Source organism: Acinetobacter sp. YH12100 (genome assembly GCF_013419135.1).
Taxonomy (GTDB): domain Bacteria; phylum Pseudomonadota; class Gammaproteobacteria; order Pseudomonadales; family Moraxellaceae; genus Acinetobacter; species Acinetobacter pseudolwoffii.
Genome location: NZ_VPAQ01000021.1, coordinates 1 through 49,158 on the forward strand (window position 1 = coordinate 1; position 49,158 = coordinate 49,158).

The window sequence follows — 49,158 nt, forward strand, 5'->3', positions numbered from 1 at the left end:
CTGGACAAAATGACTCCAGATGAGTTTTACTATGACCAGCTACCACAACAAAATAAGGTAGCTTAACTAGAGCAGAATATCACTTATAAATAAGCTTTTAGTTGTTCAAACAAGTGGGACCACCTCTGGGTCATTTGACAAAGCAGGATAAGAATCATCCTGTCAAAACAACAAAAATGAGGAAAATAGCATGAAATACGGATTATTCATCACCAGTCTGCTGCTGGCAGGCACATGTGTCACGGCTCAGGCATCCACTCAGGCCAGTCAGGTCACAGCGAAAGCCAGCTCACACTATGCCAAGACCCAATATCCCATCGTGTTTGCACACGGGATGGCAGGCTTTATCCGGGTCGGTACAGATCAGTTTGGTCTGGATTACTGGTATCAGATTTTACCGGATCTGGCCCGCAATGGTGGCAATGTCTGGGCGACCCGAGTATCGCCGTTTAACTCATCAGAAATTCGCGGTGAACAACTCTTAGAACAAGTGAAGGAAATTCGGGCGATTACAGGCGCATCTAAAGTCAATCTGATTGGTCATTCTCATGGTGGTCCCACGATTCGTTATGTCGCTGGTGTAGCGCCTCAACTGGTCGCCTCTCTGACTGCGGTCGGTGCGCCGCATAAAGGCTCACCAGTTGCAGATCTGATTCTTCAGGCAGAAGATACGCCACTACAAGGCCCTTTGGTCGGTGGGATTAATCTGGTGTCTAAAGCCATCACCTGGGCCCAAGGACTGGATCCAAACAGCTTCCCGCATGATTCTCTTGCAGGTGGTCGCAGTCTGACACTGGCAGGATCGGCACAATTTAATCAGAAATATCCGCTGGGAATGTCAAGCACGACCTGTGGCGAAGGTGCCTATAAACAGAATAATATTTATAACTATTCATTTACCGGCACTGGCACAGTGACCAACATTCTCGATCCCGACTCTGCTTTGAAAGTCACCAGCCTGCTGATTGATGGTGGCAAGGACAATGATGGTCTGGTCTCTCGCTGTAGTGCCAAATTTGGTAAAACCATTCGTGATAACTACAACTGGAATCATCTGGATGAAGTCAATATGGTCTTGGGCCTGAAAAGCATCTTTGCCCCTGACCCAGTCGATGTGTATCGTCAACATGCCAATCGATTGAAACTGCAAGGCTTATAGTTCTTATATCAATATTAGAATATAAAAAATGCGCCCAAAGGCGCATTTTTTAACTCGAGATAAAACTTAACTTGAGCCTAAACTTAAGAAGCTTTAACTTTACGAGCTGGTAATTTTTCACGGATACGTGCAGCTTTACCAGACAATTCACGTAGGTAGTAAAGTTTAGCGCGACGAACATCACCACGACGTTTCACTTCAACTTTAGCTACGATTGGAGAGTGAGTTTGGAATACACGCTCAACACCAACACCGCTAGAAATTTTACGTACTGTGAACGCAGAGTTCAAACCACGGTTTTTCTTCGCAATTACCACACCTTCAAAAGCCTGAAGACGCTCACGGTCGCCCTCTTTAACTTTTACAGAAACAATCACTGTATCACCTGGTGCGAAAGCAGGGATGTCTTGTTTCAATTGTGCATTTTCAATTACTTGAACTAAAGGATGCTTACCGCTCATGGGGTATCTCCAATAATGCGAGTCAGAAGAGGTCTGATCATCGCGGGGGCTAGAGGCTAAAGCGCATAGACCCGATTATCTTTCCCTTTAAAGTTGACCATCTCAACTTTAAAGGGCCTATTAAAGAATACTTAAACTCAATTTAAGTACCGTTTTCGAAGACAGCACCAATTTCTCAGCAATGTCTTACAAATCTTTCAGCCATTTTTTTTGCTGCTTGGTCAATTCTACTTGTTCGACCAGTTCAGGGCGACGTTCAAGTGTCCGTTGATAACGCTGCAAAAACCGCCATTTTTCAATGTTTGCATGATGACCTGATTTAAGTACCTCAGGCACATCCAAACCTTCAAACTGGTCAGGCTTGGTATATTGTGGGCAGTCTAACAGACCATCCACAAAGGAGTCTTGCACATGGGATTGTTCATCAGACATCGCCCCCGGAAGCCTCCGGATAATACTGTCTAATAAAACCATCGCTGGCAGTTCACCACCCGACAAGACGTAATCTCCAATTGACCATTCCTGATCAACATATTGCTGGATCAAACGTTCATCGACCCCCTCATAACGCCCACACAGTACAATCAATCCGTCATATTGAACGAAGTCCTGTACCGCAGCTTCATTTAAGGTCTTTCCTTGCGGTGACATATACACCACAGGAACCTGAACTGCACCTGCTTCACGAGCAAGCTCTTTGGCACGGTGGATTGCTTGTGCCAAAGGCTCCGCCATCATCACCATACCCGGACCACCACCGAATGGACGTTCATCCACCCGTTTGTAGTTGCCCGTCGCAAAATCGCGAGGATTGATACAATGAATTTGCATCAAATCACGTTTTGCTGCGCGCCCGCTAATACCGTAGGCTGTAATCGCTTCAAACATTTCAGGAAAAAGCGTAATGACTGCAAAAAACATCGCAGACTCCCTTATTTCCAAAAAGTGTTAGTAGTCTACGCCCCAATTGACGTAAATACGACCAGCTTCAAGATCAACGCGTTGTACCACATCTTTATGCCATGGAATCATGCGCTCTTCGCCATCGATACTGTCGGCAGTTGCGCGAACCACCATCACATCATTGGCACCTGTTTCAAACAGTTCAAAAATTTGACCGAGATTAATTTCTTGATCCTCATCATTCAGACCTAACACTGTTAGACCCTTTAAATCAGACCAATAATATTCATCTACACCCGCTTGAGGCAGTTGCGATTTAGCAATCCAGACATTGGTGCCAACCAGTTGGTCTGCCCCAGTGCGATCACTCACACCTTTAAGCGAAACAACCAGGCCTTTACCATGTGGTTTCCAACGTTTTACATCAACAATTTGCCAACCTGCTTTGGTCTCAATGTACCAAGGCAGATAGTCAAATATGTTGCTCATGGGTTCTGTATTGGAATAGACCCAGAGCCACCCATTTAATCCATATGCTGAACGTAGCTGTCCAATCTGAATACGATCTTCGGGAACATTCTGTGTTGGTGTCATGGGCAATCTACTACCATATTAAACAGCAGTTGCAGCTTTTTTAGCTTGAGCAGCTAAAGAAGCAACGCGATCTGAAGGTTGAGCACCTTGAGAAACCCAGTGAGCAAAACGGTCAGCATCTAAACGAAGTTTTTCTGCTTTACCTTGAGCTGTCGGGTTGAAGAAACCGATACGTTCGATGAAACGACCGTCACGTGCATTACGGCTATCAGTTACAACGATTTGATAGAACGGACGTTTTTTAGCACCACCGCGAGTAAGACGAATAACAACCATGATAGAACCTTATAGTTTTTACGGATTATCCCTGCACCGACCACCGATACATTTCAAACCCCTTTCATAGAGGGCAACATTTTACGCGAAGTTTACCCTGAATGAAAGATTAAAAAGTGTTTGGCTACAATTTTGGATTTGGATGAAATCAATCATCCCAACTTGTTGCAGAATTAGGTGTACAACGCCCTCTATCGTCTCCTTTAGACCAACAATGATGCCCCCTATGATCTAAACCCAGGGTGCCATCTCCTTTTTGTGTATTTTCTGTCATAGCAACAAGTAACCAACCATCATCTGTTACTTCCTGCAGTGATATCCTATATGTCGTACCGCGATCTTTAGGTATGAATATCGAACCATTTGCATTTACAGCATAGCCTATTGTAGCTAATGTAATAGGCGTATTATTTGGTCTAAAAGTCGAATGAATTAACTTATATTTTTGCAATCGACCAGCTATCTCCATTAATTCTGCTTTAGCTTCCATCCGGTTTGTTTTTTTAACATAACTTTTATAACTTGGATAACTAATCATTGCTAAAATGGCTATGATTACAACTACGATCATCATTTCAATTAAAGTAAAACCAGGATTTTTACTTATCATCTTCTTTCCCTATTTACACTCATCTGGAATATCATCTGGATCTGTACATTTATCATCTACCCATTCACATTTAATATTTTTATTATTCATAGCAAAATTTTTATAGAGTGCAGAATTCGGTAAAGACGGATTTACGCATGCTGCTACGCTCCAGCCCAACATTGTAGCAGCCACCTGAATAGTATAGATTTTATCCGAGGATGATTTACTTTTAAAAACATACTTATCATCATGCAATAATTTAAAGTTTTCATAACTGAAATTCCTAGTTTTTTCCTTTTCAAGTTTTAAAGCTATATCACCTATTTTTTGTACAGCAAGTTTTTCATGACTTTTTCGAACGTATTGGCTGTACATAGGCAGCGCTATTGCTGCCATGACTGAAAGTAAAACCACTACTATCATTAATTCAAGAAGAGTAAAACCTTGTTGTTTCATTCTGATTTACCTTTCACTTTATAAGGTGAATATTCAAACCAGCGTTGAGGTAATAGCTTGTTCAAGGTAACAAATTCATCTGGTTTTTCATCTGGTTTTTTATTAAAGATAAAAGTTCGTTGATTGGCTTTTGTCCCTGTTCCCAATGTTAGACCGATGATACCAGGCCCCAAATCCCCTATATTTTTAGGTTTTGTTGTTCCTGCACACTCTCCATCTGGCAAACAGAATTGATATATTGTACTTTGACCAGTAATCCCACCCGTACATTCAGTAGCATCCTTTTTTGCTGTACTATTTTGAGGGCTAAATACTGATACATACAGCTCATTTGCTAAAGCCATCCCTTCCTCTAGGATACGGCTTTGATATTTATTCTTTTTATCCTCACTTTCTGTTTTAGGTAATGGATAATACCATCCCATTTTAGGACTCTGCTCAGTATTATCAGCAACTGAGCTGGTATTATAAATTTCTTTCAAGTTATTCGCTGTAATAGTCGTTTGTGGCAGTAATTTACTGTTAGTAACCGTATAGTCATATAAACCAACCAGCCAATCTGTATGATCATCTGCAGTATATAAAGGACTACTTCTGTCACCAGAACCCATTGTCAAAACAGCATAGCGTGTAGAATTACCCTTATGGATTGTAAAGGTTGGGGCTTCATAAAAGCGACGTTTACCCAAGTCAGCCAATGTAAATGCATTCAAAGTAAATGATTGTGGTTTAACCTTATCAATCAGATGTTGAGGATTTAAATCTATTCTAAATACCTTACCTCCTAAATCCCCTACATATAAATGATCTGTTATACCATCACCATCACGATCAATAACCTTAACACGCGATGGAATACTATTTGTCATTCCACTAATAGAGGAGGATGCATATTTAGTTAATTTACCTTGATTATCATTTTCTGCATCTGTTGATTTATCAACTCTATTGCTTCCCCACCACAATAGTTTTCCATTTTCAGCATCAAAAATATAGACCCCGTTACCTGTTACCGGATCTGAAGTGCTACTTATAAAGTCTGGTTTTTCATACTTAATGTCATACCCACCGCCTACTATCATGACAAGTTTCTTTTTCCCATTCCACTTGATGTAAGTAATTGTGGGTTTAGACCAACTTTGCCCCATATAAGCAAGAGGATGTGATTTATCCTCTGGTAATGCAGAGTTTTTATATTTTTGCGGATCAATATGGAACATTAATTCAGGTTTGGTAATATCAGAAAGATTGAGCGCATAATAACTATCGCCTCCCATACGCAAACCACCATATACATATTGATGGCTTTTCGTACTATCTGGTTTTACGACTAATGCCGAACGAGTAGATTCTATTATTTTATTCCCATCATCATCCAAAACATATTCTTCATCTTTTTTCTTGTAAAAATCAGTGATAAGTGGTTCATATTCTGTGTGTGCTGCCCATGGCCCATCTATACCATAAAAGAATGTATTAACCGAGTCTGTTCTCTCCTGTGCCAAAGACTCAGCAAAACCTTTGGATTGTCGGGTTAAAAATTCATTAGGGACAAAGCTAAATACTTCTTTACCACCCTCTGCATCCGGCGTTTCAGTATCTTGCTGCCCAGCTTTTACTACATGCAATACGCCCTGTGTAGTACCAAATAAAATATAATCTTCACGATCTTTTGAGGAAATCACACCTTTATCAATTTCAAGTGCACCTTTTTGAGTTAACAATAACGGAGTTGAATGAATTACCGACCCCATTTGGTAACCTTTAATATCAAAAAGTTTACTCTTTAAATAGGACAATTGCTCTGTATATTCTTTAGAGCCTAACTCCTCTAAATGTTCTTTTTTCAGTTTAGAAAAACCTAATAGTCCATATAAATAATGACGATTATCTAAAGCCATATTCTCGGAAAGAACATTTGTCACTTTTTCTAGTGTCCCATTGATATTGATATATAGATTTCGCTTAAGGTTAGTCGAATTCTCTCCAGCTTCAGGATAATTATTAGCTTTTAAACGACTAAGATGACCACCCCAAGTAATATATTCATCTTCGGTATTACCTGCAGAATACCAATAGTCTGTAAGTTTTTTTCTAATAGTATTGCCTTCAAATACTGAGTTTTTATTAATATCAACTATAGTTCCATCTTCTACCTTAAATTTCTTTAAATTCCCCGCCCAAAGTTGTTCTTTAGAACCAATTAAGGGTTTAAACATTGGAAAATATGAATATGGCTGTAATTGAGTAGTATTTAGAGCATCTATTGGAATAGTGCTAGTTCCCATTGTAGACCCCTCAATAGGAACAGTAGAATCACTAATAAATTGTTTAAGGCTTTTTATTAAATCATTAGTGGATTGTACTGTATAAAATCCACCACTTCCTATTTCAGATTTTTTCGCCCCCCATTTACATAAACTTTGAGCATTGCTTCCAGATGTACCTATATTAGCACAATCAACTTGACTCATATCTTCAGGAAGAGTGCTGAAATAATATTCACTTCCAAATCCAACAGTTGCTGTCTTAATCTTAAATTCTGAATTTTTTAAATATTGCGCTTGATATCCAATCTTATTCCAAAATTCACTGGCATTTTTCTCAGGCAATATTTTTGTATATGAAGAAGTAGTACCATAACCAAAAGTTGTACTATCGGATGATGGTTCTCCATCTGTCATAAAATAAATTCCATTACCTGAACATTCAAGTTTGCTTTTATCATTAAAATAGAGAGATGTACCAAACTCTGCGCTAGCCTTTTTATAAGCTGCACCTATTGGTGTACCACCTTCAGCAGTAATACTTTCAATTTTTTGTAAAATCTTTTTCTTATTATCATCCGTCATTTCCGTAAAAGTTAAAAGTGTCTGTGCTGAACTTCCTGAGTATACTCCAAGAGCAAAACCTTTCGATTTATCAACAGAAGAATCTACGATCATCTTCATTAGACCTTCTCTCAGTTTTGCCATTCGACTCAAGCAACGATATTTCGTGCCATTACCAGAAATATCTGTACAAGTGTTTTTCACCCTATTCTTTACTTTATCAATTTTGACTTTTTCTGTGCCAGTTTTAATTGGAAAGTGTGAAAAATCAACTTCACAAATACCATCTTGATTTTTCTTCACATAATAGTAATCAGTTGCTTGAAATTTGATTGATAGATCAATATCACTTAATTTCCGAACACAAACACTATCCTGAACTGTATAATTAACTTTTGAACAGTTTCTCGACCCTCCTAATTTGTAATCACCAGAACCCGTCCCCCAATTTGTAAAACCACCATCAGCTATAGGCCCATAGCTCCCCCCATTATCTGGCCCTACATAATAATACGAGTCACAAACATTCTTGTTTTTTTCCGTATGATTACCATAAATATAGCCATAATCATCATAAAAACCTTTCGCGTAATCCATACTCCCTGATTTATCCAACATCATATAGATCGTTGTAGCCCCTGTACCACCAGACTGATAAATATCAATGTCAGAAGCAGAAATTTGAGTCGGAATAGAGCTCACTACTAAAGCTGTTATAGATGCGGATAAGGTTGATACTTTGAAATGCATCCATTTACTTTTTGTATATGCGTTATTTTTCATAAGGATCCCCTAACCTACTTTTTTAATAAATTGACCTAAACTATACTCAGATACTTGTGTTTTAAACGGCGCAGCATTTTTACTAAGACATTCAGAGACTGTTTCTACATTTATATCCGTACTTACATAACTTAGTTTTTTCATACAAGCATTGAGAATTTCTGGATCTTCAGTACTTAATGTAGGCATTACCGTTGTTGCAGTGATAATCAAACGTGCTGTTTCATCAAGTTTACCATTCTCAGTATCAGTACCTATCTGATAGTGAGAAAAAGGTTCATTATCACCTTCTGTATATCCAGAAATTCGCACTGCAATTTGCGTCATAGCCGCTGCACGACCACTCACGAAATCTTTTTTATTTTTATTAACCTGGCAAAAACCAGATCGAGATGAACCACCAATATCTTCAATTTTTGGCTCATTTTCACCTTGCTCTAGGTAGACTAAACTAGCATGATAAAATTGATAAAATTGCGTCATATTACCCCGGTAACAGATAACTAATTCCCTATCCCGATTCACTTCCATTTTAGGAAACCCAAATAGACCAGTACCTAATAAAAATTCATCAAAATTAGAGCTATTCTCAATTTTAAATAGTGCTCCGTCATTATTTTGATCCATGATATGAGACGCTTGACTATTAGTTGCTATAGCAAGTCCTACTATTCCTGAACGTATTGCCATTACGCCAATGATAGTTAGGATCATGACGATCACTAGCACAACAATTAGCGCTGATCCTTTTTGAGCTAATAGCTTCATTATAAACGATCTCCTATTCCATTTCTGAATGCAACAGTCTGCTCTACGGGAACTCGTATATACTTGGTACGCATTGTTTTAAGCTTCTCAATTTCTTGAGGAGAATTCAGTAAGGTATAATTTAGTTTTTCTACTGTATCGGTCCCGGCATTATCTAAAGAACGCGCTAAAATACCAACCTGTAAAGAAACAGCTCTAATTTTTTCATTTTCAGGTGCTTCTATATCAGCAAAATCTGACAAAGTCATATACGAAAATTCTGAAGTAACAAAATTTTGAACACCAACTAATACTTTAAACTGATCAACACGCTGCATGATGATCTGTCCCGCTTCATCATCATTATTGCTAAGTCCTGTATTAGTAGAAGAAGCTGAATATCGTCCAGCATCACAAACTAAAGCCAAGTCATGACTTTCACCATTTTTATCTTTTCTTAGAAAATAGCGCTGGACAATGGTTTTATCTGTTGAATCTATTTCATTTCCTTCACAATCATAGCCTTTAGCCAATGTTGGTTTATACTGGATAACCAATACATCACTTTTTTCTTTAGCAAGTGAGTCAGCTGCATTAGAATCACTAAGTTTTCTATTATTTTTAATATGTTCTGGATAATTTGAATTATCAACAATAAGGCCTGAAATCCCTGTATTAGTCATATCTCTATTAATTAAATTTAAATTAGTATGCTTCAAATCTGTAACTATATAATTTAATCCAATATTTGCGTTATCTTGTACATTCAACATTGCAGTTTGAAATGCTAGGCTTCTTTGACCTGACAAAAGCATCTGAACTGCTACTAAAACAATTATTAAACCCAAGACAAGTGCAATCATTAACTCCACTAATGTATAACCTGAATTTTTCTTCATCATTAGAAAGCCTCTATTACTATACACTTACTATTTGAGTAATATTTAAATTCATCTACTGGGGTACAAGCATTTTTATCTTCTTCCCCTTTAATAGCGTTTGTGTCATCCCATGCAACATAAATACATAATCTTTTATTATCAGTCTTAGGGCATTCCCATACATTTAAATTCATATTTTTTTGAGCAGCAATTTGTTGGATATCTGCTATATCTTTCGCAACAAAATCTTCTGCTGAACAATATATATACTTTGCTTTACCCTCCTCTGAATTGGCTGTTAAACAATGATCAGTATTCCCTCCATCAATTAATCCCTTGTCATCATCTTTTGTATAAATCGTTCTATTAACAAACATTCGTTCAGCCAGGTTACTAGCCAAATTTGCAGCTTCTACTTTTTTTAATGCCTCTGCAGCTAATTCCAAAGATCTATATTGAAGAGCGGTAAAACCTAATACTGCAATTCCTAATACCAAGATACAGATCATGACCTCCATTAACCCTACCCCTTTTTGGAATTTCATACCCCCTCCCCCCCACAAGATCCATCTGCAAGCTGTTGCAGACCTAAACGAGACAATTCAATTTTTTTTGCCTTTCCACTATTTTTATGTTTAATTCCCAAACATAAAGTATTCTTTCCATCAGAAAATTCAACTATTCCATTGTTTCTAAATAAAATTTCCTCACCATTCATATTGTATTCATATTTATTAACATCTAACTCCAGATAAAGAGAGTTCTCTGGATCAACCTTTTCCTTTTTACTTCGAAAAAAAATACTCACAGGCTGATTAAGTAGCTTCGATTTGTTTTTGGCTTCATTTAACACTACAACCAACTCATTTAATTCTTTTTTTAATTCATAATTATAAATTTGTGTTTTAAAAGAAGGAGCCGCCAATATAGCTAAAATTACCAATATTCCAATCGTTACCATAAGCTCTATTAGCGTAAATCCATTATTTTTCTGCATCTCATCCCCAAAACAACAAAACTTTACCCCATTAAAGATAGTATATAATTAAATTACACAACTAACACAAATTAGGATAAATGGCATAAAAAAACAGATAACTGTCATTTCCCAGTTATCTGCTTATTTTTAAATAAGAAACAGAATGTTAAACAGTTAACACTCTAAGCCTGTGTTACAGGAATACGTAACTCTTTGGGTAGGCTAAAGGTAATATTCTCTTCCCGGCCATCCAGCTCTTTTGGCGCCTGTGCCCCCCAATCCTGTAAACGTTGGATGACCTGTTTAATCAGAATTTCAGGTGCAGATGCTCCTGCTGTTACCCCAATCTGGGCATTTTCTTCAAACCATTCCTGCTTGAGCTCATCAGCATTATCGACTAGGTAAGCTGCTTTCCCCATACGTTCAGCCAGCTCACGTAGGCGGTTTGAATTTGAAGAGTTTGGTGAACCAACAACAAGTACGACATCACAACGTTCCGCCAGATCACGTACCGCATCCTGGCGGTTTTGTGTGGCATAGCAAATATCGTCTTTACGTGGCCCTTGAATTAAAGGGAATTTTTGGCGCAAAGCATCAATCACTTTCGCCGTATCATCAATCGACAAGGTCGTTTGCGTGACAAAAGCCACTTTTTCAGGATGATGCACAGTTAAGGCAGCAACATCTTCTTCATCTTCGACCAGATAAATTTCACCACCATTTTTCTTGTCATATTGCCCCATGGTGCCTTCGACTTCCGGGTGACCTTCATGACCAATCAGAATGGCTTCTACGCCTTCACGCGCATATTTGGTCACTTCAATATGCACCTTGGTGACCAATGGACAAGTTGCATCAAAAACCTTTAAACCACGGCGTTCGGCTTCAAGCTGTACCGCCTTGGAAACCCCATGTGCGCTAAAAATCACAATATTGTCATCGGGCACTTCATCAAGTTCATCGACAAAGATCGCGCCACGCTGACGCAGGTCATCGACTACAAATTTGTTATGTACCACTTCATGCCGCACATAAATCGGTGGATTAAAGCATTCTAGGGCACGGTTCACGATCGCAATGGCACGATCTACACCAGCACAAAAACCACGTGGGTTGGCTAAAACAATTTCCATAGAATCCTCAATACTCACACCATTTTTAGCGGTTCAATTGAAATAAATGTAAAACAATCGACTGGTAACTATTTAGTTTAAAGCCGGTCTACTCTAAAATAGAGAAGATATTTTATCATATCAGGAAAAATATCATGTCGGGTCTCTTGTTTGTCGTTTCTGCAGCGTCTGGAACAGGCAAAACATCCCTTGTTAAAGCCCTACTTGAGCGTGTCAATAACCTTCACGTTTCTGTGTCCCATACCACACGCGGTCAACGCCCTGGCGAACTCGATGGCGTGCACTATCATTTCTCCCAGAAAGACGATTTTTTAAATCTGGTCAATGAAGGTGGTTTTATTGAATACGCAGAAGTATTCGGTAATTACTACGGTACTGCACAGGCGACCGTTAAAGAACAACTGGCCAAAGGCCATGATGTGCTGCTGGAGATTGACTGGCAAGGTGCACAACAAGTCCGTCGACTTTTTCCTGAATCTCAACAAATTTTTATCTTGCCACCAAGTCAGTTTGACCTGCGTGAACGTCTGTCTAACCGCGGCACCGACACAGTTGATGTGATTGAACATCGTCTGAGCTGTGCAGTGGAAGATATGCAGCAATATAGCAACTTTGACTATATTATTATCAATGATGACTTTAACAAGGCGCTGCATGATCTCGAAGCGGTCATTATCGCCAACCGTTTGACCTTGTCGCAGCAAGCCAACCGTCATGAAAAACTGATTCAGCAACTGATCACACCCACTGAACGGTGATTAAAACTTGAGTCTATAGGCAAAGCCTTTTATACTGTGCAGTCTGTTAAAATTTATTATTCAAACGAGAATTCTTATGGCACGCGTCACCGTTGAAGATTGTTTAGACCATGTAGACAACCGCTTTGAGCTTGTACTAGTGGCAAGCAAGCGCGCGCGTCAATTGGCACGTCAAGGTATTGAACCAACTGTAGAATGGGACAATGACAAACCGACTGTTGTTGCTTTACGTGAAATCGCTGCAGGTCATGTATCCAAAGATATTTTGAAACAACGTGATCAGGACTATCAAACATCAAGTCTGGATCTTGCACTTTCTGCAAATAATCTAAACTTAGACGGTTTTTCTTTCCAATAAGAGATCGTCACAAAAAAAGCCTAGTTTTAAACTAGGCTTTTTTTTGTTATGTGACTTTTATATTTATGCCAGAACGGTTATAACATAAGGGTTAGCTATCGAACTTGAATCCGCTTTCTATTTGTTAATAGTAAAAATTTGGCAAGCGCTACAATTCATATTTAGTCAAAGCTTTCATGGTTTTATTTGTAAGAAACTCAGTTTTAAAGGTGTTTTATGCCAGGCCCACAGGTCAGTCAAGCCAAGCAACAGTTAGAGATGATGATCGACGCGTATTTAAATGAACGTGATGTCGAACGTGTGCTTGCGGCCTGTGATTATGCAGATATCGCGCATGACGGTATTGTACGTAAAAGTGGCGAACCCTATATCCTGCATCCGATTGCGGTGAGCTGTATCTTGGCGCATATGCGTCTGGACACTGAAACCCTGATGGCTGCTTTATTGCATGATGTGATTGAAGATACCGACTTCAACAAGGATGATATCAGCGAGACTTTTGGTTTTACCGTGGCCGAGCTGGTCGATGGCGTGACCAAACTGAGTCATTCCAGCGATAAAGAATATAATAAAGCCGCGTCATTCCGAAAAATCCTGCAAGCCACCTTACAGGATCCACGTGTCATTATTGTGAAACTGGCCGACCGCTATCACAACATGACCACTTTGGAGGCGCTGCGCCCGGACAAACGTGCGCGTATCGCCCGCGAAACCTTTGAAATTTTTGTGCCGATGGCACGTATTGTCGGCATGAATGAAATGGCCGACAATCTGGAACATCTGTGTTATCAGAATCTTGATCTGGACATGTATAACAACGTTCAGGCAGCGCTGTTAGAAACCAAGCCAAAACGTTGTGAATATCAGGCGATCTGGGAACAAAAGCTGAATGATCTCTTAGAAGACTATAAAATTGAAGGTCGAATCAAAAAGAAAAATAACAATATTGAGCTGTTACGTCATTTTGTTAAAAATGATATTGACCTGCAAGAGCTGACCCATAGTCACGCCTTTGAAATTATTTTACAAAGCATTGCAGATTGTGACCGTCTGGCAGAAATTCTGACTCAAAGCTTTAAAATTCAAAGCTATGAAGATCATATTCGCCGTCCATTACCCGGTGGCAACCAGTCCTTGATGATGCGTTTAAAAGGTGAAAAAACCACGTTATCGCTCACCATTCAAACCGAACTGATGCGTAAAGCCGCACGTTTTGGTGTGGTACTGGGTGAAAATGCCCCGCAAGCCTGTCGTTCTGCAATTCAGGCCTCGATGCAAAATCTAAACGTGTTGGTCGATGGTGAATGTGCCAAAACCACCTTTAGTGAATTACTGGATTATCTGCATCAGGAAAAAATTTGGGTATATACCCCGCATGGGCATTTACACGAATTGCCACAAGGTGCAACAGCGGTTGATTTTGCTTATGCGGCCAGCCTGTTCCTGGGCAACCATGCCATCGGGGCGAAAATTAACAATGAGACCAAACCGCTCTCTACCCCGCTAGTCAGCGGCCAGGTGGTCGAAATCATTACTGATGTCCTGGCAACCCCCAACCCGGACTGGCTCAGCTTTATCAACACCCAGAAAGCCCGCCGTGCCATTCAGAATATCTTGCGCGATCAGGATCTGGACGAACAGCGTCTGGTCGGTCAGCAAGCACTGAATCGTGCCTTGAAACTTTTCCATCGCTCCATTCGTGATCTGACTGAAGCAGACTGGAAAAACCTCCTAGAATGGCGCCACGTTTCCAGCAAGGAACAGCTGTTTGAACAGATTGCAGTCGGTGATTTATTACCGCAACTGGTGGCCAACCATTTATTTGCCCAAGATCAGCATCAGAATATTGCCAGTTCAGACCGTCTGATTCAGGGAACAGACGGTGTCGATGTCAAATATGCCCATTGCTGCAATCCTGTGCTGGGTGATCCAATTCAGGGGCATTTGACTCGTCGTGGTCTGATTGTGCATCGTGCGCGCTGCCACAACCTGCTGCATGAACAGCATCAGCATCCAGAAAATATTATGTTGTTGCAGTGGACCTCTGATGATCTGGAAGATATCAGCTTTACTGCCTATCTCAGCATTGATCTGGACATGAATGACGAGCAGATTTCCGACCTGATTTACCAATGCCGTAAAGCACATTCTGGGGTGGAAATGGTGCGCACTCAGGATGACAAAACCTATGTCAATATCGTGGTGCATAACCGTAAACAGATTGCAAAGATTATCCGGGATTTACGCATGTATTTCGGTTTCCCACGAATTATTCGTCTGGCTCAGCCCGTCGTTTTCAGTGAAGCTTCTAAAGTGAGTTAATCATTTAAAACGATAGTGCTTTGATCGGCCGAATTGATCGAATATGATGTATGTCGATGATAAAAGGAGAAATTAATGTCCCGCCAAGTAATCCATACTGAAAATGCCCCTGCTGCGATTGGCACTTATTCGCAAGCCATTTTAGTGGGTGATACCTTATATCTATCTGGTCAAATTGGCTTAGATCCTTATAGTATGGAATTGGTTGAAGGCATTGAGGCACAGATTCGCCGTGTATTCGATAATTTAAAAGCCGTCTGCGAAGCGGCCGGTGGCTCTCTGGCAGACATCGCCAAACTGAATATTTATCTGACTGATTTATCGCACTTCCAGCTGGTGAACCAGATTATGGGTGAATATTTTGCCCAGCCTTATCCAGCACGTGCAGCACTCGGTGTTGCCAGCCTGCCAAAAGATGCTCTGGTCGAGATGGATGGCATTGTCATCATTCAGCAATAATTTTTAAAATTTATGTAACACCTAAGCTTCTATATTTCGTTTGCAATCATGAATCACTCAAGCAAAAACCCGAGCAATAATCGGATTTTTGCTTGAGTGATATTTTTTTATCTAAATCACCAATCACAATAAAAGCTATTTCAAATGATTTTTATTGACAAACGATAACAATTATCAATAATATTACTTATCTTATTTAAACACTGTGGTTGTGTCCTATGTACGTTTGTTTATGCCGTGGCATTACAGATCAAGACATTAAAGATGCTATTGCAAATGGCGCTGAAACGTATCGTGATGTGCGCGATATATTGGACTTGGGAACCTGCTGTGGCCGCTGTGCACCAGAAGCCCGTATGATCATCAGTGATGAAGTTTCACAAATTGCGGCCCGTCTGGCGGTGGCCGCCTAAACCGAATAAAGATAATGATAACACCAATGATCTAAGATCATTCTTCCTCCCCCGCCTCTGACTCTGGCGGGTTTTTATTGTCATCGATCTGGAGCTGGATCGATTTGATTGCGATTTTCATTTGCTGTTCTATAAATTACTCGCCATTGCCCCCTGACTTGCTTTACTATCATGAGTTAGAGCGCTTTCTTAGAAAGATAAAACAGGTTCAAATGGAGTTATGTGATGAAAGGCAATCGTGATGTGATTAATCAGCTCAATCAGGTGTTGTATCACCACCTAACTGCAATTAACCAGTATTTCCTGCATTCACGCATGTTTAATGACTGGGGCATTGAGAAACTGGGCTCGGCAGAATATAAAGAATCGATCGTGCAGATGAAACATGCCGATAAAATTATTGAACGGATTTTATTTTTAGAAGGTCTGCCGAATCTGCAACATCTGGGCAAACTGTATATCGGCCAGCATACTCAAGAAGTGCTGCATTGTGATGTACGTAAAGTTAAAGAAAACATTGAGACCATTCAGAAAGCTGTGGCACTGGCTGAAACCCAAATGGATTATGTGACGCGTGATCTGGTTCAGGAAATTCTAGAGAAAGAAGAAAATTATCTGGATTGGACCACGACACAAATTGATCTGATTGAAAGCATTGGCATTGAAAACTATATTCAAAGTCAGCTTTAAATTTAAAGTTAAGACAAGAAAAAGCCAGCATCTGCTGGCTTTTTATATTAGCGAGGCATATCCTGCATTAATTCTTCATAACTCATTTCAGTTTTCTGGATCACTTTCAAGCGCTGCAGCTGATGCTTAGCCTCAGTCTCGTAACCATTAAATGCTAAAAGTTTGGCATATTTGATCAGGTTATATTTGGTTGGATAACTTAAGACCATTTGTTCACCTTCCTGAATCTGTGTAGCAGACGCTTTGCTGTAAGGATTTAAACGAATCCAGTCAATACGATGGTTAAATTCGGTTATTAAATATATTGGAGTTTGATTAGTTATCAGACTGGGTTTATGTTCTAAATAGTAACTTTCTCCAAGCTTAGGTACTAACTTAGTGTAATCTCGGATAATTATAGTAAATACTACTAAAGCCAATAAAAAAATAATTCTATTAAATATAATAGATGTTTTTAAGGTTTGAATTGAAGCATTCTGTGACTGGACAATTCCAATGATAAATCCTATTGGTAACAAAAAATAAGCATAGTGTTGTGGAAACTCAAACATTGCATGAGTCACAAATGCACCGATCATCAATATGCCAATGACTGATTCAGGGGTTTTCACCCACCGCTGCATTTGATAGCCCAAATAACTGAAATAAGCCAAGAAAGGTACACCAATCACAGCACCATTCCAGATCAGGAAATCGATAATGAAGTTATGCGCGCTTCTAATCCAAACTGGTCCTTGAACTGTATCGGTAATTTCAACAAAGGCCACACTGGTTTGATACCAGCCATAGCCCCACCATGGCTCTGCCTGAATCGCAGCCAGCATTTGCTGCCAGATCGCGAATCGTGACATATCGCCTGTAGCACGAGAGACAACATCACGGCTTTGCACTACTTCGGCATCTATGACCTGAGTCACCAATTGACTTAGCAATGGAAAAGCGACAATGGAGGAAATAAAAAAGATCAACCATGCTGTGCTGTAATACCATTTCAGATGAATAATGCCTTTGTATTGATAAAATGCTAGATAGAGGACAATTGCAATAGTCGCTACCCAAGACGTTCGAGATTGACTGAGGACCACTCCGATCACAATACATAATGCACAAGCAACCAACAGACTTGTCTGCATTTTTTTCTTTTCATAGAGGTATAGACAACTCATTAATGCCATAACTAAAAAAGTTGCCATATTATTTGGCTGGGCAAAATTAGCAAAAGGCCGCTGATTACCTTCTATATTAACCATACCAGGTAATATCGCATCCAAATTAAGCCATTGGCAAATTGCAATAAACCCTGTTACAACACCTGATACTAAAAATATATAACTTAGATAAGTAAAAGTTTTTTCTCGGCAATAGTTTTCTGTTGAAAAGTTATAACCTAATACACTTGCCAACCAAAAACCCGATACAAAAATTGCACTCATCATAGCAGTACTAAAGAAGAAAACTTGTCCAAGCATAAGTTGAATAAAGGGTATGCATGCAAGTAATAATAAAGGTATTCCAATTTTTGGGATCTTCACCTTATTAATCAAAAATAAAACAGACAAAATTAATAAGCTAATAAAACTATAAAGTTCACCAGTATAAGTAACCCAAGGTCTCAAATGTATTGGTACTAACCAAGCAAAAGACATGAAAAAGGCAGCTAAAATAAAAATAACCTTCATTAAAATTCATACACCAATCAAATAATAAAAATCTATCAGGTTACAACTTGAATACAGTGAATTTATTTCCATGGTCTTAAATCTACTATTGCAAGTATAGTCTTTGTTTCTTTGTTCAATAAAACCACCATATCATTTGACGTCGCTTTTAGAGGTATCCAGCCATCTGCTTGAGGGTACTGCAGTAAAATTTTTTTTACCTTAATTCCATGATTGTATTTATATAAGTTACTAATTGGATTTGATTTTAAAATTAAATTAGAAAGCATATTATTTATAGAGAAATAACGTACTGGCATTTGTGCGATAGAAATACCACCAACTACTTCTAAAAAAACATCATCATTCTGAGTATCACCAATAGCAACAAATTGTGGTCCCAACCAAGAAACTTTCTGATATTCTTTTTGAACTTTCTCAATATTTTCGAATATTATTTCATTTTTTCGGACCAGTTCAAATTGATTGCCATGATATACAATCCAGGCTGGTCGTCCCTGCTCTACTGAATAAATGCCATAACCGAGCGCCATTAATTGAAATAATATCACTATACTTAAATCAAACTTAAGACTTTTTTTCCCGTCTTTATAAACTATAAAACCTAGAAATGGCCCAATAATTACATCTATAATAAGTAGCATAAATAATATATGCAAAACTCCAACTGCTCTACCTAATGGCTGTGGATACCATACAAATATAATGAATAAAATTAAAAGTAAAACAACAAAACTTGATAGAACTAAATGGGTTAGAAAAAATTTTAAGCGTTTTGACATTATCTCTATCCTCATTTGCTTATTAATAGACAAAATCAACCTAATTTTTAAATTCAACTATTTAAAATTATTTATCTATCCATATAAAAAAAAGACTGGTAAACCAGTCTTTTTTAAAATTAGATATTATTAATCACGGCATGAACCTGGAAGATATTTTGCAGCAATAGCCGGTGCACCACCAGTAACACTACCAGGACCACATTTCCATGAATTCACTGTTGAACCAATATCAACTTCAGTCATTGGCTGACTCGCAGCATTCAAAGGAGTTAATTGGAACGATTTATTTGCCGCTCCTTTTAAATCAGAAGCCTTTGTAGTAGTTACAGTAATTATACCTGTGTTACTTGTTTCAACTAAAGCTGTATATTTAGTTGAAGCACTTGCAGAAGCAGCCGAAGCGTCACTAGAATCGTCAGTAGCCTTAGCTCCCACTTCACAACCCCAATCATTTTCGCCAGGTAATGCTGTAGCTGATTGATAAACTTCAGTCACAATTGTACGACACGTAGAACCTGCTAAAACTGGTTCAGACATTTTAGCACGAATGGTGTAATCTTGATAAGCAGGAAGTGCTACAGCAGCCAAAATACCGATAATTGCTACAACAATCATTAATTCAATAAGGGTAAAACCCTTTTGTATCGTTTTCATAACATTCTCCACAAATGTTTTGTTTATTTATAAAGCTTAAAAAAAGAAAGCTAATTTATAGATAGCAGCAAGTGTGCCAAGTTTTATTATAATAATTTTGAGAGAAAAAACAGCAGTTTAAAAAAATATTTTTCATATTGTATTTTTTGTGTTTACTTTTGTGTAAATAACTGACAATTTTTGTCAGTATGTTGACGCAATTCACCCTAATATAATCGGCTTATTCCCTAATTCATTCTTTAAATCATCTATTTTTCGATCGTAATATTGATCTAATACTTTTCCAATCTCTATTACGCCTTCAATTACACCTGCTTTAAATTTCTTCTGCTTCAATTGCTGAATGATATTTTGACAAATTTGATTCCAGACTTCCTGAGTTGTCGCCTGCTTAATTCCTCGATCAATGACAATTTCGACTTTATGTTCACACAAATTTAAATACAGCAGTACACCACTATTGTACTCTGTATCCCAAACTCCGAGTTCAGCAAACAGCTGCCGTGCCCGGGCACAAGTATCTTGATAGAAAGCTTGCTTTGCAGGAATACAACCTTCAATCACGACCTGGATTTCTCCCACATGTCCATGCTCGGCTTCCTCTACCGCGACTGCAATCGCATGCTGATCCTGCTTGGAGAAAAAACGTTTGGTTGCCGGCATATAAAAGAAATGCTTGAGCCAACGTTTAAAACTTGGCTGTGCATGCTCTTCTAACTTCGGCTGCGTGACAATCTCTGTCGTATCTGTTGTTGTTACCATGAACCTGATGCTCCTCCCCCACCAAAACCACCACCGCCACCGCCACCGCCGAAGCCGCCGCCACCAAAACCACCACGGCCACTACCGCCGCCCCGGCCGCCACCTGCTAAAAAGGCATGTAAAATCAGCTGGGCAATAGAAGTGACCAATAAAAAGAAAATACCTGCGCCAATCATTAAACTAGCAACCAAGCCTAAGCCATTCACTAAGCCTGCGGCTGTACCTGCTACTGCCGCAGTCGCTGCACTCAGACGTTTACCAAAGATCATGGAGCCAATAACACCTGCAATAATAATAAAGATGACACTCCCAAAAGTAGCTTGCGATGCTTTTTGGGCCTGATAAGCTTGTTCCTGACGCTCTTTCAACTCATCCGCGGCCTGTGCTGCAATTTCAGGATCTAAATTTAAAATTCGTTCAATTTCGGTTAACCCGGAATCAATGCCCTGCGCATACTGACCTTGCTTAAAAAATGGCGTGATTTTGTCATTAATAATACGCCCAGCCACAATATCCGGCAGTACACCTTCTAGACCATAACCAGTCAAAATTTGAATACGGCGATCATTAATGGCAATGGTCATCAACAAACCATTGTCGCGTTTAGCCGAGCCAAGCTGCCAGGCTTCAGCAACGCGCATGGAGTAATCAAAAATATCTTCCTGCCCCGTGGTCGGAACAATGACTACACCTATTTGCCCTTTACCTTCATTATAAAGTTTTAGAATACGCTGACTGAGTTGCTGTTTTTCAGTAGGACTGAGTAAATTTGCCTGATCAATGACCGGTTCATTCAGACTGGGTAAGTCGCGCTGAAGCTGCCCTTCTGCCATGTCATTGGCAATTTGTGGCTGCTGGGCTGAGGTTGTTTCAGTAGCCGTTTGAGCTGTTTGAGAATTAGTCGCAGCCGGATTTTGCAATATTTCACGTGCAACAATAACTTCTTCGGTATCGGTTGCTGTGGCGGTTTCTGCTGATACAGGCACTACCATCCCCATGGCCAACATGAGGAGCAACCCGGCACAGTATTTCAGCAGCATCTCAGACATCTGATTTCTCGCTTATTTACAAGTCAGTCATTATTCAAAGGAAACCGTTGGAGCTTTTTGGGCACTTTGCTCGGCACTAAAGTTTGGTTTGGTATCCATACCAATTACTTTGGCGGTCATCACTTGCGGGAATTGACGCGCATAAGAGTTAAAGTCCTGAACCGTAGTGATATAACGGTTACGTGCCACAGCGATTCTATTTTCAGTACCTTCGAGCTGTACCTGTAAATCACGGAACTGCTGATTGGCTTTCAGGTCTGGATAATTCTCAGTCACCGCCAATAAACGCGACAAAGCACTGGTCATTTGCGACTGCGCTTCCTGATAACGCTGGAATAATGCAGGATCTTCCAGTACTTCACGATCCACTTTTAAACCGGCAACATTGGCACGTGCTTGAGTCACTTCAGTTAAGACCTGCTCTTCATGCGCGGCATAGCCTTTGACTACATTGACCAGATTCGGCACCAGATCGGCACGGCGCTGATACTGGTTTTGCACTTCAGACCATGATGCGGTGACCGCTTCATCTTTCACCTGCAAAGTGTTATAGCCACATCCTGTGAGGGTCAAAGTACTGGCCAGCATCAGGGTTATTAAAGATTGTTTGAATAGACGCATGATGTTTATCCTCAATTATTTATTGATATTTATTTAATTAATTTGATTTTAAACAGTATTTTCTAAAGTTTTGTTACTTTTTATAATATTTTTTAATGGACTGTCTTTCCGTTGAATCAGACTCAAAAATAAAAAACCCGCCGAAGCGGGTTTTCTTGAATGATATGCGTTGATGGCTAACGATTAGATATCCAGATAATCCAGAATTCCTTCTGCAGCCTGACGGCCTTCCCAGATCGCAGTAACCACCAAGTCAGAACCGCGTACCATGTCACCACCGGCAAAGATTTTTGGATTTGAAGTCTGGAATTTGTATTGCTGCTGTTCAGCAGCAATAACACGCCCCGAACCATCCAGATTAATTTCTACATCGGTGAACCAATCTGCAGGACTGGTACGGAAACCAAAAGCCAGCAGAACTGCATCTGCCGGCAGAATCTCTTCTGAACCTGGAATCGGCTCTGGACTACGGCGACCGCGACTGTCCGGCTCACCCAGCTGAGTAGTAATAAATTTCACACCAGTCACTTTACCATTTTCACCAACAACTTCGATCGGCTGACGGTTAAACTGAAAACTCACTCCTTCTTCACGCGCATTTTGCACTTCACGGCGTGAACCCGGCATATTTTCTTCATCACGACGGTAAGCACAAACTACCGACTCAGCACCTTGACGAATTGAGGTGCGGTTACAGTCCATAGCTGTATCACCACCGCCTAAAACGATGACTTTCTTGCCTTCAACACTGATGTATTCAGCTGGGTCTTTTTCCCAGCCCTGACAACGATTGACATTCGCAATCAGGAAATCCAGTGCATCATACACACCATCCAGATCTTCACCGGCAAAACCACCTTTCATATAGGTATAGGTTCCCATACCCATAAATACCGCATCATAATCAGAAAGTAGCTGGTCGATGGTCACATCTGTACCAATCTCAGTGTTCAGACGGAATTCAACCCCCATACCCGTGAAAATTTCACGGCGGCGTTTCATCACATCTTTTTCCATTTTGAATTCTGGAATACCGAAAGTCAGCAGACCACCGATTTCCGGACGTTTATCAAAGACCACAGGTTTTACCCCGTTACGCACCAGAATATCCGCACAGCCAAGTCCTGCAGGACCTGCCCCGATAATCGCGACTTTCTTATTGGTCCATTTTACATTGGACATATCTGGACGCCAGCCCAATGCAAAGGCAGTGTCGTTGATATATTTTTCTGCATTACCAATAGTCACCGCGCCGAAACCGTCGTTCAGGGTACACGCCCCTTCACACAGACGGTCTTGTGGACAGACACGGCCACAGACTTCTGGCAAGGTGTTGGTCTGATGACACAGTTCAGCGGCCTGGAACAGACGGCCTTCAGACACCAGTTTTAACCAGTTTGGAATATAGTTATGTACCGGACATTTCCACTCACAATACGGGTTACCACAGCCTAGGCAGCGATGCGTCTGGTTGGCTGCAATTTCCGCGGTATAAGGCTTATAAATTTCCACAAATTCTGCTTTGCGGACATCAATCTCTTTTTTCTCTGGATCTTGGCGTGCGACATCCAGGAATTGAAAGTCATTATTCAGGCGTTCTGCCATGTCTCTCTCCGTGGGGAGATGTAAGGGGTTCACAGTTGCCTTACATCTGCCTATGTTTCTGCAGTAGTGGAATTATTGTGGATCAGCTTGAGTGGTTTTCAACAGCGTTTGCAAGTTGGCTGCTTTTGGTTTTACCAACCAGAACTTGCGGCTGTAGAAGTCAAACTCATGGCGGATCTTGTACGCCCAAGCACTACCCGTTTCTTTAATATGTTCATCTAGGATACGACCCAGGAAGGCTTTGTGCTCTTCCATCGCTTCGGTTGAAATACGATTCAGCTCAATCAGCTCATGGTTATAATGATCAACGAAGTCATTATCCAGATCAAGTACATAAGCAAAACCACCAGTCATACCCGCACCGAAGTTATGCCCAACTTTACCCAGCACTGTCACAATACCACCGGTCATGTATTCACAGCAGTGATCGCCTGCACCTTCAATCACGGCAAATGCACCCGAGTTACGCACCGCGAAACGCTCGCCTGCTGTACCCGCTGCATATAACTTACCGCCAGTCGCACCGTACAAACAGGTGTTCCCAATAATCGCGGTATTTTGGGTCTGGAATGGCGAACCTTTTGGCGGGAAGATCGAGATGCGACCGCCGGCCATACCTTTACCGACATAGTCATTGGCATCACCTTCCAGGCTGATATGCAGACCACCGGCATTCCAGACACCCAGCGACTGACCCGCAGTACCATTCAGGTGAACTTTCACCGGATGGGCTTCCATGCTCAGGTTGCCATAGCGTTTCGCAATTTCACCAGACAGACGGGCACCAATCGAACGGTCACAGTTACCGATCGTAAAGCTATATTCACCGCCAGTTCCCGCTTCAATCGCAGGCAGAATCTCATCCACCATTTTCTCTGCCAGAATCCCTTTATCGAATGGTGCATTGCCCTGTACTTCGCAGTACTGTGCTTTACCTTCTGCAGCAGGATGTGACTCAAGCAATTTGCTTAAATCAAGATGTGCATGCTTTGCAGTTTCACCTGGTAAGACTTCCAGCAGATCAGTACGGCCAATCAGGTCTTTCAGACTCGATACACCAAGTGCTGCCAGCCATTCACGGGTTTCTTCAGCAATAAAGGTGAAGAAGTTGATCAGCATTTGTGGCTCGCCAATGTAGTGTTCCTGACGCAAGTGATCTTGCTGAGTTGCTACACCGGTTGCACAGTTATTCAAGTGGCAGATACGTAGGTATTTACAACCCAATGCGATCATTGGGGTTGAACCAAAGCCGAAGCTTTCTGCACCCAGAATTGCTGCTTTTACGACATCCAGACCGGTTTTTAAACCGCCATCTGTCTGTACGCGAACTTTACCACGCAGGTCATTCACACGAAGGGCCTGATGCGCTTCAGAAAGACCCAGTTCCCACGGTGAACCTGCATGATGAATTGAAGAAAGTGGAGAAGCCGCTGTCCCGCCATCATAACCAGAAATGGTAATGAAATCGGCATACGCTTTCGCTACACCTGCCGCAATCGTACCGACACCCGGTTCAGAAACCAGCTTAACTGACACCATCGCCTGTGGGTTAACCTGTTTTAAATCAAAGATCAACTGTGATAAATCTTCAATTGAATAGATGTCATGATGCGGAGGTGGCGAAATGAGGGTAACGCCCGGTACAGAGTAACGTAAACGGGCAATGAGACCATTTACTTTACCACCCGGCAACTGACCACCTTCACCTGGTTTTGCACCTTGCGCGACTTTAATTTGGAGAACTTCTGCTGATGTTAAATAAGCAGGCGTCACACCAAAACGGCCCGATGCAATTTGTTTGATTTTCGAGTTACGGATGGTGCCGTAACGCGCTGGATCTTCACCGCCCTCGCCTGAGTTTGAACGACCGCCAATCGTATTCATGGCAATCGCAATCGCTTCATGTGCTTCAGGTGATAGTGCACCCAAAGACATGCCGGCAGAGTCAAAACGAGGTAGGATATCTTCCACAGATTCCACTTGATCCAGTGCAATCGAATTGTCTGTTTTGAGTTTGAACAGGTCACGAATCGTGGCAATCGGACGCTTATTCACAAGTTCTGCATATTCTTTAAAGTCAGCATAATTGCCAGAACGCACTGCTTTATGTAGCGAGTTGATCACGTCCGGGTTAAATGCATGGTATTCCTTACCGAATACAAATTTCAGCAAGCCACCTTGATCAATTGGTTTACGGTTTTTCCACGCGATATCCGCCAACTGTTTCTGGTCATTTTCAAGGTCAACAAAGGTCGCACCCTGAATACGACTCGGCACACCAATGAAGCATGTATCAACCACTTCATTCGACAGACCGACTGCTTCAAATAACTGACCACCACGGTAAGAGGCTACCGTCGAAATTCCCATTTTCGATAGAACTTTGAGTAAGCCTTTCTCAATGCCTTTACGGAAATTGTTTTGTGCATAGATTGGATCACCCAAGAGCTCGCCTTTGGCGACCAGATCATTGATCACGTCATAAGCCAGATATGGATAAATCGCGGTTGCGCCAAAGCCGAGAAGCACTGCGAACTGATGTGGATCACGGGCAAAACCGGTTTCAACAATCAGGTTGGCATCGGTACGCAAACCGGTATTAATCAAGTAATGATGCACCGCACCGGTCACCATAAAGGCATTGGCCGGCAAGTGGCCTTCACGAATTTTCTTGTCTGAAAGCATCAGTAAAGTTTTGCCATCACGAATCGCTTGTGCAGCCTCGATGCAAATACGCAGAATTGCGGCTTGTAAACCTTCAGTTTCAGTATAGTTCAGGTCGATGTCAGCAATTTCGTAACCTTTACGCCCCAAGGTACGAATTTGATGCATTTTCGAATTTGACAGTACCGGACTGGAAATAATCAGACGGTCAGCATGTTCAGGCCCCTGTTCAAACACGTTCTGTTCACGGCCTAAACAGGTTTCCAGTGACATCACGATCGATTCACGTAACGGATCAATTGGCGGGTTGGTCACCTGCGCAAACTGCTGACGGAAATAATCCGAAACATGGCGCACCTGACGTGACAATACTGCCATGGGCGTATCATCACCCATGGATCCCACAGCTTCCTGACCACTTTCCGCGATTGGACGCAATAACTGGTCACGTTCTTCAAAGGTCACCATGAACATTTTTTGGGCCGCTTTCAGGCCATCGCCTTTTAAGCCTTGCTCACATAAATATTCTTCCAGCTCGGGGCTACCTTGCAAACGCACAGAGTTTTCACGTAACCATTCACGGTATGGACGCATACGTTTTAAATGATGATTCACATCTTGTGTATCCAGTACCTTGCCGGTTTGCGTATCGATCACCAGCATTTGGCCGGGGCCAACACGACCTTTAGAAATCACATCTTCAGGTTGATAACCCCAGACCCCAATTTCCGATGCCAATGTGATGTAGCCATTTTTGGTAATCACCCAACGTGCCGGACGTAAACCATTACGATCCAGCATACAAATCGCATGACGGCCATCCTGAATTACCAGACCTGCCGGGCCATCCCAGGCTTCCATATGTTTCGAGTTGAATTCATAGAAAGCACGCAAGTCCGCATCAAGCGTTTCCACATTCTGCCACGCAGGCGGAACCAGCATACGTAAGGCACGGAACAGATCCATACCGCCACCGACCAGAATCTCCAGCATATTGTCCAGGCTTGAGGAATCCGAACCGGTACGATTCACAATCGGTTTCAGCTCAGTTAAACCCGGCAATAACGGATTTTCAAATTTTGGCACCCGCGCCATGGCCCAGTTACGGTTGGCCGTAATAGTGTTGATTTCACCATTGTGCGCCAGATAACGGAACGGCTGTGCCAACGGCCAGCGTGGCAAAGTATTGGTCGAAAAACGTTGATGAAATACCACGATATGTGATTCCAGACGCGGATCAGCCAGATCGGTATAAAAGTCTGCAATCGCTTCCGGCATCATCAAGCCTTTATAGCTGATGACCGTTGAACATAAGGTGGTGACATAGAAAGACGTATCATTCAGCAGCAATTGTTCTGCACGACGACGCGCCAGGAATAACTTACGGTTAAATTCAACCTCGGTCACGCCCATCGGGCAATTGACAATAATCTGTTCAAATGCCGGCATCGATTGCAAGGCAATTTCACCCAGTGCATCGACATGGGTTGGAATCACACGCCAAGCCAGAACAATGAGACCTTCAGCTTCAATTTCTTTGTTTAAAACCTGTTTGGCATGTGCAGCAAGCGCAGGATCAAGATTTAGGAACACCGAACCGACAGCAAAGACTTCACTTAAGGTGGTATCACTTAAGCGTTTTGCTTCTTCACGAAAGAACTTTTTCGGCATCGCCAAAAGCAGACCACAGCCATCCCCAGTCTTGCCATCGGCGGCAATACCACCACGATGGGTCATACAACTTAGGCTATGAATCGCGGTCTTGACAAGATCATGGCTTGCATCGCCCTGCATATGGGCAATTAAACCGAAACCACAGTTATCTTTAAACTCATCCGGTTGGTATAAACCTTGAGCGGGAGCTACATTATTAGGCGATGGCATGTGCATAGCGTACCCTTCTTTTCACGAAGCCATATAGGCTGTTAAACAATCTAAATTCTTCTCTGCGCTGCGTGTAATGGACTTTCGAAGACCGTCTTGCTAGAGCAAAATCTTTTCATCTTTATTTCTTCAGACTAGTCCTTTTTCAGACCGAATGCATAAAAAATAAAGTTTATTTTGCTGATGAATAACATAAAAATCAGGAATAAATATGACATTCATAGGTTGTCATCGAATCATTTTTCGCGCTAAAACAGGGAGATTAATTCAATCCATGCACCAATAAAGCAAATTACATGCCAATAAATAGCACATAAATTAAAACTATACAGATGACAAAGCTTTAACAAAGATTACAGGGATACTGGTTATTTTTAATGTGTATTTTTTGCACCAAAAGCGCACATTTCTAATTAGGTCATTTTTTTGGTGCGCTATTTTAGAACGGATTAGTTAAAAGGATCACTAATCTCATTGTTTTGAGGACGGGAATTCCCCCCTTGGTTCGGTCGATTATTATTGTTTTGTGGTTGTGGTGCACCTTCTACAGCACTTTCGGATTTCTGTACATCGAGCACATTGCCGGCGGCATCACGACGCACAATTGTGGTACTGGTGGTCGCATCCGAACTACGCGGTTTAACCTCAGCCTGAGTTTGCTGTCTGAGTCGTACAGATTCATCTACCTTCGGTAAAGGTACGTTTTTCAAGCGAATCTCATACAGCTTTTGATTGCTTGCCAATTCCTCTGAACCCAGATTATTGACCAGACTGACATACTGCTGTATTGGCACCACTTCAGGCTTCACTGAAGCAGGCAAATTTAAATTCAATGTAGATAAGGCCTGATTGGCTTCGGCGGCGGTCTTATACTGACCATACAGCAGCACATATTGTTCTGGCTGATTTTCACCGGATATTCTTAGATAAATAAAATACTTACGATCTGGCTGTTTTTTAAGAAAGCTTTTTAGAATGGCTTCATTACTGACGCGAAATAATTCAATCGCATGCTGTTTTTTCGCCTCATTAACAAATTTGGTGCCGCGAAATTCTGGCTCATGAGTGGCATTTACAATGGTGCGCGTATTCAAATCGAGGGGTTTGACCTCGTCAAAAAGCGCACCAAGATGGGTCATTGTCGCTACTTTTTCCGGCTGAATTTGTAATTGAACTTTAGTTTCTGGCTTTTTTTCCACTTCAATTACCGCATCTGAATCAGTAATGGCCCAAAAGATCAAGGCTGCAAATAGACAGCATACACCACAGACCAGCCAGAAATAGTGCTGAACCTTTTGCCAAGGAGTGTGTAATGCTGTCATAAAAACTAAAACCTATGCCTGATTCGCTAAAATTGCCTGTTGCATTCGCTCAAGATCAAAATCCCGAGTAATCACAGCTTTGCCTAATTGTTGCAACAACACCAGACGCAATTGTCCATTCAAGACTTTTTTGTCATGGGCCATATATGCCAGGAAATCATCAAGAGGGATTTTAGGACAAACGATCGGAAGTTTGGCACGAGAAATGATTTTTTTTGTACGCTCCAGATCACTCTGAGAAATCCAGCCCATACGCTGTGATAAATCTGCCGCCATGACCATACCTGTTGCAACAGCCTCACCATGTAGCCAGACACCATACCCCAGATAAGATTCAATCGCATGTCCAAAAGTATGCCCCAGATTCAGTAGAGCACGTTCCCCTTGCTCTTTTTCATCATTGGCGACAATCCGGGCCTTGTGCGCACAGGAACGATAAACGGCCTCAGCCAGTAGTTTCTCATCACGACTGACCAGAGCATCCATGTTCTCTTCAAGCCAGAGCAGAAATGATTCATCACCGAGTAGCGCATATTTAATGACTTCAGCCAAACCGGCCGCAAGTTCACGATCGGGTAAAGTAGAAAGTTGCGACATATCGGCCAGCACCACTTGCGGTTGCTGAAATGCACCAATCATGTTTTTACCCAGTGGATGATTAATCCCGGTTTTTCCACCGACACTGGAATCGACTTGAGACAGTAAAGTCGTCGGTACCTGAATGAAGTACACGCCACGCTGGAAACATGCCGAAGCAAAACCGGCCATATCGCCAATCACACCACCACCGAGCGCAAGCACCGTACAGTCCCGGTTAAAACCAGCTTCAAGCAATGCATCAAAGATCAGATTCAGATGCTGGCTATCCTTATATTTTTCACCATCGGGCAAAATACAGGTCGCAACATGCTTGTCTAAAGCTGCAATCGCAGTTTGATAATGCTGCAAATAAAGTGGCGCAACCGTGGTATTGCTCACAATCATCACTTGCTTGCCATGAATATAGGGAGCCAATAAGGCCTGTGGATCAAGATCGCTCCCGATAAAAATAGGGTAACGACGTTCTCCGAGTTCTACATATAAGGTTTGCATGTTTGATTAACCACTTTATTCAATGTACTTAATTTTTAGAAACAATGAGATTGAGAATCCGCTGCGCCAGATCTCGTGCAGCACCCTGATTGGTCTCAATGATATGATGTGCCACCTCCCGATACAAGGGATCACGGACGGCCAATAAATCACGCAACTTTTGTTCTGGATTTTCAACTTGCAACAGTGGGCGGTTTTTATCGCGATAAGTACGCTGCAGCTGAATTTCAACCGGCGTATACAGGTAAACGACTATCCCACGCTGTTTCAGATAGTCTCGATTCAAGAGCTGGGTGATGGCACCACCACCCGTGGCTAAAACCAGTTGAGAGCGTGAAGTCAGCTCATCAATTACAGCAGTTTCACGGTCACGGAAACCCTGCTCCCCTTCCTTTTCAAAAATCCAGGGAATGGTCGCGCCTGTTTTACGTTCAATTTCATGATCACTGTCTAGAAATTCGCGTCCTAACAATTCTGCGAGATGTCGTCCTACTGTTGTTTTACCTGCCCCCATCGGCCCTACCAAATAAATATTTGGTAGGGTTTCAAACTCTTTGCTTGGCAAGGAGTCACCTATTCGTTTTGTTAAATTCAAAATATATTAATGATTTCTTGAAACACTGTCATTAACAATTCGAGGTGTAACGAAAATCAGTAGCTCTGCTTGACTTGAGGTGCTTGAATTATTTTTAAAAAGATTACCTACAACTGGCAAATCTCCTAAAAATGGTACTTTACTGGAATTCTTTGCTTTAAGATCATCAAATATTCCACCTAGTACCACTGTTTCACCATCACGTACCAATACATTTGTCTGTAATTCATTAGTATTAATGGAAGGACCTTCGGGTGTAATTGTACCGATACTATCTTTTTCAATCTTGAGTTCCATCTGTACTTTACCATCTGGAGTGATACTTGGCGTTACTTCAAGTCTCAAGTTTGCTTCTTTAAAAGAAGTCGTCGTCCCTCCTTCCGCACTATATGTTTGATAGGGAATTTCTGTACCACGTAAAATATGAGCTTTTTGTTTATCACCTGTCATAATTTTAGGAGCAGACAAAATCTCACCCAATCCATCCGTTTGCAATGCAGTCAACTGTAAATCCAACATATAGTCAGAAATTTTCAGCAATCCAAAACTAAATGTTCCTGCACTTGCTGTCCCTAAATCCACATTTAGATCCAGACTTGGAGAGTAATCTCCTCCCCAGACATTAGAACCATTTGCCCCATTTACGAGAGTAGGATTATTACGCTGTATACCCCAATCAATCCCTAAATCACGTGAAAAATTAGTTTCGGCGGTTACAATACGAGCCTCAACCATGACTTGTTTCACTTGAACATCAAGTAAATCTACCATATTTTTGATTTTATCAATAAATTGCTGAGTATCACTAACAATCAAAGTATTAGTCCGAGCATCTATAGACACAGAACCACGTACACTCAATAAACTTTCTTTATCCCCATCACTAGAACTACCTGAGGCTCCTTTATTTTGAGTAATCAGTTTTTCAATATCTGTAGCTTTAGCATAACTAAGCTGCAGATATTCGGTCTGAAGCGGAGCTAGCTTAATACTTTGCTTTAATGCTTTAGCCTCTTCCTCTTCTGCTTTAATCAATTCTGCTATCGGTGCAATCCACATTACATTGCCATTGCGGCGTTTATCCAGATTTTTGGTTTTCAGCACAATATCCAGCGCCTGATCCCAAGGTACCTCTTTTAAGCGCAAGGTAATATTACCTTGCACACTGTCCGCAGCCACCATATTAATATCGGTAAAATCGGCTAAAAGCTGCAGCACACGACGGACTTCAATATCCTGAAAATCTAGCGAAATTTTCTTGCCGCTATAAGCAACCGCCTTCGGACGTAGCGGACTCTTGGCTTCCGGACGTTTCAAACTAATGGTCAGTTTGTTATCAGTCTGATAAGCCATATATTCATAGCTTTCTCCAGACTGGATCGTAATCACACCTGATCCATTCTGGTTCACCGCATCGACACTCGATACAGGCGTCGCGAAATCATTCACATTCAGACGACGGGTCAAATGCGTCGGAATCTTAGTCCCTAAGGTCCGGACAATGACTTTCGTGCCCTGCTGCTGCACATCGACCGGGGTGTTGTTGCCTGCCAGATCAATGACGACCTGACCTTCACCTTGCGCACCACGCTGGAAACCAATATTGCTAATTCCCTGAGCCGACTGCTGTAGCACAGGTTGAGCCGTGGTGACTGGCGTTACCGAATTAATTTTCAGGATAAAGGTATTGCCTTCAACTCGCGTGGTAAAGGCACCGGCATCTGCCAGATTAACCGTCAAACGGGCACGTTGTGCATCCGAAGTCACATCGACCGAACTGGCTTCACGTGTTGCCACCGGAATATTGCTTTGCTTTAAGTTTTGTTGGGCCTGGTCAAAATCTAAAATTAGACGCGAAGGTGATTCTAATTGATAGGCTTGTGGCTGTGGTGGCAAACCATTGAACATCACCCGAATTTCAGTTCCTTGTCCAGGAAGCTGCATAGCTACGATATTGGTCACGGCTACCTGCGCGCTGGCTGCTTGCATCACCGCAATCGCAACAGCACCCATTGAAAACTGACGAAACACACGATTCATTGTATTAGCATCCCCAAAAATAAATTCTTTAATACTCTTATTCATTGTTATTCCCTAAAACTTATGGTGCCGGCCCAATCAGAACCAGACTTCGCGGACGCTCCACATATCCTTCACGGCCATCTGGAATAATCTCAATCAAATCGATCTGCGTTGGTGTAATACCACTCACACGACCATGATTAAGCCCCATATAGCTACCACGCTGTATCCGTTCAATCTCACCGTCCGGTGTCTGGATTAAAGCCAGAATCTGTCCGGCCTGATTACGCATGCTGCCTTTCATGCTCAAGGTTTCCAGAGGATAACTTTCCAGTGGTTGCAATTGACGTGACAAATTTGGATAAACCCGTTTCCCCGCCATAATTTTCAGTTCAGCAGCCAGAGAGCTGGGTAAAAATGGGCTTTTAAGCTGATGTGCTGCATAATTAAACGTATCAATAGGCATAAAATCAGGTGCAGGCTCGATCGGCAAAGGCGGCTTATTACGTATATTGGCCATTTCCTGATTGACAGCATCAATACGCGAATCACATCCCCATAATAAAAATCCGAGCGTTAAAGCTGAAGTAATTTTAATGTTCTTCATTACTGCGCCCCCTGAGTCGTGTTATTAGCTGCTGCATTACCGACATAACGATAAGTTTTGGCTTTCACCACATAATTAATCACCGGAATCTCAGAGTTTTTCGCTTTGTTGCGAGTACCGGTAATAGTGAAATCATGTAAGGTCACAATACGAGACAAGCCGGCAATACTGCTGACAAAAGAACCAAAAGCGTGATAATCCCCAGTGGCTTCAATGGCGATTGGCTGCTCGATAAAGAACTCCTGTTTAATTTCAGGTTCCAGACGGATATTCTTAAACTTCAGACCCGAACTCACGCCACTCAGGTTAATATCTTCAACCAGACCCGGAATTTCAGTTTCTTTTGGCAATTGTTCTAACTGCTGGTTAAAACGGACTTCCATTTCCTGAAGCTGGATTTGATATTGTTGCAAATTGCGCAATTTAGATTCTTTTTCACGGAATTCATTCAACAAGTTTTGTTCTTGAGCGCTGGCTTGTGCAATCGACTCAATCGTGCTTCTGATCATGACAAAATAAATCAGCGCAAAGGCCAGCACGACAATAAAAATCCAGCAGCTAATCTTGACCGACAAAGGCCAGCTGCCATAATTATTAGGATCTAATGTATTGAATTGCTGAAAAAACTTTTCAACCGTCATTTTATTTTTAGGTACAGCGACGGCATCCTGACCGAACTCATCAAATTCTTCATTACTCATGATGATGCCCCCGTAGTTGTAGTGACTGTTTGTTGTTCTTCATTCAGGACTGGCTGAGCAATCTGATCCAGATCTACCGTCACGGTAAAACTGCCATAAGACTCTTCCACACGTGGAATAATCGAGCTCGGTGCTTTCTCTTTTTGTTCAGTGACTATGAATGCATTCATAAAAGCATTGCGATACCAAGATGAAGCTTCCAGATTGCGCAGTAACTCTGCAACGGTATTTGGACTTTCAGCCCGACCTTCAATAGTAAATTTATCTCCGGTACGCTGAAACTTGGTGATGTACATATTGGCTGGTGTCACCCGCACAATTTCATCAATCAAATGCACCGCGACCGGACGTTGCGTTTGCAAGCCCTGAATCAACTTCATCCGCTCAACAATGGCATTACGTTGCTCTTGCAAACCTTCTAGCGCTTTTAACTGCACATCCAGATTCTGGTTGGTACTTTGAATCAGCTGATTGGCCTGTTCCTGATCCTGAAGCTTGTGATCATAATAAAACCAGGTTGAACCTGCCGCCGCCAGTCCTAAGAAAAGCGCCCCCACACAGATTGCCACGAATTCATTATTTCTTTTAATTCTTAGCTCATCACGCCAAGGAAGTAAGTTAATCTTTGCCATTAATCAAAACTCCTCAATGCCAAACCACATGCAACCATGAGTGATGACGCGTCATTTTCAATTTTTTTAATATCAATTTGAGGAGAAAAGCCCATTTGCAAAAATGGATTCGCGATCGTGACACGGTAACCGAGTTTTTGTTGTAATAATTTTGCCAGACCTGGAATATTGGCATTCCCGCCGGCCAATAAAATATGATCAATCTCATTAAACTGAGACGATGAAAAGAAGAATTGTAATGACCGCGCTGCCTGTTGCACAACGGCATCCAGGAACGGTTCTAGCACTTCAATATCATAGTCATCTGGCAAAGCACGGGTTTTTTTAGCACGCCCGGCTTCTTCAAAAGACAGACCATAACGGTTCTGAATTTCCTGAGTTAGCTGTTTGCCACCAAACACCTGCTCACGGGTATAAATAATTTTGTTGTTCTGCATGACTGATAAAGTCGTCATACTATGTCCAATGTCTAAAATACCGACAGTATTTACCCCCATCGGCAAAGTATCCGAAAACACTTTAAAAGCATTTTCCAGCGCAAAACTTTCTACATCCGCGATCTTGGGTGTCAGTCCGGCAATTTCCAAAACTTCAGAACGTGCTTCAATATTTTCAATGCGGGTTGCCACCAACAGCACATTGACCCGGTTTGGATTGGCAAGACGGTCAGGCAGAACTTCAAAGTCCAGACTGGCTTCATCGAGTGGGAACGGAATATACTGTTCTGCATCCTCACGAATCTGAACTTCACGCTCATCATTCGACATGTCTGCATCCATCTCGATAGTTTTGGTAATCACCATAGAGGTTGGAATGGCAAAAGCGGCATGATTCGACTGGGTGTTGGCCAAATTAATTGCACGCCCAAGGGCATCCGCGACTGCTTCCGGGTTTAAGACGTTTTTTTCAACAACACTGTTTTCCATTAATGGGATCAAAGCATAGCTCTCTACCCAGTAACGGCTACTTTTTACAGAAAGCTCCAAAACCTTAACAGAAGTCGAACTAATATCAACTCCTATTAACCCCTTATTTGGTTTACGATATAACCTGCGCACAATATAATTCCTATTATTTTTTTGTCCCCAATTAAATCTAACTTACCAATCGATCCGATCTATAATTTTATATAGATACAATAACTCATCTAACAATATGTATATCTAAAGGATATACTGATCGGTAATTAGTTCGCCATTAGCTCTTATTAAAACTTACTTGTTATGAAAAAGCTATCTTGTTCAGGCCTTGTCCACCCATTTTTTTTGATCATTATCATTATCCTGATCTCAATTCCGATGGGTTTTTATGGCATGTATCTCTATATTGCCCCATCTTTGCCTGAAATGTCCACGCTTAAAAAGGCGCCTTTATTAAAGCCTTTACAAGTTTTTAGTTCAGATAATGAATTAATTGCTGAGTATGGTGGCAAGCTTTCTGTTCCCGTGAAATATGAACAAATTCCATCCGAGTTTATTCATGCTTTCCTCGCCGCTGAAGATTCCAGCTTTTTCGAGCATAGCGGAATCAGTTTTAAAAGCTTAGGCCGTGCAGTCAGTGAAAGTATCACCGGTTCGGATGTGCAGACCGGTGGTTCCACTATCACCATGCAGGTGGCGAAAAACTATTATCTCAGCCCCGAACGAACACTCAAGCGTAAACTGACTGAAATTTTTCTGGCCCGTAAGATTGAGCAAAGCCTAACCAAAGAAGAAATTCTGACACTCTATGTGAATAAAATCTTCTTGGGTAAGAATGCCTACGGGATCGCAGCAGCAGCCAAAATTTACTATAACAAGAGTTTAGAAGAGCTTTCGATTGCGCAAATGGCCATGATCTCTGGCCTGCCTAAAGCGCCTTCTCGATATAATCCGGTGGCCAATCCCAAACGTGCTCTCGAACGTCGCAACTGGATTTTAGGACGTATGCTGCAACTGGGTTATCTGAACCAGAGTCAGTATCAACAAGCGATTGCTGAACCCATCAATCTGGATATGCCTGACCGCAGTACCCGCAATAAATTCCCGTATGTCGGTGAGATGGTGCGTTCTGAACTGGTACAAAACTTTGGCGAACAGGCGGTAGATTCTGGCTACAAGGTCTATACCACCATCCATAGTGAACGCCAGACCTATGCAGAACAGGCGGTACAAGAGGGTCTGGAAGCTTATGACCGTCGACATGGCTGGCGTGGTGCTGAAGCACATGATCAACCGCTGGAAAATTTCCGTGCCTATGCCAACACCTACCCTGCTCAAGTAACCAAGGTTGGCAATTCCAGTTTTGAAGCGTTGATGCAGGATGGCACCACGGTAACTGTACCGTGGTCCGGTATGTCTTGGGCGCGTCGCTTTCGCAATGTCAACAGTGTAGGTGGTGCGCCTAGCAAAGCTTCCGAGATTGTCAAAGTCAAAGATATTATACGTTTACGACCGAATCAGAATAAAACCTCGTGGTCGCTGGTACAAATTCCAAATGTGCAAGGACAGTTGATTGCCATCAATCCAAATAATGGTGCAATTGAAGCCATTGTGGGCGGATACAACTTTTATCAGTCGAAATTTAACCGTGCAATCCAGGGCTGGCGTCAACCCGGCTCTACGATTAAGCCTTTTGTTTATGCACTGGCTTTAGAACGAGGCATGACACCGCATACCATGGTGAATGATGCACCAATTACCATTGGCAAATGGACACCTCGTAATTCAGATGGCCGTTATCTGGGGATGATCCCGCTACGCCGCGCACTATATCTTTCGCGCAATACCGTTTCAGTGCGTTTATTACAGGCTGTCGGGATTGAACGTACCCGTCAGCTGTTTATGGATTTTGGTTTACAGGACAATCAGATTCCGCGTAACTACACCATCGCACTCGGCACGCCTCAGGTTCTGCCGATTCAGATGGCGACAGGTTATGCGACTTTTGCCAACGGTGGTTACCGGATCCAGCCACATTTCATTACCCGTATTGAAGATGCCTATGGCCATACCATTTTTGAGGCTCAGCCTGAATATGCGTGTATTTCCTGTATCAATACCGAAGAAGAACCTGCTCAACCGGCCGACACCATGACCGCAGATGACGAAGCGATTGCAATCAACAATACAGGTCTAGAACAGAAACAGGCTGCACCCAAAGTCTCTGCTGAAGACAGCAATTATCGTCAGGCACAGCGTATTTTAAAATCCAGCTCTGCCTATGACATGGCCAATATTCTGCGTGATGTGATTCAGCACGGTACCGGCCGTGCGGCCTTAAGAATCGGGCGAAATGATATTGGGGGCAAAACCGGAACCACCAATGACGCCAAAGATGCCTGGTTCGCAGGGTTCAATGGCAAACTGGTTACTATCACCTGGGTCGGCTTTGACCAGCCTAAAACCTTGGGACGCCGTGAATATGGTGGTGTGGCAGCCTTACCGATCTGGACCGACTTTATGGGCAATGCCTTAAAAGGTCAGCCAGAAGCATGGGTGCGTTTAGACCGTAATGCCAAGGCACCAGTGAATCGAAGCAAGGCAGTTCAGGGTGATGAAGCGCAGAATGATCCGTCTTCACCACCAATGGCCACTACGCTTTACCGCCTGGCACCTGTGGTCGTCCCGAAACGGACAGAAACGGATTTCGAAGATCTGCCGGGACAGGAAATCGCTGTGCCAGATACTGCTGAAACAACTGCTCCGCCAGAACAGCCGCTTCAACCAAGCAAAGTGGACGCTTTAGAAAACCTGATTCAAGAAGTGCAATAACCACAACCGACAAACTAGTATAAAAAAGCCCTCAACAATGAGGGCTTTTTTATCGGTGAATTTTTATTTTTTCTGAAACAGATAGATCTGATATTGCGCCAGCAATTTAAACTGATCCTGCTGTTCAAGTGCCAGACGGCGTTCAGGTTTGGCCTTGTAAGCATACGGCGTCATAGCAATCAGGTTTTTTAAATCTGTCTGTGGCAAAGTCATCGGGGCATCAATCACCTGCTCACTGAGCAGATCAAATTCATCTTGCAGTTGCTCAACAAACTTTTGCGGTTCGTGGGGTTTCACTTCTTCAAAAAGTGCCTCACGCATTGCATATAAATGCTGTGGCGCAGGTGTCACCACCATTAAATAACCTTCAGCTTTTAAAACCCGTAAAATTTCCTGTTTTGGGATCGGACTGAACAGGCTGGTACACATATCAATCGACCCATCCAGCACCGGTAAAGTCGCCCCGGTTCCTACGACCCAGGTGATATTTTTATTGAGCTTGGCCGCGACCTGAACGGCATTTTTGGCAATATCCACCCCGACGCATTGCAGCACTTCAGTCTGCATGGCATCAGTATAGTAGCCTTCACCACAACCAATATCTAAAAGATTTTCAATACGCAGCTCTCGCAGCTTCTCCACCACGGCCTGTTGCAAAGGCGCATAATGACCCGCACTCAAAAATGCACGACGTGCCTGGACGGACTCAGGCGTATCCCCAGGGTTTTTACTGTGTTTATGTTGCACCACATGCAGGTTCACATAGCCTTGCTTGGCCACATCATAGCTATGATGATTCTCACATCGCCATGTTCTTTCATTTAAGCTCAACTGCTGGCGACAGACTGGGCACATGAGTAAATTCATCATTCTCTCCAAAACAAAAAAGCCGGCCTGCGCCGACTTTTTTCAATGCATCTCTTAGCGCAATTTTAAGGTCATTAGACCCAAAACCACCAGCATAATCGTAATAATCCAGAAACGAATGACGACTTGAGTTTCACGCCAGCCTTTCTTTTCATAATGATGATGCAGCGGTGCCATCAGGAACACGCGTTTATTGCGCATTCTTAATGAACCAATCTGCAAGAATACTGAAATCGCTTCGACCAAGAATACACCCGCCATAATCGCAAAGACGATTTCCTGGCGAACCATCACGGCAATCGTCCCCAACATCGCACCCAGCGATAAAGCACCGACATCACCCATAAACACTTGCGCAGGATGGGCGTTATACCACAGGAATGCCAGACCGGCACCAATCATCGCCGCACAGATCACCACCAGTTCAGAGGAATATTTCACATAGGGAATATGCAGGTAATTGGCAAAACGCACGTCGCCGGCCAGATAGGCAAATACACCCAGACCTGCCGCAACCAGTACAATTGGCATAATCGCCAGACCATCCAGACCATCGGTGAGGTTTACCGCATTGGATGCACCATTGATCACAAAATAAGTGAAAATAATGAAGCCAATCCCCAGTGGAATAGCCGACAGCGGAATCGTCAAATCTTTAAAGAATGGAATCAAAAGATCCAGCATATTCGCGGTATGTACCGGATTGGTCTGCTGCTGTGCAATCACATACAGGGCAATACCGACTCCCAATGCACCGACCGAAGTCCAGAAGAATTTTTTCTTCGCAGGCAGACCGGCATTGTCTTTATATCGGATTTTAATCCAGTCATCCGCCCAACCCACGGCACCGAAGATGACCATCACCGCCAGTACAATCCAGACATAAGGATTGGAAAGATCCGCCCAAAGCAGGGTCGAAATACCGATTGAAAGCAGGATTAGTACGCCGCCCATGGTCGGTGTACCCATTTTCTTGGCATGGTTTTCAGGGGCATACGAGCTGACCGCCTGACCATATTTGAGTGCCTGAAGCTTGCGAATCATGATAGGACCCAGCACCAGACCAATGGTCAATGCCGTCAGGACACTGAGCAACGCACGTAAAGTTAAATAACGAACCACCTGAAACGTGCTGTCAAAGCCCGCCAAATGTTCAAAGAGCCATAACAGCATTTAGAGTTTCTCCATCAATGCAGCCATCAATGTTTCCATATGGGTATAACGCGACCCTTTAAACAGAAATGACATCGGCTGAGGTTGATGTGTTTCAATCAAATGAATTAAAAATGGCAATGCCTGCTCCTGATTCAGGAAAGCCTGCATTTTCTTGCCATATTGGGTACTACGTGCACCTTCCTGTGCGGCAGGTGCAAATTCACCCACAGCCACCACAAAGTTAATGCCTTTGACCGAGACCAGATCTCGACCCAGCTTATAATGTTCCATCGCAGCCGATGAACCGAGTTCACCGATATCACCGGTCACCATGACCCGAATGCCCTGCTGCTGTGCCAAAACTTCAGCTGCTGCACGCATTGAACCAGGATTGGCATTGTAGGTATCATCAATCAGCAAATACTGTTTGTGTTGAATAAAATTCAAACGGCCTTTGGCACCCACAGCCTGCTCCAGACCGGCCACAATATCATCCAGACCAATCCCGATTGCCAAAGCAAAGGCAGCTGCTGCTGTGGCATTTTCAACATTATGTTCACCGGCAAAGGGCAGCTGAACTGTTTTCGAAGCTTGTGGTGTATTCAAGGTAAAGGTAGAAGATTGCGCATCGAGCACGACATCGCTGGCATACACTTCACCGCCGGCACCAAAACTTAAGCTTTGTTCAGTTTTGACCGCCTGACGAATGGTTTCAGTAAAATCATCTGCGGCAGGAATAATCGAGGTTTCTGTAATATGCGCATAAATTTCAGATTTGGCAGTACAAATGCCATCACGACCGCCGAATTCACCCAAATGCGCAGTCCCGATATTAATAATCCCGGCCACATGCGGCTGTACCATGTTTGAGGTGTACTCAATTTCGCCCTGATGACTGGCACCCAGCTCCATCACTGCATACTGATGTTCGGGACGTAATTCGAGCAACATCACCGGTACGCCGAGGTCATTATTCAGGTTGCCACGCGTGATCAGTGTCGGCGCAAGACGAGACAAGATGCTCCCCAGCATTTCCTTGGTGGTGGTCTTGCCACTGCTGCCGGTCAAGGCAATGACTTTGAGCTGAGGATTCTGCTGACGACGGTATGCGCCCAACCGCCCTAGTGCCAAACGGGTATCGTCTACGACAAGCTGGCAGATATCAATATCGAGCGGTCGACTGACGATCGCAATCTGACAGCCGCTTGCTGCTACTTGTGCCACAAAATCATGGGCATCAAAGCGCTCACCTTGCAGCGCAAGGAAAGCATCCCCTTGTTCAGCATCACGCGAATCGGTCAGAATACGTTTGATGGCGTCTGCCGGTTTTTTATTATTGAGCCAATCGCCTTGAGTCGCTTGTTCAAGCTGTTCTGCTGTCCAAGGTGCAAGTGGCACAGTACTGGTTGTTGAGGTATGCATATCTGAATCCTAATACGCTGGATAAGCTGAATCTGCGCTGTGATGCTGGGCATCAATCGCGGCTTGCACTTCGACCACATCATCAAACCAGTGACGTACACCATCAATTTCCTGATAATTTTCGTGACCTTTGCCTGCAATCACCACGATGTCCCCTGCCTGCGCGTGTTTAACGGCAAACTTGATCGCTTCACGACGGTCATGAATTTCATGGTAGCTTTTGCCTAAAAAGTCGATGCCATTTTTCATATCGGCAAAAATTTGTGCAGGATCTTCGGTTCGCGGATTATCGGAAGTCAAGACCGCAATATCCGAACCTTCTAATGCTGCTTGCGTCATCAGTGGACGCTTGCCGCGGTCACGATCGCCGCCACAGCCAAAGACGGCCCAGAGATTTTGCGCAACATGACGTTTTAAAGTGATGAGAGCCTGAGTCAAGGCATCAGGTGTATGCGCATAATCCACTACAAATAGGCGCTCGCCATCACGCAGCACCTGCATCCGGCCTGGTGCACCTTTGAGCTGTGGCACAGTCACAATCAAGCTGTTTAAATCAAATCCGGCCTGCTCTGCCATGATCAGACTGGCAACCAAATTTTCAATATTGAAATGTCCAAGCAGCGGACTGTTAACAACATATTCAGCAGAAGCAGTTTTCAGCTTAAAGGCTGCACCTGAAATGCTGTATTGAATATCCTGAACCTGATAATCCGCAGCTTGACGGGTTGAATAGGTCAAAATTTCTGGCTGTGAGGGATTGTTGCGCGCTGCATCAATCATGATATGAGCATGCGCATCATCCAGGTTGATGACAGCCACTTTTAAACTTTCAAATTTAAATAAAGCAGATTTGGCTTCTGCATAAGCTTGCAGCGTCCCGTGATAATCCAGATGATCGCGACTTAAATTACTATAGCCCGCAATCTCGATATCACAGCCATTCAAGCGACCTTGCTCCAGACCATGCGAACTGGCTTCAATCGAGGCAAATTTAGCACCGGCTTGAGCATAAACATGCAAAGCATTTTGCAATTGCAAAGCATCGAGCGTGGTATGCGACGAGGCTTCCAGATTTGGCAAAATCCCGTTACCTGTAGTCCCCATCACTGCACAAGCTTTGCTTTGCAACATGAACAGTTCCGCAACCAAACGTGAAATCGTGGTTTTACCATTGGTGCCGGTCACTGCAAGAATACCTGCAGCCTGAACAGGTTGGCTGGCTTGTAAGTATTGTTTTTGCCACTGTCCCATCAAATGTCGGACATCAGCAACCACCAGATTGGGTGAGATATCCAATTCGATTTCAGAAATCACCGCTAAGGCACCCTGCTCTAAAGCTTTTTGTGCAAATACTGCCGTTTTTTCTGGTTGTGACAGACTGGTCAGGGCAATAAAAATTTGCCCTGCCTTAACTTTACGGCTATCCAGTTCGAAACCCTGAAAGGCTTGGGTCATCCATTCAGCAGTATCCTGAACGGCGTAGAGATCTTTAAATGTAATAGACATTGATCACCTATTTACTGGACTTTGGGAGATTCTAAAGGTTTGTCCAGAGGGACATTTAGCAGACGCAAGGATTCCTGCATCACGCGTGCAAATACCGGTGCCGATACCGTACCGCCGTAATAGGTGCCTTGCGGATTTTCGACCACCACCACCATGGCAATACGCGGATCACTCACGGGCGCTACGCCAGCAAACAAAGCCCGATATTCATTGGTAGAATAGCCTTTACGATCGGCACGCAGTTTATGCGCAGTACCGGTTTTCCCTGCCACACGATAACCCGGAATTGTCGCGCGCGTAGCGGTACCGCCAGGCAGAGTTGCTACTTCCAGCATAAGCAAGACCTGATCTGCAATATTGGCATCAATCATTTGCTCACCCTGCGGCTGTTCTTCCAGCTTGTACAGGCTCAGCGGCATTCTCACCCCCTTATTGGCCAGCATGGCATAAGCATCCGCCATTTGCAGCACAGTAGCATTCAGACCATAACCATAGGACATGGTTGCCACTTCTGACACATTCCATTTACTTGGTGGCAAGATCAGACCGGCACTTTCACCCGGGAATCTTACTGCTGAGCGTGAGCCAAAACCCAAGCGTTTATAGAAAGTAGGTAGAGTTTCATACGGCAAAGACAAGGCCAGTTTGGCGACACCCACGTTCGAAGATTTCTGGATAATACCGCCCAGTGTTAACTGACCATAGTTATGCGTATCACGAATGGTGTGATTGCCAATTCGCATACTGCCCGGTGTGGTGTTGACCACAGAATTGGCCGTATATTTACCACTTTCCAGAGCCATTGCCACGGTGAAGGGCTTCATGGTCGAACCCGGCTCGAAGGAATCCACCGCACCACGGTTACGCATGGCATCCTTGTTCAGCAGACCATTTTTATCATTCGGGTTATATGATGGCCAAGATGACAAGGCCAGAATTTCTCCGGTTTTTACATCGACCGCAATCGCAGTCGCAGAACGGGCATTATTGGCCACACCTGCCGCAGTCAGTTCACGGTACATAATATATTGCAGACGCGAGTCGATACTCAGGGTGATATTCTCGCCCGGCTCGACTTCTTTAATCACCTCCGGCTCTTTAACCCGGTTGCCTTTTTTATCCCGGATAATCTGCTGCTCACCATCTTCACCTGCCAGACGGGTATTGAGCTGCATTTCCAGACCTTCAATCCCGGTGCCTTCACTATTGGTCAGACCAATAATCTGTGAATTGGGCTGTGGCTGTGGATAATAACGTTTGTAGTTTTTCTCGGTATACACGCCTTGAAAATTACGCTTCATGATCAGTTCAGCCTGTTGTGGCGGAACTTCTTTTTTCAGGATCAGATAACGAGAACGCGGGCGTTCTTGCATTTTTTTGCGTAGTTCTGCCCGATCCATACCGACTGCATCGGCCAGTTCATCCAGATTCAGGTTTTTATCCGGCAACTGGCGTTTCAGCTTGCGGCTATCTGGCTCTTTTTCTAGTGCCAGTATGGTCTCGTCATAGATTTTTTTATTGTCAAAATAGTCACGTGGATCAATCACGATTTTCATGATCGGCGTACTGATCGCTAGCGGCACCCCATTACGGTCATAAATTACGCCACGCATGGCCTTGATGGTATTGGTTCTTAAAATATTGGCATTGGCTTTATTTTGCAAAAAATCCTTATTGATAATCTGCACATAGAAGGCACGGCAAATCAGTGTAATAAAACACAGCAACACCACCGCCCACATGATATAGAAACGATTGATATACACATTTGAGGCGTTTTTGTCGGTAACTGATTGTTTTTTACGTACCGCTTGCTTCTTTCTTTTGTCTATCATGTCCGAGCGCTAGCCTTATTTTTTCTCATCTGAAGTTTGTGGTAAAGAAATGACGACACTTTGTGAAACCGGGGGAGAATACATGCGCAGCTGGGTGACAGCACGTGTGCCAATCTGCGCAGTTGCACCAAAAGTTTGCTGTTCAATTAACAAGCGCCCCCAATCTGCATTCAGGTCATCACGCTCACGCAGATAAGTGCTCAGTTTTCTAGTGTCCTGACGATATTCAAACACCTGAAATACCACAAAGACTGCACTGATGAAGACCATCAGTATCAAGACGAGATAGATGCAGGCTTGTTTAAGCCACAACTTTTCTGTTTTTTTATCAACCACTTCAGTTTTCATGATGTGCCTATTAAGCTAAACGTTCTGCGACCCGGAGCCATGCACTACGTGAACGAGGATTGGCTTTGACTTCTTCGTCACTGGCTTTTACTCGGGATACCTTCTTTAAACGTCGTGTATCTTTTTGCTGCCCCGGCATTCCCCAGCCAAAATCTTCGTCTAATGTAGATTCTTTTTGAATAAACTGTTTGATCAAACGGTCTTCCAGAGAGTGAAAGCTAATTACGGCCAAACGTGCCTCAGGTTTTAAAACCTCAACTGCTTGAGGCAAGAAGACTTCAATATCTTCTAATTCTTTATTAATAGCAATACGAATCGCCTGGAAAGTACGCGTCGCAGCATGCTTATTTTTTTCCCATTTTGGATGCGCGACTTTCACAATTTCCGCAAGTTGAGCCGTGGTCTCAATCTGCCCTGCCGCCTTGATGGCTTTGGCAATCCGGCGACTATAACGCTCTTCACCGTATTTAAAAATGATATTGGCCAGTGCTTCTTCTTCAATTTCAAGCAGCCATTCTGCTGCAGTTGGACCTTGAGAATTGTCCATGCGCATGTCCAGCGGGCCATCTTTCATGAAACTGAAACCACGTTCGGCCTGATCCAGCTGCGGCGAAGACACGCCTAAATCTGCCATCACCCCATCCACGGTCTCAATCCCAAGCTCAGCCAGTGCGTCTTTCAGATCGGCAAAGCTGGCATGAATAATTTTAAAACGTGGATCTTCCTGTTCTAAGATTGCTGCCGTCTCTAGGGCCTGAGGATCTTTATCAAAGCCATACACACGTGCATGTTCATCTAATTTTGATAACAATAAACGGGTATGTCCGCCACGACCAAAAGTACCGTCCACATAAATTCCCGTATTGCGACCCGCCAACAAGGCATCAATCGTTTCGTGAAGTAATACAGAAATATGTGACATAAAAACTCAATCAATAGGGCGAAAAATTTAACTGCACATTATCACTCTGTTTTAGCAAAGCTCCAAACGACTTTTTGTAGATAAATATTACTTTCCATAGAGAAAACCGTTTTTATTTGAGTGTCGTCAATAAAAAAGCCTCCGCAAGGGAGGCCTGTTTATCTGTAATTCGTCTTCAAATCAGCAGATTAACGTTTTGAGTTATAGATCTGATCAAAAATCGCGCCATTCACAAAATGGGTTTTCTGTGCATTGGCCCAGCCACCAAACACTTCATCAATGGTAAAGGTTTTGATTTTCGGGAATTGTGCTGAATATTTGGCTAATACTTTCTCATTGCGCGGACGGTAGAAATGTTTGGCTGCCATTTCCTGACCCAATGGGGAGTACAGGTAGTTGATATAACCTGTTGCCAACCATTTATTGCCATTTTTATCCACGGTACGATCGACAATGGCCACCGATGGCTCGGTCAAAATCGTAATTGACGGATAAATAATATCAAACTTGTCTTTACCCAAAGTCTTTTGGGTAACCAGTGCTTCATTTTCCCAAGTCAGCAATACATCACCAATGCCACGCTCAGCAAACGTGGTCATCGAAGCACGTGCTGCTGAGTCCATCACTTTGACATTTTTATAGAGTTTACCGACAAAGTCCTGTGCTTTGGCTTTATTACCCCCCGGCTGTTTCTCGGCATAGCCCCAGGCAGACAGGTATACCCAACGTGGCAAACCACCGGTTTTCGGGTTGGGGGTAATAATTTCTACGCCTGGCTTGGTCAGATCACTCCAGTCCTTGATGCCCTTCGGATTGCCCTTGCGCACCATAAACACGATGGTTGAGGTATAAGGTGCAGAATTATGCGGAAACTCTTTTTGCCAGCCGGGTTGAATCTGACCAGATTTCACGATTTCTTCGATGTCATTGGCCAGCGCCAAAGTCACCACATCGCCTTTTAGGCCATCGACCACCGAACGTGCCTGCTTGCCCGAACCACCATGTGACTGTTTAAAGTTCACATCCAGACCGGTCCGGTTTTTCCAGTAAGCACCAAATGATTTATTGAATTCATCATAGAATTCACGGGTTGCATCATAAGACACGTTTAGAAATTGACGATCAGCCGCCTGTGAGGCAGTCGCTGTCAAGCCTAGACCTGTAGCCAATAAGGCAACGCTAAATAACGATTTTAATTGATTTTTCATGAGCGCACGGGAGTTTATCTTGTATAGATATAACTATATGAAATAAAATCATTTATCGCAATTCAACCTACAACATCACAACACGATATAATCAAAGGTTTTTTATTCTTAATCATCTGTTTTTAAAAACAAAATATAGCCAGTCATTTCACTTATTTCGAATATATAGAATTTTATGCATTAAATATAAAAAAAACGGATAACGCTTTATCTATTTTCTTCATTCAATTTAGATTCAAGCTTGTTATCGCTTTTCATTATAAATCTGGTCATAAATCGCCCCATTCACAAAATGGGTTTTTTGCGCTTTTTCCCAGCCACCAAAGACTTTATCAATGGTAAAGGTTTGAATTTTCGGAAATTGGGCGGAATATTTGGCAGCCACTTTAGCATCGCGTGGACGGAAGAAATATTTCGCAGCCAACTCCTGCCCTTTCAGGGAATACAGATAATTCAAATAGCCTTTCGCCAGATTGGCATTGCCATTTTTATTCACATTTTTATCAACGATCGCCACCGATGGCTCGGCCAGAATTGAAATAGAGGGTTGACATACTCCCACCACTTTCACGATGTTCAAGTGGGGGATTCTAAAAGCAAAAGCTCTTAGGTGACTTCCTCACGGATTTCACTTGCTTTCTGCTTCGCAAGGCGACCTTTACCGCATCCACCCT

General features: G+C 42.8%; 44 protein-coding genes and 1 pseudogene. 8 read left to right on the top strand and 37 right to left on the bottom strand.

What is annotated here, in order from left to right:
* Positions 1-190 precede the first annotated feature (190 nt).
* Positions 191-1,159: a triacylglycerol lipase gene (locus FTU40_RS12895; protein WP_074383612.1), complete on the top strand. Its 969-nt coding sequence runs from the start codon at positions 191-193 to the stop codon at positions 1,157-1,159.
* 83 nt (positions 1,160-1,242) lie between these two features.
* Here the strand turns inward: FTU40_RS12895 and rplS are convergent, their stop codons facing one another.
* The 12 genes from rplS to ispH form a co-directional block, all read right to left on the bottom strand.
* Positions 1,243-1,620, bottom strand: a complete 378-nt coding sequence (rplS, locus tag FTU40_RS12900; protein WP_005094271.1) for a 50S ribosomal protein L19 — start codon at positions 1,618-1,620, stop codon at positions 1,243-1,245.
* 186 nt (positions 1,621-1,806) lie between these two features.
* Complete coding sequence (gene trmD, locus FTU40_RS12905) at positions 1,807-2,541, bottom strand: tRNA (guanosine(37)-N1)-methyltransferase TrmD (RefSeq protein WP_180041057.1); 735 nt, start codon at positions 2,539-2,541, stop codon at positions 1,807-1,809.
* A gap of 27 nt (positions 2,542-2,568) precedes the next feature.
* Positions 2,569-3,117 (bottom strand): ribosome maturation factor RimM, encoded by a 549-nt coding sequence (gene rimM / locus FTU40_RS12910; RefSeq protein WP_074383613.1) that lies wholly within the window; start codon positions 3,115-3,117, stop codon positions 2,569-2,571.
* A gap of 18 nt (positions 3,118-3,135) precedes the next feature.
* Positions 3,136-3,393 carry a 30S ribosomal protein S16 gene (gene rpsP, locus FTU40_RS12915; RefSeq protein ID WP_005094274.1) on the bottom strand — a complete coding sequence of 86 codons (258 nt, stop codon included), beginning with the start codon at positions 3,391-3,393 and terminating at the stop codon, positions 3,136-3,138.
* Between the two features lie 148 nt (positions 3,394-3,541).
* Complete coding sequence (locus FTU40_RS12920; RefSeq protein WP_218951665.1) at positions 3,542-4,003, bottom strand: type IV pilin protein; 462 nt, start codon at positions 4,001-4,003, stop codon at positions 3,542-3,544.
* A gap of 9 nt (positions 4,004-4,012) precedes the next feature.
* The gene (locus tag FTU40_RS12925) at positions 4,013-4,441 is read right to left on the bottom strand and encodes a type IV pilin protein (RefSeq protein ID WP_180041059.1); all 429 of its coding nucleotides are present in this window, start codon (positions 4,439-4,441) and stop codon (positions 4,013-4,015) included.
* Entirely contained in the window at positions 4,438-8,055 is a 3,618-nt protein-coding gene (locus FTU40_RS12930) for a PilC/PilY family type IV pilus protein (RefSeq protein WP_180041061.1), read from the bottom strand. Before FTU40_RS12930 ends, FTU40_RS12925 begins: the two co-directional genes overlap by 4 nt.
* A gap of 9 nt (positions 8,056-8,064) precedes the next feature.
* The gene (locus FTU40_RS12935; RefSeq protein WP_180041063.1) at positions 8,065-8,823 is read right to left on the bottom strand and encodes a pilus assembly PilX N-terminal domain-containing protein; all 759 of its coding nucleotides are present in this window, start codon (positions 8,821-8,823) and stop codon (positions 8,065-8,067) included.
* The gene (locus FTU40_RS12940) at positions 8,823-9,704 is read right to left on the bottom strand and encodes a PilW family protein (protein WP_180041065.1); all 882 of its coding nucleotides are present in this window, start codon (positions 9,702-9,704) and stop codon (positions 8,823-8,825) included. Before FTU40_RS12940 ends, FTU40_RS12935 begins: the two co-directional genes overlap by 1 nt.
* Positions 9,704-10,228, bottom strand: coding sequence for a type IV pilus modification protein PilV (pilV, locus tag FTU40_RS12945; RefSeq protein ID WP_180041067.1), 525 nt, complete (start codon positions 10,226-10,228; stop codon positions 9,704-9,706). Before pilV ends, FTU40_RS12940 begins: the two co-directional genes overlap by 1 nt.
* Positions 10,225-10,680, bottom strand: a complete 456-nt coding sequence (locus FTU40_RS12950) for a Tfp pilus assembly protein FimT/FimU (protein ID WP_180041069.1) — start codon at positions 10,678-10,680, stop codon at positions 10,225-10,227. The genes pilV and FTU40_RS12950 overlap by 4 nt, the downstream gene beginning before the upstream one ends.
* 164 nt (positions 10,681-10,844) lie before the next feature.
* Positions 10,845-11,795: a 4-hydroxy-3-methylbut-2-enyl diphosphate reductase gene (gene ispH, locus FTU40_RS12955; RefSeq protein ID WP_005168840.1), complete on the bottom strand. Its 951-nt coding sequence runs from the start codon at positions 11,793-11,795 to the stop codon at positions 10,845-10,847.
* 134 nt (positions 11,796-11,929) lie between these two features.
* Between ispH and gmk the strand changes: the two genes are divergently transcribed.
* The 6 genes from gmk to bfr all read left to right on the top strand — a co-directional run bounded on the left by gmk (position 11,930) and on the right by bfr (position 16,795).
* Positions 11,930-12,553 carry a guanylate kinase gene (gene gmk, locus FTU40_RS12960; RefSeq protein ID WP_180041071.1) on the top strand — a complete coding sequence of 208 codons (624 nt, stop codon included), beginning with the start codon at positions 11,930-11,932 and terminating at the stop codon, positions 12,551-12,553.
* 76 nt (positions 12,554-12,629) lie between these two features.
* Positions 12,630-12,911 carry a DNA-directed RNA polymerase subunit omega gene (rpoZ, locus tag FTU40_RS12965; RefSeq protein WP_004650579.1) on the top strand — a complete coding sequence of 94 codons (282 nt, stop codon included), beginning with the start codon at positions 12,630-12,632 and terminating at the stop codon, positions 12,909-12,911.
* 216 nt (positions 12,912-13,127) lie between these two features.
* Positions 13,128-15,233 (top strand): bifunctional (p)ppGpp synthetase/guanosine-3',5'-bis(diphosphate) 3'-pyrophosphohydrolase, encoded by a 2,106-nt coding sequence (locus tag FTU40_RS12970; RefSeq protein WP_180041073.1) that lies wholly within the window; start codon positions 13,128-13,130, stop codon positions 15,231-15,233.
* A gap of 75 nt (positions 15,234-15,308) precedes the next feature.
* Entirely contained in the window at positions 15,309-15,692 is a 384-nt protein-coding gene (locus FTU40_RS12975) for a RidA family protein (RefSeq protein WP_074383622.1), read from the top strand.
* 218 nt (positions 15,693-15,910) lie between these two features.
* Positions 15,911-16,105 (top strand): bacterioferritin-associated ferredoxin, encoded by a 195-nt coding sequence (locus FTU40_RS12980; protein WP_004732422.1) that lies wholly within the window; start codon positions 15,911-15,913, stop codon positions 16,103-16,105.
* Positions 16,106-16,330: 225 nt separating this feature from the next.
* On the top strand, positions 16,331-16,795 hold the full coding sequence (bfr, locus tag FTU40_RS12985; RefSeq protein ID WP_180041075.1) for a bacterioferritin: 465 nt from the start codon (positions 16,331-16,333) through the stop codon (positions 16,793-16,795).
* 47 nt (positions 16,796-16,842) lie between these two features.
* Here bfr and FTU40_RS12990 read toward each other — a convergent pair whose 3' ends face one another.
* The 16 genes from FTU40_RS12990 to FTU40_RS13065 form a co-directional block, all read right to left on the bottom strand.
* Positions 16,843-18,474, bottom strand: coding sequence for a PglL family O-oligosaccharyltransferase (locus tag FTU40_RS12990; protein ID WP_180041077.1), 1,632 nt, complete (start codon positions 18,472-18,474; stop codon positions 16,843-16,845).
* A 62-nt stretch (positions 18,475-18,536) separates the two neighbouring features.
* Entirely contained in the window at positions 18,537-19,256 is a 720-nt protein-coding gene (gene tfpZ / locus FTU40_RS12995) for a TfpX/TfpZ family type IV pilin accessory protein (protein ID WP_180041079.1), read from the bottom strand.
* Between the two features lie 129 nt (positions 19,257-19,385).
* On the bottom strand, positions 19,386-19,913 hold the full coding sequence (locus FTU40_RS13000) for a pilin (protein WP_180041081.1): 528 nt from the start codon (positions 19,911-19,913) through the stop codon (positions 19,386-19,388).
* Positions 19,914-20,114: 201 nt separating this feature from the next.
* Positions 20,115-20,675 carry a TPM domain-containing protein gene (locus FTU40_RS13005; RefSeq protein ID WP_180041083.1) on the bottom strand — a complete coding sequence of 187 codons (561 nt, stop codon included), beginning with the start codon at positions 20,673-20,675 and terminating at the stop codon, positions 20,115-20,117.
* Complete coding sequence (locus tag FTU40_RS13010) at positions 20,669-21,724, bottom strand: YgcG family protein (protein WP_180041085.1); 1,056 nt, start codon at positions 21,722-21,724, stop codon at positions 20,669-20,671. The genes FTU40_RS13005 and FTU40_RS13010 overlap by 7 nt, the downstream gene beginning before the upstream one ends.
* A 30-nt stretch (positions 21,725-21,754) precedes the next feature.
* On the bottom strand, positions 21,755-22,345 hold the full coding sequence (locus FTU40_RS13015; protein WP_180041087.1) for a LemA family protein: 591 nt from the start codon (positions 22,343-22,345) through the stop codon (positions 21,755-21,757).
* A 183-nt stretch (positions 22,346-22,528) separates the two neighbouring features.
* On the bottom strand, positions 22,529-23,950 hold the full coding sequence (locus FTU40_RS13020) for an FAD-dependent oxidoreductase (RefSeq protein WP_180041089.1): 1,422 nt from the start codon (positions 23,948-23,950) through the stop codon (positions 22,529-22,531).
* Between the two features lie 72 nt (positions 23,951-24,022).
* Positions 24,023-28,498 (bottom strand): glutamate synthase large subunit, encoded by a 4,476-nt coding sequence (gene gltB, locus FTU40_RS13025; RefSeq protein WP_180041091.1) that lies wholly within the window; start codon positions 28,496-28,498, stop codon positions 24,023-24,025.
* Between the two features lie 449 nt (positions 28,499-28,947).
* Entirely contained in the window at positions 28,948-29,820 is an 873-nt protein-coding gene (locus FTU40_RS13030; protein ID WP_180041094.1) for a hypothetical protein, read from the bottom strand.
* Between the two features lie 12 nt (positions 29,821-29,832).
* A complete protein-coding gene (gene aroB / locus FTU40_RS13035) occupies positions 29,833-30,912 on the bottom strand; it encodes a 3-dehydroquinate synthase (protein WP_005168879.1) in 1,080 nt (359 codons plus the stop codon).
* A 28-nt stretch (positions 30,913-30,940) separates the two neighbouring features.
* Positions 30,941-31,477 carry a shikimate kinase AroK gene (gene aroK, locus FTU40_RS13040; RefSeq protein WP_180041096.1) on the bottom strand — a complete coding sequence of 179 codons (537 nt, stop codon included), beginning with the start codon at positions 31,475-31,477 and terminating at the stop codon, positions 30,941-30,943.
* A gap of 36 nt (positions 31,478-31,513) precedes the next feature.
* Complete coding sequence (gene pilQ, locus FTU40_RS13045) at positions 31,514-33,592, bottom strand: type IV pilus secretin PilQ family protein (RefSeq protein WP_180041098.1); 2,079 nt, start codon at positions 33,590-33,592, stop codon at positions 31,514-31,516.
* Between the two features lie 16 nt (positions 33,593-33,608).
* Entirely contained in the window at positions 33,609-34,136 is a 528-nt protein-coding gene (locus FTU40_RS13050) for a pilus assembly protein PilP (protein ID WP_180041100.1), read from the bottom strand.
* Entirely contained in the window at positions 34,136-34,837 is a 702-nt protein-coding gene (locus tag FTU40_RS13055; RefSeq protein WP_180041102.1) for a type 4a pilus biogenesis protein PilO, read from the bottom strand. The genes FTU40_RS13050 and FTU40_RS13055 overlap by 1 nt, the downstream gene beginning before the upstream one ends.
* On the bottom strand, positions 34,834-35,469 hold the full coding sequence (locus FTU40_RS13060; RefSeq protein ID WP_180041104.1) for a PilN domain-containing protein: 636 nt from the start codon (positions 35,467-35,469) through the stop codon (positions 34,834-34,836). The genes FTU40_RS13055 and FTU40_RS13060 overlap by 4 nt, the downstream gene beginning before the upstream one ends.
* Entirely contained in the window at positions 35,469-36,527 is a 1,059-nt protein-coding gene (locus FTU40_RS13065) for a pilus assembly protein PilM (RefSeq protein WP_180041106.1), read from the bottom strand. The genes FTU40_RS13060 and FTU40_RS13065 overlap by 1 nt, the downstream gene beginning before the upstream one ends.
* A 165-nt stretch (positions 36,528-36,692) precedes the next feature.
* Between FTU40_RS13065 and ponA the strand changes: the two genes are divergently transcribed.
* A complete protein-coding gene (ponA, locus tag FTU40_RS13070) occupies positions 36,693-39,221 on the top strand; it encodes a penicillin-binding protein PBP1a (RefSeq protein ID WP_180041108.1) in 2,529 nt (842 codons plus the stop codon).
* A 63-nt stretch (positions 39,222-39,284) separates the two neighbouring features.
* Here the strand turns inward: ponA and FTU40_RS13075 are convergent, their stop codons facing one another.
* The 9 genes and pseudogenes from FTU40_RS13075 to FTU40_RS13115 all read right to left on the bottom strand — a co-directional run.
* Positions 39,285-40,088 (bottom strand): putative RNA methyltransferase, encoded by an 804-nt coding sequence (locus tag FTU40_RS13075; protein ID WP_100329404.1) that lies wholly within the window; start codon positions 40,086-40,088, stop codon positions 39,285-39,287.
* Between the two features lie 54 nt (positions 40,089-40,142).
* Positions 40,143-41,261 carry a phospho-N-acetylmuramoyl-pentapeptide-transferase gene (gene mraY, locus FTU40_RS13080; protein ID WP_005094334.1) on the bottom strand — a complete coding sequence of 373 codons (1,119 nt, stop codon included), beginning with the start codon at positions 41,259-41,261 and terminating at the stop codon, positions 40,143-40,145.
* Positions 41,262-42,665, bottom strand: coding sequence for a UDP-N-acetylmuramoyl-tripeptide--D-alanyl-D-alanine ligase (gene murF / locus FTU40_RS13085; protein WP_159138843.1), 1,404 nt, complete (start codon positions 42,663-42,665; stop codon positions 41,262-41,264).
* 9 nt (positions 42,666-42,674) lie between these two features.
* Positions 42,675-44,171: a UDP-N-acetylmuramoyl-L-alanyl-D-glutamate--2,6-diaminopimelate ligase gene (locus tag FTU40_RS13090; protein WP_180041111.1), complete on the bottom strand. Its 1,497-nt coding sequence runs from the start codon at positions 44,169-44,171 to the stop codon at positions 42,675-42,677.
* A gap of 11 nt (positions 44,172-44,182) precedes the next feature.
* Positions 44,183-46,006, bottom strand: coding sequence for a penicillin-binding protein PBP3 (gene ftsI / locus FTU40_RS13095; RefSeq protein WP_159138845.1), 1,824 nt, complete (start codon positions 46,004-46,006; stop codon positions 44,183-44,185).
* 15 nt (positions 46,007-46,021) lie between these two features.
* A complete protein-coding gene (gene ftsL, locus FTU40_RS13100) occupies positions 46,022-46,354 on the bottom strand; it encodes a cell division protein FtsL (protein ID WP_005094344.1) in 333 nt (110 codons plus the stop codon).
* A 10-nt stretch (positions 46,355-46,364) separates the two neighbouring features.
* Complete coding sequence (rsmH, locus tag FTU40_RS13105; protein ID WP_159138846.1) at positions 46,365-47,276, bottom strand: 16S rRNA (cytosine(1402)-N(4))-methyltransferase RsmH; 912 nt, start codon at positions 47,274-47,276, stop codon at positions 46,365-46,367.
* A gap of 188 nt (positions 47,277-47,464) precedes the next feature.
* Positions 47,465-48,484 carry a sulfate ABC transporter substrate-binding protein gene (locus tag FTU40_RS13110; RefSeq protein WP_005168906.1) on the bottom strand — a complete coding sequence of 340 codons (1,020 nt, stop codon included), beginning with the start codon at positions 48,482-48,484 and terminating at the stop codon, positions 47,465-47,467.
* A 244-nt stretch (positions 48,485-48,728) separates the two neighbouring features.
* Positions 48,729-49,040, bottom strand: a pseudogene (locus FTU40_RS13115) (sulfate ABC transporter substrate-binding protein); the annotation flags it as partial.
* Between the last annotated feature and the right edge of the window lie 118 nt (positions 49,041-49,158).

What these genes read in the sequence shown, in the direction of transcription:
- gmk (WP_180041071.1), top strand. Translation starts at nt 11,930, where the DNA reads ATGTCGGGTCTCTTGTTTGTCGTTTCTGCAGCGTCTGGAACAGGCAAA.
- FTU40_RS13005 (WP_180041083.1), bottom strand. Translation starts at nt 20,675, where the DNA reads ATGGTAACAACAACAGATACGACAGAGATTGTCACGCAGCCGAAGTTA.
- FTU40_RS13015 (WP_180041087.1), bottom strand. Translation starts at nt 22,345, where the DNA reads ATGCGTCTATTCAAACAATCTTTAATAACCCTGATGCTGGCCAGTACT.
- FTU40_RS13090 (WP_180041111.1), bottom strand. Translation starts at nt 44,171, where the DNA reads ATGTCTATTACATTTAAAGATCTCTACGCCGTTCAGGATACTGCTGAA.
- bfr (WP_180041075.1), top strand. Translation starts at nt 16,331, where the DNA reads ATGAAAGGCAATCGTGATGTGATTAATCAGCTCAATCAGGTGTTGTAT.
- rimM (WP_074383613.1), bottom strand. Translation starts at nt 3,117, where the DNA reads ATGACACCAACACAGAATGTTCCCGAAGATCGTATTCAGATTGGACAG.
- ponA (WP_180041108.1), top strand. Translation starts at nt 36,693, where the DNA reads ATGAAAAAGCTATCTTGTTCAGGCCTTGTCCACCCATTTTTTTTGATC.
- ispH (WP_005168840.1), bottom strand. Translation starts at nt 11,795, where the DNA reads ATGGAAATTGTTTTAGCCAACCCACGTGGTTTTTGTGCTGGTGTAGAT.
- gltB (WP_180041091.1), bottom strand. Translation starts at nt 28,498, where the DNA reads ATGCCATCGCCTAATAATGTAGCTCCCGCTCAAGGTTTATACCAACCG.
- rpsP (WP_005094274.1), bottom strand. Translation starts at nt 3,393, where the DNA reads ATGGTTGTTATTCGTCTTACTCGCGGTGGTGCTAAAAAACGTCCGTTC.
- ftsI (WP_159138845.1), bottom strand. Translation starts at nt 46,006, where the DNA reads ATGATAGACAAAAGAAAGAAGCAAGCGGTACGTAAAAAACAATCAGTT.
- FTU40_RS13050 (WP_180041100.1), bottom strand. Translation starts at nt 34,136, where the DNA reads ATGAAGAACATTAAAATTACTTCAGCTTTAACGCTCGGATTTTTATTA.
- tfpZ (WP_180041079.1), bottom strand. Translation starts at nt 19,256, where the DNA reads ATGTCAAAACGCTTAAAATTTTTTCTAACCCATTTAGTTCTATCAAGT.
- trmD (WP_180041057.1), bottom strand. Translation starts at nt 2,541, where the DNA reads ATGTTTTTTGCAGTCATTACGCTTTTTCCTGAAATGTTTGAAGCGATT.
- FTU40_RS12895 (WP_074383612.1), top strand. Translation starts at nt 191, where the DNA reads ATGAAATACGGATTATTCATCACCAGTCTGCTGCTGGCAGGCACATGT.
- murF (WP_159138843.1), bottom strand. Translation starts at nt 42,665, where the DNA reads ATGCATACCTCAACAACCAGTACTGTGCCACTTGCACCTTGGACAGCA.
- FTU40_RS12920 (WP_218951665.1), bottom strand. Translation starts at nt 4,003, where the DNA reads ATGATAAGTAAAAATCCTGGTTTTACTTTAATTGAAATGATGATCGTA.
- FTU40_RS13110 (WP_005168906.1), bottom strand. Translation starts at nt 48,484, where the DNA reads ATGAAAAATCAATTAAAATCGTTATTTAGCGTTGCCTTATTGGCTACA.
- aroB (WP_005168879.1), bottom strand. Translation starts at nt 30,912, where the DNA reads ATGCAAACCTTATATGTAGAACTCGGAGAACGTCGTTACCCTATTTTT.
- FTU40_RS12980 (WP_004732422.1), top strand. Translation starts at nt 15,911, where the DNA reads ATGTACGTTTGTTTATGCCGTGGCATTACAGATCAAGACATTAAAGAT.
- FTU40_RS13010 (WP_180041085.1), bottom strand. Translation starts at nt 21,724, where the DNA reads ATGTCTGAGATGCTGCTGAAATACTGTGCCGGGTTGCTCCTCATGTTG.
- FTU40_RS12940 (WP_180041065.1), bottom strand. Translation starts at nt 9,704, where the DNA reads ATGATGAAGAAAAATTCAGGTTATACATTAGTGGAGTTAATGATTGCA.
- FTU40_RS12970 (WP_180041073.1), top strand. Translation starts at nt 13,128, where the DNA reads ATGCCAGGCCCACAGGTCAGTCAAGCCAAGCAACAGTTAGAGATGATG.
- mraY (WP_005094334.1), bottom strand. Translation starts at nt 41,261, where the DNA reads ATGCTGTTATGGCTCTTTGAACATTTGGCGGGCTTTGACAGCACGTTT.
- FTU40_RS13055 (WP_180041102.1), bottom strand. Translation starts at nt 34,837, where the DNA reads ATGAGTAATGAAGAATTTGATGAGTTCGGTCAGGATGCCGTCGCTGTA.
- FTU40_RS13030 (WP_180041094.1), bottom strand. Translation starts at nt 29,820, where the DNA reads ATGACAGCATTACACACTCCTTGGCAAAAGGTTCAGCACTATTTCTGG.
- pilQ (WP_180041098.1), bottom strand. Translation starts at nt 33,592, where the DNA reads ATGAATAAGAGTATTAAAGAATTTATTTTTGGGGATGCTAATACAATG.
- FTU40_RS13075 (WP_100329404.1), bottom strand. Translation starts at nt 40,088, where the DNA reads ATGAATTTACTCATGTGCCCAGTCTGTCGCCAGCAGTTGAGCTTAAAT.
- rsmH (WP_159138846.1), bottom strand. Translation starts at nt 47,276, where the DNA reads ATGTCACATATTTCTGTATTACTTCACGAAACGATTGATGCCTTGTTG.
- pilV (WP_180041067.1), bottom strand. Translation starts at nt 10,228, where the DNA reads ATGAAATTCCAAAAAGGGGTAGGGTTAATGGAGGTCATGATCTGTATC.
- rpoZ (WP_004650579.1), top strand. Translation starts at nt 12,630, where the DNA reads ATGGCACGCGTCACCGTTGAAGATTGTTTAGACCATGTAGACAACCGC.
- FTU40_RS13060 (WP_180041104.1), bottom strand. Translation starts at nt 35,469, where the DNA reads ATGGCAAAGATTAACTTACTTCCTTGGCGTGATGAGCTAAGAATTAAA.
- FTU40_RS12950 (WP_180041069.1), bottom strand. Translation starts at nt 10,680, where the DNA reads ATGCAGAAAAATAATGGATTTACGCTAATAGAGCTTATGGTAACGATT.
- FTU40_RS13000 (WP_180041081.1), bottom strand. Translation starts at nt 19,913, where the DNA reads ATGAAAACGATACAAAAGGGTTTTACCCTTATTGAATTAATGATTGTT.
- ftsL (WP_005094344.1), bottom strand. Translation starts at nt 46,354, where the DNA reads ATGAAAACTGAAGTGGTTGATAAAAAAACAGAAAAGTTGTGGCTTAAA.
- FTU40_RS12975 (WP_074383622.1), top strand. Translation starts at nt 15,309, where the DNA reads ATGTCCCGCCAAGTAATCCATACTGAAAATGCCCCTGCTGCGATTGGC.
- FTU40_RS13020 (WP_180041089.1), bottom strand. Translation starts at nt 23,950, where the DNA reads ATGGCAGAACGCCTGAATAATGACTTTCAATTCCTGGATGTCGCACGC.
- FTU40_RS12925 (WP_180041059.1), bottom strand. Translation starts at nt 4,441, where the DNA reads ATGAAACAACAAGGTTTTACTCTTCTTGAATTAATGATAGTAGTGGTT.
- FTU40_RS12990 (WP_180041077.1), bottom strand. Translation starts at nt 18,474, where the DNA reads ATGAAGGTTATTTTTATTTTAGCTGCCTTTTTCATGTCTTTTGCTTGG.
- FTU40_RS12930 (WP_180041061.1), bottom strand. Translation starts at nt 8,055, where the DNA reads ATGAAAAATAACGCATATACAAAAAGTAAATGGATGCATTTCAAAGTA.
- rplS (WP_005094271.1), bottom strand. Translation starts at nt 1,620, where the DNA reads ATGAGCGGTAAGCATCCTTTAGTTCAAGTAATTGAAAATGCACAATTG.
- FTU40_RS12935 (WP_180041063.1), bottom strand. Translation starts at nt 8,823, where the DNA reads ATGAAGCTATTAGCTCAAAAAGGATCAGCGCTAATTGTTGTGCTAGTG.